Raw genomic sequence first — 56189 nt, forward strand, 5'->3', positions numbered from 1 at the left:
ACCCGCTACGACAAGACCGCCGAGTCCTACCAAGCAGCCGTCACCCTCGCATCGCTGCTGATGTGGGCGTGACATTTGACGACAACTCCTAGGGGTGGGAGGGGGAGGCGGACGTGGCGTACGGGGGTCGGCGGCCGATCGCGTCCAGTGCGGCGAGGTCCTCCCCGGACAGGGCGAGACCCGCGCCGGTGACGTTCTCCCGCAGATGCGCCACCGACGAGGTACCCGGGATGAGCAGGATGTTGGGCGACCGGTGCAGCAGCCAGGCCAGCGCCACCGCCATCGGCCGGACGCCGTGCCGGGCGGCCACGGCGGAGAGGACGTCGGACTGCACCGGGGCGAAGCCGCCGAGCGGGAAGAACGGCACGTAGGCGATGCCCTGGGCGGCGAGCCGGTCGAGGAGGGCGTCGTCCCGGCGGTTCGCGAGGTTGTAGAGGTTCTGCACGCACACGAACGGGGCGATGCCCTCCGCCTCGGTGACCTGTTCGGCGGTGACGTTGCTCAGGCCGAGGTGTCGGATCAGGCCCTGCTGCTGGAGTTCGACGAGCGTCTCGTAGGGCCGGGCGAGCGAACCCGGCTGCGGTCCCTCCGCGGTGCCGAGCCGGAGGTTGACGAGGTCCAGCGACTCGACGCCCAGGTTTTCCAGGTTGCTGTGCACGGCCCGGCGCAGGTCGTCCGGCTCCCGGGCCACCGGCCAGCCGCCCTGCGCGTCCCGCACGGCGCCCACCTTGGTCACGATGTGCAGGGAGTCGGGGTAGGGGTGGAGCGCCTCGCGGATCAGCCGGTTGGTGACGTGCGGCCCGTAGGCGTCGGCGGTGTCGATGTGGGTGATGCCGAGGCGTACGGCCTCCCGCAGGACCGCGAGGGCGCCGGCGTGGTCGGCCGGGGGGCCCATGACGCCCGGGCCGGTCAACTGCATGGCCCCGTAGCCGAAGCGGGTGACGGTCAGGTCCCCCATCGTCCAGGTGCCGCCGGGGAGGGTGGTCGTCGCCTCGCTCACCGAGCTGTCGGGCGGAGTGCCGGGAGGCGTGTCGGCCGCGGTGCCGGGAGGCGTGTCGGCGGAGGTTCCGAAAGGCGTGCTGGCTGAAGTGGTCATGTCCCCACCGTCCGCCCGCCCGGTCCGGTCCGCCCAGATCCCTGCCGATCCTGGGAGTGACAGGACCAGGGACACCACGCCCCCGCCGCCTACGATGGAACGCATGTCTGAGGAGAACCGGCTCGGTGACTACCTCCGGGCGCGCCGGGAGCTGGTGACGCCGGCCGACATGGGACTGCCGGTCCACGGGATCCGCCGGGTGCCGGGGTTGCGCCGCGAGGAGGTCGCCCTGCTCGCCGGCATCAGTTCGGACTACTACCTCCGGCTGGAACAGGGCCGCGACCGCAATCCGTCGGCGCAGGTCCTCGACGCGCTGGCCCGGGTGCTGCTGCTCGACGACACCGCCACGGCCTACCTCCACCAGCTCGCCGCGTCCCGGCCACGGGCCCGCCGCCGGGCCCCCCGGCGGCCCACCGTCCCGGCGGCCACGGAGCAGCTGCTGGCGACGATCGGACTGCCGGCGTTCGTGACGGACCGGACCCTCGACGTGATCGCCGTCAATCCGCTCGCCTCCGCGCTGGTGCCGTCCCTCCGGGTGGGCGAGAACCGGCTGCGCTCCTTCTTCCTCGACCCGGCCGAACACGCCCTGCACGCGGACTGGTCCCACACCGCCGCCCAGTGCGTGGCCGTCTTCCGACGCCGTCTGGGCACCGACGTCGACGATCCGCGCGTCGTGCGGCTCGTCGGTGAACTGTCCCTGGCGAGCCCCGAGTTCCGGAAGGTGTGGGCCCGCCACGACGTGCGCCCGGTGGTGGACAAGCCGATCCGGATGAACCACCCCCAGGTCGGAGAACTGAGCCTCACCCTGTCCAAGCTGGACGTCGACGGCCCCGACGGCCTGGCGCTCGCCGCCTACCACGCGGCGCCGGGCAGCGAGGACGCCGAGCGCCTGGCGCTGCTCGCCTCCCTGACCGCGGACCCCTCCCGACGCGCGACGGACCCCACCGGCGCCCGCCCGGCCCACGGGACACGCTGACCAGCAGCCCGGTACTGCACCCCCCTCCGGCCGAGAACCCGCCGTAGGCCGACCGGGGGAACGCCGTCCGTCCGGAGAAAAAAACCGTTTGGACCCGGCCCCGCTCCACGCCCTAGAATCGCCGCTTCTCCCCGCCTCCCCCTCGTGGAGCGCCGCCGCCCGGACGGAAACCGGCCGGCATTTCCGCAGCCCACCCCCCAGCAGGTCATCCGGAGGCACCCCCGTGTCCGCGTCCACGCCCGTTGACGAGCCCGTAGACGAACCCGTAGACGGTTCCGCCGACTCCCCGACGACCGGCGACGACCCCCTCGCCCGCGAACGCTCCCACCTCGCCGCGTCCCGCTCCGCCCTGCGCGCCATGCGGGAGGACGTCGAGGCGCTCGACATCCGGGACGTCACCGCCAACTGGGTCAACGCCGCCGTCCTGGAACACCAGATCGAGAACCGCGTCAAGGCCCTGGCCGACCTCGCCGACACCCCGCTGTTCTTCGGCCGGCTCGACCACCTGCACACCCCGGGCGCCGACGCGGAGGCGGACGGTGCCGCGGGCGAGCGGTTCTACATCGGGCGCCGTCACGTGCACGACGCCGACGGCGACCCCATGGTCATCGACTGGCGCGCGCCGGTGTCGCAGCCGTTCTACCGGGCCTCCCGCAAGGACCCGATGGACATCGCGCTGCGCCGCCGCTTCGGCTACACCGGCGGCGACCTCACCGCGTACGAGGACGAGCACCTGAGCGACCCGGCCGAGGCGGCCGGACCCAGCAGGCTGCTCCAGCAGGAGATCGAACGCCCGCGTGTCGGGCCGATGCGGGACATCGTCGCCACCATCCAGCCCGAGCAGGACGAGATCGTGCGCTCCGGGCTCTCCGGCAGCGTGTGCGTGCAGGGCGGCCCCGGCACCGGGAAGACCGCCGTCGGCCTGCACCGCGTCGCCTACCTGCTGTACGCGCACCGGGAGCGGCTGGCCCGCACCGGCACGCTCGTCGTCGGCCCCAACCGGTCCTTCCTGCACTACATCGAGCAGGTGCTGCCGGCGCTGGGCGAGCTGACCGTGCAGCAGGCGACGGTGGACGACCTGGTCGCGCACGTCGAGGTGCGCGGGACGGACGACGCCGCCGCGGCGACCGTCAAGGGCGACGCCCGGATGGCCGAGGTGCTGCGCCGGGCGCTCTACGCCCACGTGACGATGCCGACGGAGCCGGTCGTGGTGGTGCGCGGCTCCCGCCGCTGGCGCGTCCCGGCGTACGAACTGGAGGACATGGTCCGGGAGTTGCTGGAGCGCGACATGCGCTACGGAGCCGCCCGTGACGCACTGCCGCAGCGCATCGCGCACGCCGTGCTGGTGCAGATGGAGCGGTCCGGCGAGGCACCGGACGACCGGGTGCAGGACACGGTGGCCCGCAACAGCGCGGTGAAGGCGGCGGTCAAGGCGGTCTGGCCGGCCGTCGACCCGGCGAAGCTGGTGCTGCGGCTGCTGGGCGACCCGGACTTCCTGGCGGAGCACGCCGAGGGCCTGCTCGACGCGGAGGAGCAGAAGACGATCCTGTGGGCGAAGCCCGCCCGGTCGGTGCGGTCGGCGAAGTGGTCGGCGGCCGACGCCGTCCTGATCGACGAGGCGGGCGATCTGATCCGGCGCACGCACTCCCTCGGACACGTGGTGGTCGACGAGGCGCAGGACCTGTCCCCCATGCAGTACCGCGCGGTGGGCCGCCGCTGCAGCACCGGATCGGCGACCGTCCTCGGTGACCTGGCCCAGGGCACCACGCCGTGGGCGACCCGCAGTTGGGGCAAAGCGCTGGCCCACCTGGGCAAGCCGGAGGCGGTCGTGGAGGAGCTGACGGCCGGTTTCCGCGTGCCGACCGACGTCATCGCCTACGCCTCCCGGCTGCTCCCGCACATCGCGCCGGGGCTGACCCCGGTGGCGTCGATCCGCGAGAACCCGGGCTTCTTCGACATCCGCCGGGCCACCGCGACGGCCGACGTGCTCGCCGCCTGCCGGGAGCTGCTGCGCCGCGAGGGCTCGGTCGGCCTGATCGCCGCCGACGCCCGCGTGGCGGAGCTGGCCGAGGGGCTCACCGCAGCCGGCCTCGGCTTCGTCGCCCCGGGCGAGGAGACCACGCACACCACCCGCCTCACGCTCGTCCCGGCGTCGCTGGCCAAGGGCCTGGAGTACGACTACGTGGTCCTGGACGAGCCGGCCGCCGTGGTCGCGGCCGAGCCCGACGAGCGCACCGGGCTGCGCCGGCTGTACGTGGCGCTGACCCGCGCGGTGTCGGGACTGATCGTCACGCACCGCGCCCCGCTGCCGGAGCAACTGGCGGCCTGACACCCTCCCGGCTGCCGAAGCAACCGGCGACCCGGCACACTCTCGGCCCGCTGCCCAAGCAACCGGCGACCCGGCGCACTCCCGGCCAGCGGGCGACGAGGTGCTGCGCACCGAGGCGTACGGAGGGTGCCCGGAACCGGGTTCAGCCGCCGTCGACGGCCCGCCGCCACTCGGCGACCGCCGCGGCCGACACCGGCCCGTCCCACCCGTCGGGGCGGGCCGCCCCGCCGATGTGGAAGGCGTCGAGGCCGGCCGCGAGCAGCGCGGGCAGGTGGTCCAGGCGCAGCCCGCCGCCGACCAGCACCTGCTGCCCGTATCCCGGCTCGCCGTGCCGTCCGGCCTCGGCGCAGAGCACGGGCAGCCCCTCGTCGACCCCGGCCGGCGAGCCCGCGGTGAGGTAGGTGTCCAGGCCCGGGAGCCCGTCGAGCTGCCGGCGCAGGGCGTCCCGGTCGGCGGCGCGGTCGATGGCCCGGTGGAACGTCCACCGGCACCCGCCCAGCGCGCCGACCACCCGCTCCACCGCCGCCAGGTCCACCTGGCCGCCCGCGTCCAGGAACCCCAGGACGAACTCGTCGGCCCCGGCCCCCCGCAGCTCCCCCGCGACCCCGACGAGCCGGTCCACGTCCCCGGCGGCGAAGCCGTCCGCAAGCCGCAGCATCACCCGCAGCGAGAGGTCGACCGCCTCGCGGATCCCGGCCACCGTCGCGGGGGACGGGGTGAGGCCGTCGGCCGCCATGTCGGTGACCAGCTCCAGACGGTCCGCACCGCCTTCCTGAGCGGCGACCGCGTCCTCGACGCCGAGGGCGATCACCTCCAGCACCGCACGCTTGCTCATGGGACCCCATTCATCGGTTCATCGGTGCGCCGGTATCGGTATCGGTATCGGTATCGGTATCGGTATCGGCACCAGACTACGACGACAGGTCTAGTCCAATCTACCCGCATCGCGAACGATCCTCGGTCCCTCCGATCCGCGGTCCCTCCGATCCGCGGTCCCTCCGATCCGCGGTCCCACCGGCCTTCGGTCCCTCCGCGCCGCGGTCCCACCGACCTACGGTCCCTCCGACCCCCGCTCTCCGCCCCGAGACGACGCACCCGGCGACGACCCGATCGTCCCGTGCGCCCCGCTGGGGCCGCCCGCCCCCGTACCGGCCGACGGAGCAACCGCCCGCGGCCCACCGCCCCCGTACCGGCCGACGGAGCGACCGCCCGCGGGCCGTTGGCGTGACGGGACCCCGGATCCGGATGTCGCTCCCGCCCTGCGGACGCCCACGGCCAAACCTGCGGGCATGCATGTCATCAGACAACGCGCCTCCGCCCTCCGTTCCCGGCTCGGCCGGACCGGAGTGGCCTGCGCCCTCATGGCCGGTCTCGCCCCCGTCCTGGTCGTCGGAGCCGGTGCCGGCCCGGCGCAGGCCGCTCCGCTGCCGGGCGGGCTCGGCCCGTGCGTCCCGGGCGACTGCCCGGACCCGTTCCCCGGCATCAACAACGGCCCGTTCGCCGGCCGCGACCGGGGCATCAGCATCTTCGTCGGCGACGACTTCCTGGTCCGCGGCAGGGCCGCCGAGGCCGAGGGCAGGGTCGTCGTCCTGGACACCTTCGACATGGACAAGAGCGCCGGCGGCAGTTCCGTGTACAACGTGGGCATCGTCGGTGTCGGCTCGCGGGTTCCTCCGCCGGCCGGCGCCGACTTCCTCACCACCGGCGGGGACGTCACCGTCGCCCCCGGCCAGCGGGTGATCGCCGAGGGCGGCGTCGTCCGCCACGCCGGCACGGTCACCGGCACGGTGGACGCCACCCTCGTCCACGACCCGGACGCCGCGGTGCCGTACCGGCCGCTGCGCGACCGGCTGACGGCGGCCAGCCAGTGCTACGCCCGCGTCGACGGAGCATCCCGCCCGGCCACGGGCACCGCGGTCAACCAGGGCTACCGGACCCTGTTCACGGGCGACGGCACCTCACCGATCCAGGTGTTCAACGTCGACTTCGACCTGACCGGCCCCGGCGGGGGCCAGCAGGGGATCGCCTTCGCCGGCATCCCGGACGGCGCCACGATCCTGGTGAACCTCGTCGGCACCGAGCGGGTCGTCAACACCTACAGCGGCGGCATCGACGACGCGACCGACCCGCTCAACGCCCACCGCGAGCGGCTGCTGTGGAACTTCCCCGACGCGACCACCGTGGACCTGACCGGCTCGGGCCAGTTCCAGGGGAGCGTCCTGGTCGGGCAGCAGGCGTCCATGACGACGGTGACCCTGCCGGGCATGAACGGCCGGTTCTTCACCACCGGCTCGCTCACCCACACCAGCGCACAGACCGGCGTCGAGTTCCACTCGTACCCCTTCGACGGCGACCTGCCGGACTGCGACGGCGACGAGCCGGTCACCGGCGAGGTCCGGATCGACAAGACCGACGCGACGACGGGCGACCCCCTGCCGGGCGCACTCTTCGAGCTGTGGCGGGAGACCAACGGCACGGCCGGTCTCCAGACCTCCGGCGCCGACCCCGACACGCGCCTCGGTGACACCTGCACCACCGGCCCGGACGGCGCCTGCGCCCGCACCGTCGAGCCCGGCACCTACTACTGGCGGGAGACCGCGGCCCCCGACGGGTACGACCTCCCCGACCCGGGCGTCTTCGGCCCCCTGGTCCTGACCGGGGACGACACCGAGGAGGGGGTCCGCGTCACTGCGGAGAACACCCGCAGCGAGCAGCCCGGCCCCGAGGGCTCCCTCCGGGTGGAGAAGACCGACGCGGACGACGGCGCCCCCCTCGCGGGCGCGTCCTTCGCCCTCTGGCGGGAGACCAACGGAACGCCTGGGCTCCAGACCGACGGCGACGACCCCGACACCATGACGGGCCGGAACTGCTCCACGGGCACCGCCGGGACCTGCGCCTTCGACGGCCTGCCGCTCGGCGAGTACTACGTGGTCGAGACGGCCGTGCCCGAGGGGTACGAGCCTCCCGTCGACCCGGTCAGCGGCCCGCACGAGCTGACCGCGGACAACGCCGGGGACGGCGTCACCGTCCGGCTGGTCAACGAGCGCGGCGAACCCGACGAGCCGGATGAGCCGGAGGAGCCCGACGAGAACGGCTACGGGGACTCCGGCGGCTACGGCACCGGCCACGGAAAGGACCACGGCGGCTACGGGAGCCGCTGACCCCCGTCCGCCCGTCCGCCGTCACCGGTCGCGGGGCGTGCGCCCCGCGACCGGTGCGCACGCCCCGGGCGGGCCCTCAGTCCCCGAAGATGTTCAGCTCCTCCGCCCGCGCCCCCGCCAGTTCGTACGACGCGCCGTGGACCGAGCGCCCCGCGTACAGGCGCACCAGGGTGGCGCCGTCCCCGATGTAGCGCGCGGGCGGGCGCTCGCCCGAGATGTCGCCCAGGCGCAGCGGCTCATCGGCGTCGTCCAGGTCGGCGTGCAGGGGGAGGTGGTGGTCGCGGCAGGTCACGTAGGCCAGCAGGGCGAGCGCCCGGGGCAGCCGGTCGCCGCCGTACGCGCCCGGCTCCGCGAAGGTCTCCCGGAGGTCCCCGGCGTGCACCCACTCCCCGAGGGCGAGCCCGTCCAGCGCACCGCCCGCCCGGGCGATCACCGGGCCGACCTCGGTCAGCCCGCGCTCGAACTCGTCGACGATCCGCCCGTTGCTCCAGTCGGCCCGCTCGGCGATGTCGCGGTCGTTGGACTCGGGCGAGAACACCCCCTCCTCCAGCCGGTTCTCCAGCACCCGGGTGAACGCGGACGAGCAGTGCGCCAGCACGTCCCGCACCGTCCACCCCGGACAGGCCGCGACCGGCAGCGCGAAGTCCCCGTCCGGGCGCGCCCGCAGCAGCGGCACCAGCGCGTCCCGCTCGTCGGCGAGCAGCCGCCCGGGCAGCTCGGGGTCACGTACGTCGTGCACATCGGCAGGAGTCGTCATGCGCCCCACGCTAACGGCGGCACCGCCCCGGACGGCGGCACTTTCCGGGGTGGCCGCGCGGTCAGTCCGCGGAGGGGGCGGTGAGGGAGGCGAGCTCGCCCAGGACGCGGGCGGCCGGCGCCGGGTCGACCAGCCACTTGAGGTGACTGCCCGGCAGCGTGCGGACGTCGTAGGGGTTGTCCGGCGTCAGCGCGTCGCCCTCGCGGATCAGCCGGTCCTGCAGCGCGAGCGGCATGCTCGCGTCGTCGGCCAGGCGGACGTACGTCTTCGGCACCCGCCCCCAGGTCGCCGCCTGGGCCCGGTCGGCGGAGGTGCCGGCGTCCAGGTTCTCGTCGGGCTGGAAGGTGTTGAGGAAGGTCAGGAACTCCTCGTCGGTGCCGTCGGCGAGGAAGGCCGCCTTCAACGCGGCGAGGGCGGCCGGGTCGGCGGTGCGGAAGTTGACGCGGAGCAGGCCGAGTTCGGCGGGGTTCCCGGCCGCCGCCAGGGCCAGGGAGGCGGCGTCGACGTCGGCCATCTCCGGCTCGCCGTAGTAGTCGCCGACGTCGAGCGCGACCGGGCACCAGGCCGCCACATAGACGATGCGGTCGATGAGGTCCGGCCGGGCGTTGGCCGCCGCCGTGGCGGTGACGCCGCCCCGGCTGTGGGCGACGAGGACCACCGGGCCGTTCCGCTTCGCCCGCTCCAGGATCCCGATCAGGTGCGCGGCGTTGTCGGCCAGCGTGACGCCCTTGATCGCCCCGGGCGCGACGGCGAGGGCTTCCAGGTCCTGCGGCGCCTGGTAGGCGCGGGTGTAGGTGGCCGCGAAGCCGTGCCCGGGCAGGTCGACGGCGACCGACCGGTGCCCGAGCAGCCCGAGTTCGGCCTGGAGCGGCGCGAACGAGAAGGAGTTGGCGAAGGCCCCGTGGACCAGGACGTAGGTCGGTTGCACTCGGCAGCTCATTTCTTCCGGCGGGGCGGGGCGCGGACGGCTGATCGCGCATCCGCCGGTCACGCTACCGAGCGCAGGACCGCAGCACGATCGACTTTCGGAACGTCAGTGGGGCCGCCCCCCGCGGGAACGACCCCCCGGAACCCGCCGGCGGCCGGCCGACGCCCGATCCCGGTCAGTCAGCGCGACGCGCGTGTGTGACGAAGGCCGACCAGGCGGCAGGGGACACGGTGAAGACGCCCCGGCCGGTGTCCTTGGAGTCACGGACGTGGACCGAGGCGGGGAGGGCGGCGACCTCGACGCACTCGCCGCCCGCGCCCCCGCTGTAGGTGGACGTGAACCAGTGGAGTGCACGGGCCTGGGACTGCTCGGTGTTCATAGGTCTCCTTGCAGCAACTTCTCGACGTGGCGCACGGATTCGGCAGGGGACAGCGCCTGTGCCCGCAGGATTCCATACCGCACGGCGAACCCCCGTACGCTTTCCCGCTTGGTGATCACGCGCCCGTTGGCCTGGCTCTCCACGTACGCCACTTGTTCACCGCCCTCCGGCGTCATCATCGTGAACGGTCCGTCCGCCCCCGCGTGGTCGGTGACCCGGGTCGGCATGACCTGGATCTCGACGTGGGGGTTCTCGGCGATGTGCAGCATGTGTTCCAACTGGCCGCGCAGCACCTCCACTCCGCCGACCGGACGGCTCAGGACGGATTCCTCGATGACGAAGCTCAGCGTCGGAGCCGGCCTGCGCCCGTAGATGCCGTGGCGGGCCATGCGCGCCGCCACCATCTGCTCGATCTCGTCCTCGCGCCGCCGTGGCCGCCACACGGTGAACATGGTGCGCGCGTACTCCTCCGTCTGGAGCAGGCCGGGCACGGCCAGCACGGCGTACGCGTGGAACTCGACGGCCTCCTCCTCGATGCGCGCCGCGTCCCGGAAGAAGGCCGGGTACCGCGTGAGGGCCACGGCCCGCTTCATGGCGAGCAGCAGCCCCCCACCCTCCAGGGCGCTGTCGAGATGGTCGATCGTCTCCGGCCGCGGGATCCGGCGCCCTTGCTCGATGGCGGCGATCTGCGCCTCGCTGTAACCGAGTCGAGGGGCGAGCGCGGCTTGGGTGAGGCCGCAGCGTTCGCGAAGAATCTTGACCTGCCTGCCGAAGGAGCGCAGCAACTCATCGGCCGGGTCCTCGGCCCGCCTCGCCTCCGCGTTCTGCGCCATGAGCGCTCCTCTCTCTCCCTCACCGACAGGCACTCGCTGCACCCCTACAGACACGCTGTGTCAGGGCGTCACGACTCGTCACGGTACGCATGGACCGGCACGCTCACTGCCATGACGACCGAAACCACCCCCAACGAGCGCACCGCTCGGCCGGCCGCCCCCGCCGAACACTTCTCGATGTGCTTCAGCTCCACCCCGCGAGGTGCCCGCCTCGCCCGGCGGCTCGCCGCGCACCGTCTGGACTCCTGGGGCTTCGCCTACGACTCCGAGGTGAACGACACCGTGACGCTGGTGGTGGCCGAACTCGTCGCCAACGCGGTGACCCACGGGCGGGTCCCGGGCCGCGACGTCCGCCTGGGCCTGACGCTGACCGGTGCCCGGGACCTCCTCCGCGTCGAGGTCACCGACTCCCGGGCCGGCGACGTGCCGGCGGCTTCGCCCGCTCCTCCCCGGGACCCGGAGGCGGAGGCGGGCCGCGGGCTGTGGCTGGTGTCCCGGCTGGTGAGCCGGCTGTCCGTCGGGCCGCGCGCGGAGGGCGGGCCGGGCAAGACGGTGCGGGCGGAACTGGACCTCCGCGGCGGCGCCCCGGCGGGTCAGGGTGCCGTCGAGCGGGCCGGGGAGCCGCCGGAGGTCGTGCCGGCCGTCTCCACCCGGCACCATGTCCCCATGGCCGACACCGATGACGCCGACAGCGCCCTGCGTGATCTGCGCGCCCGTTTCGCCCGTGCCCTGGAGGGCGCCCGGGGCCCCGGGGGCGGCCCGGACCCGGCGCCGTACGCCGACGCCCTGCTGGCGCGCTGGGCGGAGCCGCAACGGCGCTACCACACCGTCGCCCACCTGACCGCCGTGCTGGACCACGTCGACGCGCTGGCGGGGCACGCGGACGACCCGGACGTGGTCCGGCTGGCCGCCTGGTTCCACGACGCCGTGTACCTGCCGGACCGCTCCGAGAACGAGGAACGGTCGGCCCGGCTGGCCGAGCGGGCGCTGACCGAGGCCGGGGTGCCCGAGGCGAAGGTGGCGGAGGTGGCCCGGCTGGTCCGGCTCACGGTGACGCACGACCCCGCCGACGACGACCGCGACGGGCAGGTGCTGTGCGACGCCGACCTGGCGGTCCTCGCCTCGCCGCCGTCCGCCTACGCCGCCTACACGGTGGCCGTCCGCGAGGAGTACCACTTCGTCCCGGTGGACGCCTTCCGGGAGGGCCGCGCGTCCGTGCTGCGCCAACTGCTCGGTCTGCCACGCCTGTTCCGCACCCCGTACGGGGCGGAACACTGGGAGGCCACGGCCCGCCACAACCTCCGCGGCGAGCTGGACATGCTGTCGACCCCGGCACCGCCGCCCGCTTAGGGTCGGCCCCATGGATGCCACGGGCGCACGACAGGTCGAGGACGCCGTCGCGGACTGCGTGAGCGCGCTGGGGGCGGCCGTCGGCCGGGACTGGCGGGCCGTACGGGCCGAGGGGCTGGAGTGGGACTGCCGGCGGACGGCGGAGCACATCGCCGACGACCTGATCTCCTACGCGGGCCAGCTCGCCGGGCGGGCAACCGACGCCTACGTCCCCTTCGGGATCGCTCTGGAGGACGGCACCGACAACGCCGGTGCCCTGCACGTGATCCGCACGGCCGGAACCCTGCTGGCCGCCACCGTGCGCAGCACCCCGCGCGCGGTGCGCGCCTTCCACCCGTTCCCGTTCCGGCACGCGAACCGCGAGGGGTTCGCGGCGATGGGGGTGGCCGAGGTGCTGCTGCACACGCACGACATCGCCGCCGGGCTGGGTGTGGCGTACGAACCGCCCGCCGCGCTCGCCGAGTTCGTGCTGACGCGGCTCTTCCCGGAGGTGCGGCCGGGGCCGGCGCCCTGGCCGACGCTGCTGTGGGCGACCGGGCGCGGGGACCTGCCCGGCCGGGAGCGGGTGAGCGCGTGGCGGTGGAGCAACAACCTGGTGGTACCGGCCGGGCGGCTCGTCCTGGAGGGCGTCACGCCGGCGGCCGCCGCCGACCTGTCGGTGGGCGGGGGCGGCGGGTTCCGCTGGGTGGACTCGGGGCCGTACGACGGGACGCGGGACGCGGCCGGGGCACTGCTCAAGGCGTACGGGGCGGGGGTGCTGCGGGCCCGGTGGGGGATGTTCGTCATGGTGCGCCGGGAGGACGACCGCGCGGTCGGCGGCATCGGCTTCCACGGCCCGCCGGACGAGGACGGCCGGGTGGAGATCGGCTACGACCTGTCCCCCGAGGCGCGCGGCCACGGGTACGCGACGGAGGCGCTGCGCGGACTGTCGGCGTGGGCGCTGGAGCAGCCGGAGGTGACGTCGGTGTTCGCGGCCACCGAACCGGACAACCTCGCCTCCCAGGCCGTGATCGGGAGGGCCGGGTTCACCCGGATCGGCGGGGGCGAGGAGGAGTTCGCCTACGAGCTGCGCCGCTGACCCGGGCCGCCCACGGCCGGCCCGGGAAGCGGACGGGAACCGAAGACGCCCCCGGCGCCGGGGAGACCCGGGCCACCGGGCAGACCCGGGCCACCGGAGAGAGCGGAGCCACCGGGCAGACCCGAGCTGCCGGAGAGGCCCGGGGCGCCGGAGAGGCCCGGCACCGCGCTGCGGCCCGTGCCCGTGCTCGCGCCCTTGCGGCGGCGCAGCCCGGCCCCGTGCAACAGGCGCACCACCTCGCGGCTGCTGACCTCCAGCGCGCCCGCCAGCACGACCTCGCCGTACCGGTGCTCGGGGATGTCGTAGTGGTCGCGTTCGAAGGCGCGGCGCGGGACGCCGAGGCGGGCGGCGAACAGGTGCAGTTCGTCGTAGGAGACGTCGCTGACGAGGTGGGACCACAGGCGGCCGTGGCCCGGCCAGGTGGGCGGGTCGATGTAGAGCGTCATGGGGCCGGCGTGCCGCCCGTCGCCCCGGGGCCCAGTGAGCCGACCGCCGCGACCTTCACGCCCGCCTTGTGGCACACCCAGTGCGGGTCCGGGCCCAGCTCCGGCTCCACCTCCAGCGCGTGCGGGTCGCCGGATCCGCACACCGGACAGACGGGCCAGCGGCCGTACCGTTCCAGCAGGGCGTCCTGCACGTCCTGGGCGACCAGCCCGGCGAGGAACGCGGCGCCCTCCGGCCACTGCTCGACCCACCACCGCCGGTGCGCGACCGACTCCTCGACCAGCGACACCACGTCCGCGTCGGCGACCTCGCGCGCGACGAGGTCGGCGAGGACGAGGGCCCTGGCCGCGTGCAGCGCCTGCTCCAGCGAACTGACGGGGGTGTTGTCGGGGTGCATGCCCCTATTGTGCGCACTCTTGACCCCGACGCCGAGACGAAAATATCTTTCAGGAGTGACCCAGGACGTGAAGGAAATTTTCGCCCAGGACCGCGGACCGGGCGGCTCCGCCTCCGCCCCGCCCGCACCCGCCGCCCTCGCGGCCAAGGTGCGCACGCTGGCGCCGTCGATGACGCGCTCCATGCAGCGCGTCGCCGAGGCCGTCGCGGGCGACCCGGCCGGCTGCGCCGCCCTCACGGTCACCGGGCTCGCCGAGCTGACCGGCACCAGCGAGGCCACCGTCGTGCGCACCGCCCGCCTCCTCGGCTACCCGGGCTACCGCGACCTGCGCCTGGCCCTGGCCGGGCTCGCCGCCCAGCAGCAGTCCGGCCGGGCTCCGGCCATCACGACCGACATCGCGGTGGACGACCCCATCGCCGACGTCGTCGCCAAACTCGCCTACGACGAGCAGCAGACCCTCGCCGACACCGCCGCCGGACTGGACACCGTGCAGCTCGGTGCCGCCGTCACCGCGCTCGCGGGCGCCCGGCGCACCGACGTGTACGGCCTCGGCGCCTCCGGACTGGTCGCGCAGGACCTCACCCAGAAGCTGCTGCGCATAGGTCTGATAGCCCATGCCCCCAGCGATCCGCACCTCGCGGTGACCAACGCCGTGCAGCTCCGTCCGGGCGACGTGGCGATCGCCATCACCCACTCCGGGTCGACGGGGGACGTCATCGAACCGCTCCGGGTGGCCTTCGAGCACGGGGCGACGACCGTGGCAGTCACCGGCCGCCCCGACGGCCCGGTCACCCAGTACGCCGACCACGTACTGACCACGTCCACCGCCCGCGAGAGCGAGCTGCGGCCGGCCGCGATGTCCTCCCGGACCAGTCAACTGCTCGTCGTCGACTGCCTGTTCGTCGGCGTCGCGCAGCGGACCTACGAACAGGCCGCACCGGCCCTGTCGGCGTCCTACGAGGCCCTGGCCCACCGCCACCGCAGCGGCCCGCGGTAGGCGCGGCGGGGTTGGGGCGGGGCGGGAAGAGGCGGCGCAGCGTCCCGCGGCACGGAACAGCTCGCCCCGCCGCGCGGAACGGTCCGCCCGGCCACGCGGCACGGACGGCCGGACGGACGGATGGACGGATGGACGGACCGGCGGACCGGCCGACGGGCCGGTCGGCGGACCGGACGGCGGACCGGACGGCGGCAGGACGGGGCGGGTGCCGGAACGGCCGCCGGACGACCGGCCGCGCTCCGCCTGGACGACCGCCCCTCCTCCTCGGCTCTCCGTTCCGTTCCCCCGATCCCCCGATTCCCGATCCCCCGATTCCCGACCCCTTGTCCTCCCCACACCACGCACCACCACCGGGCTCCCCCCAGCAGTGCCACGGCCACCGGACGACCGCGGCCCGCCCCGGACCCACGGACCAGACCGACCGGAGAGACCGGAGACCGGAGAGACCCGCACCATGACCGACCGTCCCGCCGCCGACCACCCCGCGCCCGACGGGCGCCTGCCCGATCCGTCCCCGTCCCACGCTCTGCGCGCCCAGCTGGAGACCCTGGCCACCGAGGCGTTCCGCCCGGAGCTCGCGGAGATCGACCGGCTGCCCACCCTCGAGATCGCACGGCTGATGAACGGCGAGGACGCCACCGTCGCCACCGCGGTCGCCCGGCGGCTGCCGGAGATCGCCGCCGCCGTCGACGCCGTCGCCGACCGGATGTCCCGGGGCGGCCGACTCGTCTACGCCGGGGCGGGCACCGCCGGCCGGCTCGGCGTGCTGGACGCCTCCGAGTGCCCACCGACCTTCAACACCGACCCCGGACAGGTCGTCGGCCTCATCGCGGGCGGCCCCGCCGCCATGGTCACCTCCGTCGAAGGGGCCGAGGACTCCGCCGCCCTCGCCCGCGCCGACCTGGACGCGCTCGGACTGACCGCCGACGACACGGTGGTCGGCGTCTCCGCCTCCGGCCGCACCCCCTACGCCGTCGGCGCCGTCACCCATGCCCGTGCCCTCGGTGCCCTGACCGTCGGGCTGGCCTGCAACCCGGACAGCGCGCTGGCCGCCGCCGCGGACCACGGCATCGAGGTCGTCGTCGGCCCGGAACTGCTCACCGGTTCCACCCGGCTCAAGGCGGGCACCGCCCAGAAACTCGTCCTGAACATGCTGTCGACGATCACCATGATCCGGCTGGGCAAGACGTACGGGAACCTGATGGTCGACGTGCGCGCCTCCAACGACAAGCTGCGCGCCCGGTCCCACCGGATCGTCGCCCTGGCCACCGGCGCGGACGACGACGCCGTCGAGCGGGCCCTGACCGCGACCGACGGCGAGGTGAAGCACGCCGTCCTGGTGCTGCTCACCGACGCGGACGCTGCCACCGCCGCCCGCCTCCTCGACGAGGCCGACGGCCACCTCCGGGTCGCGCTCGCCAAGGCCGGGGGCGCCCCGGGGGCGGACGGCTGACGCCACGGCCGACCGGGGCCACCTGAGCCGGGAGGGCCGCAGTCACGGTTCACGATCACGGTCACGGGTCACGGCTGTGACAGGCTCCAGGGCCGCTGGGATACTCGTAGCGACTCCGACCCCGACCCCTACCCCGACCCCGGCACTGGGACCGACGTCGGAACCGGACCGACCCCGGGGCAGCGGAGCCCGCGAACCCCACCCCACGGAGACGGACGCCATGAACCACGCGCAGCTCACCGCACTGGGGCGTGCCCTGCGCCTGCTCGGCGAACACGGCGAGGCGCTCGGCGGCGACACACCGGACGCCAAGCTGCACGAGGTGAAGGCGGACCTGCGGCGGGCCCTGGACCTGCTGGAGGAGGGCGTCGGCTCGGCCGCGCCGAGCACCCGCTGCCCCGAGCACCCCACCGGCCCGGTCGACGAGAGCGCGCCCGACCTGTGCCTGCTGTGCGAGACGCGCCGACGGGCCGCCCGCCGCGCCGAGTTTAACGGCCCGGCGCCGCAGTACCCGCCCGCCGAGCCGGTCCCGTCCCGCTACGGGGTGAGCGGCGACCGGCCGCAGCCGCAGCAGCGCTGGCTGCCGGAGCTGTGGAACGGTCAGGTGTGGCAGCTGTGCGGCACCCCGCGCCGGGACCGCCGCGAGGCCGAGCTGTACCTCGCCGCCCTGCGGCGCGGCCCCCGGCCCGCGATGGCGTACCGGATCGTCCACGAGTTCACCGACTACGAGGTGCTGCGGGTGTGGGGCACCCCGGTGCGCGTCGACATCGAGCCGATGGGCGGCCTCTGACCGACCCCCGCGACCGCCGCCCCCGCGACCGCCGGCACCCGGGTGCCGGGTGCCGGGTGCCCTGACACGCCCGAGGGCGGCACCCCCTGTCGTCCAGGGAGTGCCGCCCTCGTTCGTGCGTCGGACGGATCCGATCCTCGGGAGGATCAGAAGTCCATGTCACCGCCCGGCATGCCGCCGCCGGCCGGGGCCGCGTTCTTCTCCGGCTTGTCGGCGATGACGGCCTCGGTGGTGAGGAACAGCGCGGCGATGGAGGCGGCGTTCTGCAGCGCGGAACGGGTCACCTTCGCCGGGTCGATGATGCCTTCGGCGATCATGTCGACGTACTCGCCGGTCGCGGCGTTCAGGCCGTGGCCGACGGTGAGGTTGCGGACCTTCTCCACCACGACGCCGCCCTCGAGACCACCGTTGACGGCGATCTGCTTCAGCGGGGCCTCCAGGGCGAGCTTCACGGCGTTGGCGCCGGTCGCCTCGTCACCCTCGAGCTCCAGCTTCTCGAAGACCTGGGAGGCCTGCAGCAGGGCCACGCCACCACCGGCGACGATGCCCTCCTCGACGGCCGCCTTGGCGTTGCGCACGGCGTCCTCGATGCGGTGCTTGCGCTCCTTGAGCTCCACCTCGGTCGCGGCACCGGCCTTGATGACGGCCACGCCGCCGGCCAGCTTCGCCAGGCGCTCCTGGAGCTTCTCGCGGTCGTAGTCCGAGTCGCTGTTCTCGATCTCGGCCCGGATCTGGTTCACGCGGCCCTGGACCTGGTCGGCCGAGCCCGAACCGTCGACGATGGTCGTCTCGTCCTTGGTGATGACGACCTTGCGCGCCTTGCCCAGCAGGTCGAGGGTGGCGTTCTCCAGCTTGAGACCGACCTCCTCGGAGATGACCTCGCCGCCCGTGAGGATGGCGATGTCGCCGAGCATGGCCTTGCGACGGTCACCGAAGCCCGGGGCCTTGACCGCGACGGACTTGAAGGTGCCGCGGATCTTGTTGACGACCAGGGTCGACAGGGCCTCGCCCTCGACGTCCTCGGCGATGATCAGCAGCGGCTTGCCCGACTGCATGACCTTCTCCAGGAGCGGGAGCAGGTCCTTGACGTTGGAGATCTTGGAGTTGGCGATCAGGATGTACGGGTCGTCGAGGACGGCCTCCATACGCTCCATGTCGGTGGCGAAGTACGCCGAGATGTAGCCCTTGTCGAAGCGCATACCCTCGGTGAGCTCCAGCTCCAGACCGAAGGTCTGGGACTCCTCGACGGTGATGACGCCTTCCTTGCCGACCTTGTCCATGGCCTCGGCGATGAGCTCGCCGATCTGGGTGTCGGCGGCGGAGATGGAGGCCGTGGAAGCGATCTGCTCCTTGGTCTCGACGTCCTTCGCCTGCTCCAGCAGGGCGGCGGAGACCGACTCGACGGCCTTCTCGATGCCGCGCTTGAGGGCCATCGGGTTGGCGCCGGCGGCTACGTTGCGCAGGCCCTCCTTGACCAGGGCCTGGGCGAGGACGGTCGCGGTGGTCGTACCGTCACCGGCGACGTCGTCCGTCTTCTTGGCGACTTCCTTGACCAGCTCGGCGCCGATCTTCTCGTACGGGTCCTCGAGCTCGATCTCCTTGGCGATGGAGACACCATCGTTGGTGATCGTGGGGGCGCCCCACTTCTTCTCGAGGACGACGTTGCGGCCCTTGGGGCCGAGCGTCACCTTGACGGCGTCCGCGAGCTGGTTCATGCCGCGCTCGAGGCCGCGCCGCGCCTCCTCGTCGAACGCGATGATCTTGGCCATGTGAAGTGGTCCCTCCAGGACTGGGGGTGATTCCTTCGGACCGCGCCCGCGCCCGCGACGGACGGCTCGCCGGCCTCGTGGTTCCTTGCCCCACACGGCCTGCGGGCCTCACCGACCCGGTCCTTCGTTGTCACTCTCACCTTCAGAGTGCTAACGCCAATGATTAGCACTCGACCCCTCCGAGTGCAAGGCGCTCCCGCGAAGCGGGCCCGTCGGAGGGTCGGGGCGCGCGGGCGTGCCCGCAGGCGCGGTCCGGGACGGGGGGAGGTGTCTCCCGGGCACCACGGCACGAGGGCCGACGGGGCCCGTGTGCTGGGAGGACGGCGGAGGACGGCGGTGCGGAGGCACCCCGGGCGGGGGGTGGCACGGGGGTGGTACGGGGGGCGCGGCGACACCCCGTACGGCCCCTCGCGCGCGTGGGCGCGAAGGAGAGGAAGGCGCGCTCTCAGCGGTCGGCGAACACGGGTGTACGGCGCCGCCGGGACGGGGAGCGCGGGCGGCCCGGGCGCACGGCCGGCCGCCCCCTTGCGGAGGCGCCGGCGCACGGCGAAGGGCCCGCACCCCGGGAGGTGCGGGCCCCTCGTCAGCAGAAGCTGCTTGCGGCTGGTAGCGCGTTCAGGCGGTGACGCGAACCATGTCGGCCTGCGGGCCCTTCTGGCCCTGCGAGATCTCGAATTCGACCCGCTGGCCCTCTTCAAGGGTGCGGTACCCGTCCATCTGGATGGCGCTGTAGTGGACGAAAACATCCGCACCACCGTCGACCGCGATGAAGCCGTACCCCTTCTCCGCGTTGAACCACTTGACGGTGCCCTGAGCCATGCCTAACTCCCCTATTACTGGCCCTTGCACAGATCCACACTTCGCGGACCCGGGTCAGACCTCACCCCCCATTGGAGTGGGGGCGTGCGCCGGAACGCGTCGACCGCGGCTGAATGTATCTGTCCAACTGCCGTCTGCAACAGGTCAATCGGACGAGAAATCTGGACGCCGCCGGTCCGGAATGTTGTGCAACTTCGCCCGAATTCAGGGCAAACCGGGTCACGCAAACGCCACAAAAGCCGCGAAAGGCGCACAGACTTTGGCTACTTATCGTCGGGCGAGCGGCAGGAATTCACGGTTCCCGATCGAGGGACCGGGGCCGCGTTCCCCAACCCTATCGCGTTCAATCCCATGGAATTGCCCCCTCCGCTTCTCTCACGGAGGGGGCAACGAGTTCCACGCTGGGTAACCGAAGTTACCCACGGTAATGATCAGGCCGGATCAGCCGCCGGCGACCGCCGGAATGATCGAGACGCCGGCGCCGTCCGGCGTCGCCGTCTCCAGGCCCTGCTCGAAGCGCACGTCGTCGTCGTTGACGTAGACGTTGACGAAGCGGCGCAGCTTGCCCTGGTCGTCCAGGACGCGGGCGGCGATGCCCGTGTGGTTCTTCTCCAGGTCCTCGATGACCTCGGCGAGGGTCGTCCCCTCGGCGTTCACCTGGGCCTGCCCACCGGTGTAGGTGCGCAGGATGGTCGGGATGCGGACGGTCACGCTCATGCGAGGCCAGCCTCTCGGAAGGAGTCCAGGGTGGGGCGGATGGTGGCGGTCACGCCGGTCCCGGCGACCGCGTCGAGGGTCTTCAGGCCGTCGCCGGTGTTGAGGACGACGGTGGTCAGCGAGGGATCCAGCAGGCCGCTCTCGACCAGCTTGCGGGTGACGCCGACGGTCACCCCGCCCGCCGTCTCCGCGAAGATGCCCTCGGTGCGCGCGAGCAGCTTGATCGCGTCCACGACCTGCTCGTCGGTGACGTCCTCCACGGCGCCGCCGGTGCGGCGGGCGATGTCCAGGACGTAGGGGCCGTCGGCGGGGTTGCCGATGGCGAGCGACTTGGCGATGGTGTCCGGCTTCTGCGGGCGGACCACGTCGTGCCCGGCCTTGAAGGCGGCTGAGACCGGGGAGCAGCCCTCCGCCTGCGCGCCGAAGATCTTGTAGGGGCGGTCCTCCACCAGCCCCAGGTCGATCAGCTCCCGCAGCCCCTTGTCGATCTTCGTGAGCTGGGAGCCCGAGGCGATCGGGACGACGATCTGGTCCGGCAGCCGCCAGCCGAGCTGCTCGCAGATCTCGTAGGCGAGCGTCTTGGAGCCCTCGGCGTAGTAGGGGCGCAGGTTGACGTTGACGAAGCCCCAGCCCTCGCCGGCCGGGTCGCCGATCAGTTCGGAGCAGAAGCGGTTGACGTCGTCGTAGTTGCCCTCGATGCCGACCAGTTCGCCGCCGTAGACGGCGGCCATGACGACCTTGCCCTGCTCCAGGTCGTGCGGGATGAACACGCAGGAGCGGAAGCCGGCCCGGGCGGCGGCGGCGCCGACGGCACCGGCCAGGTTGCCGGTGGAGGAGCAGGACAGGGTGGTGAAGCCGAAGGCGCGGGCGGCCTCCAGGGCCTGGGCGACGACCCGGTCCTTGAAGGAGTGCGTCGGGTTGCCCGAGTCGTCCTTGACGTACAGACCGCCGGTGACGCCGAGTTCACGGGCCAGGTTGTCCGCCTTGACCAGCGGGGTCCAGCCCGGGTTGAGGTTCGGCTTGCCGGCCACGTCCGCGGGGACGGGCAGCAGCGGCGCGTAGCGCCAGATGTTCGCGGGTCCCGCCTCGATGCGCCGGCGCAGTTCCCCGGCCTCGTAGGACGAGAAGTCGTAGGCGATCTCCAGCGGGCCGAAACACTCCTGGCAGGCGAAGACGGGTCCGAGCGGGACGCGGTGGCCGCACTCGCGGCAGGACAGCGCGGCGGCGGGACCCAGGTCGACGGCGGGGGAGGAACCGGCGGAACCGGCAGAGTCGGCGTTGCTTGCAACGGTCTGCACAGCCATGTGAGGCGAGGCCCTTTCTCCTCATCTTCCTCACGACGCATCTCGCCGTGAGACGGATTTGGCACCTTCCCTAGCCGGGAGCCTCGCCACGTCCGTGTGACAAGAACCGACTGGAGGGTTGCCGGGGCTTCAACGGGCCGTATCCCTCTGCCCCTCTGGATGAGCGGTGTTCAGTTGTCGCGCGGGACCCCGGCATGCGGGGACCGTGCGCGTTGTTCAAGACTGTAACCGACGCCCCGGGCGATTGAGACAGTCGTCCGAAGCGCGAGATGGATCACAGGACCGGACCGGAGTGAGGAGCCGCAGACCGTGCTGGAAGAAGTCGAGCGCTGGCTGATCGACCGGTCCTGGTCCGTGGCCGACCGCCCCCCGCACGCGCTCCTGGCCGCGAAGCGCGCCTCGGGACAGACGGTGAGCGTGGTGCTGCCGGCGCTCGACGAGGAGGCCACCGTCGGCGACATCGTGGCGGTGATCCGGCACGACCTGATGCTCCAGGTGCCGCTGGTCGACGAGGTCGTCGTGATCGACTCCGGCTCGACGGACGGCACCGCAGCGGCCGCCGCGGCGGCGGGCGCCACCGTGGTCCACCGGGACGCGATCCTGCCCCGCATCCCCGCCGTGCCCGGCAAGGGCGAGGTGCTCTGGCGCTCCCTGCTGGTCACCCGGGGCGACATCGTCTGCTTCGTCGACGCGGACCTGCGCGACTTCTCCTCCGACTTCGTCACCGGCATCGTCGGTCCGCTGCTCACCGAGCCGGACGTGCAGCTGGTCAAGGCCATGTACGACCGCCCCCTGGGCGCCGCCGCCGGGCAGGGCGGCCGGGTCACCGAGCTGATGGCGCGCCCGCTGCTCAACATGCACTGGCCGCAGCTCGCCGGTTTCGTCCAGCCGCTCGGCGGTGAGTACGCGGCCCGCCGCTCGCTGCTGGAGCAGCTGCCCTTCCCGGTCGGCTACGGGGTCGAGCTCGGCATGCTGGTCGACGCCCTGCACCTGGCCGGGCTGGACGCCCTCGCCCAGGTCGACGTCGGCGTGCGCAAGCACCGCCACCAGGACGGGCGGGCCCTCGGCCGGATGGCCGCCGCCATCTACCGCACCGCCCAGCTCCGCCTGGCCCGCGGCCACCTGATCCGGCCCGCCCTCACCCAGTTCGAGCGCTCCGACGAGGGCTTCGAGCCGCGCACCTACTCCGTCGACACCGAGGAACGCCCGCCCATGCGGGAGATCGCCGAGTACCAGGCCCGGCGGGTGGCCTGAGCGCGTCCCGGCGACGTTTGAGGTTCCGGGGGCCGGGCTAGGTTGGTGCGTATGGCTTCCACGCATGCTGCTCAGGCTGGTCAGGGTGCCCAGGTGCTGGTCGCGTCGAACCGCGGGCCCGTGTCGTACACGGTGGACGAGGACGGTTCGCTGCGCGCCAAACGGGGCGGCGGCGGACTGGTGTCCGGGCTGTCCGCGATCGGCTCGGACGCGGACGCCCTGTGGGTCTGCTCGGCCCTGTCCGACGGCGACCGCGAGGCCGTGCGGCGCGGCGTCGGCGAGGACGGCGTGCGGATGCTGGACATCCCGGCCGACGTGCACGCCGACGCCTACAACGGCATCGCGAACTCGGTGCTGTGGTTCGTGCACCACATGCTCTACCAGACCCCGCTGGAACCCGTCTTCGACGCGGAGTTCCGCCGCCAGTGGGCGTCCTACGAGACCTACAACCGGGCCTTCGCCGAAGCGCTCGCCGAGGAGGCCGCCGAGGGCGCGGCCGTCGTGGTGCAGGACTACCACCTGACGCTCGTCCCCGGCATGCTCCGCGAGCTCCGCCCCGACCTGCGCATCGGCCACTTCTCGCACACCCCGTGGGCCCCGCCGGAGTACTTCCGGATGCTGCCCGACGACATCGCCGCCCAGGTGCTCGGCGGCATGCTGGGCGCGGACCGGCTCGGGTTCCTCACCCGGCGCTGGGCGGACGCCTTCACCGCCTGCTGCGAGCAGTTCGCGGGCGGCCTCGGCGACACCCGCGTGGGCGTGCACGGCCTCGGCGCCGACGCGGACTTCCTGCGCGCCCGCTCCCACGAGCCGGACGTCGAGGAGCGGATGGCCGCGCTGCGCGAGGAGATCGGCACCGCGCCCGACGGCACCCCGCGCCGCACCATCGTCCGGGTGGACCGCACCGAGCTGTCGAAGAACATCGTGCGCGGCCTGCTCGCCTACCGGCAGCTCCTCGACGACCACCCCGACTGGCGCGAGCGGGTCGTGCACGTCGCCTTCGCCTACCCCTCCCGCCAGGACCTCGCCGTGTACCGCGACTACACCGCCGAGGTGCAGCGGGTCGCCGAGGAGATCAACGACCGGTACGGCACGCCCGGCTGGCGTCCGGTCGTGCTGCACGTCAAGGACGACTTCGCCCGCTCGCTGGCCGCCTACCGGCTGGCGGACGTGGCCCTGGTCAACCCCGTGCGGGACGGCATGAACCTGGTCGCCAAGGAGGTGCCGGTGGTCTCCGACCGCGGCTGCGCGCTGGTGCTGAGCCGGGAGGCGGGGGCGCACGAGGAGCTGGGCGAGGACGCCATCACCGTCAACCCCTACGACGTGACCGGGACCGCCCGCGCCCTGCACGAGGCCCTGACGATGGGCCCGGCCCAGCGCACCGAGCACAGCAAGCGCCTGGCCGCGGCGGCGACCGCGCTGCCGCCCGCCCAGTGGTTCGTCGACCAGCTGGACGCCCTGCGGGGGCAGGACCCCGCCTGATCCTGGTACCGATCCGCCGCCGCGGGCGCGGGGGTGCCGGACGCCGGGTGCCCGGAGTCGGGTGCCGGACGTCGGGTGCCCGCCGGGCACGGCCGGTGCGGCCTGGTAGGGCCTGGTAGGGCCTGGTAGGGCCTGGTGCGGCCGGGGCTCCCCCGGGGACGGTCCGGCCGGTCTGCGGGCCGCCGCGCTGTGGCCGCTCCGGTCCGCGGGCGGTGTCCGGCCGGACCCGCGCGCCGACGACCGGCCAGGCGTGCGTGCCCGCGTGGCACCGGGTGGCCGGGCACGCGTGGCACCGGGCGTCCGGGCATGCGTGGCACCGGGCGGACGTGGATAGGTTGGCCGTATGGGCAGCCACACCGCATCCACGGATCCGCATGCCGTCCCCGACCTTCCGACGCCCGTCACCCGGGCCGGGCGCGAAGGGCTCGACGCCCTGCTCGCCCGGCCGGGCGAGGCGCTGATCGGCCTCGACTTCGACGGCACCCTCGCGCCGATCGTGCCCGACCCGGACCGGGCGCGGGCCCACCCCGACGCCGTCCCGGCGCTGACCGCGCTCGCCCCGAAGGTGGCCTCCGTCGCGGTGATCACCGGCCGGCCGCCCGCCGTCGCGGTCCGCAACGGCGGGTTCGCGGGAGTCGCCGGGCTGGAACACTTGGTCGTCCTCGGCCACTACGGCGCCGAGCGCTGGGACGCCGCCACCGACACCGTCACGGCGCCCGAACCGCACCCCGGGGTGGCCGCCGTGCGCGCGGAGCTGCCCGGGCTGCTGGAAGGGCTGGACGCGGCACAGGGCGCCCGGGTCGAGGAGAAGGGCCGGGCGGTCGCCGTCCACACCCGGCGGGCCGTCGCACCGCAGGCCGCCTTCGAGGCCCTGCGCGAGCCGCTGACGGACCTGGCGACCCGGCACGGACTGATCGTGGAGCCGGGCCGGATGGTGCTGGAGCTGCGCCCGCCGGGCATGGACAAGGGCGTCGCCCTCCGGGAGCACGCGCGGGAGACCGGCGTTGGGTGCGTCCTCTACGCGGGCGACGACCTCGGCGACCTCCCGGCCTTCGCGGCGGTGGACGAGCTCCGCTCCGACGGGGTCCCCGGGCTGCTGGTGTGCAGCGGCAGCGACGAGGTGCCCGAGCTGCGCGACCGCGCGGACCTGGTGGTGGACGGCCCGGCGGGCCTGGTGGACCTGCTGACCGCGCTGGCCGGGCACATGAAGTGACGGCGTACGCGAAGTGAGCGGTCGCGCGGTGCACATGGAGTGAACGGTTCCGTGAGGTGCCGTTCGCTGAATGAGGGTCGGGCGGGGTGCCGGCCGGTCCGGCGGGACGACGGCCCCGCAGGGTGCCGCCCCGCAGGCTGACGGCCGCGTGGGCGGGCCCTCGCCCAGCCGTTGCGCCCCCGGCCCCGCTGCCCCCGGCCCCCGGCCCCGCTGCCCCCGGCCCCCGGCCCCCGGCTCAGCGTTCCGCGCGCCGGAAGTCCCGTATGCGGCGCAGGCGGTTGACCGTGACCGGGTCGTGGGCCAGGGCGCGGGGGTCGTCGAGGAGGGCGTTGAGCAGCTGGTAGTAGCGCACCGGTGCCAGGCCCAGGCGTTCGCGTATCGCGCGCTCCTTCGCGCCGGGGCCGGGAAAGCCACGGCGCTCCAGCGCGAGGATGTCCTGCTCGCGTCGGCCCAGTCCGGCCGCCGGCCGGGCCGTCCGTGATTCCTCGTCCATGTCCCGCACCGTAACCCCCGCCACCGACAACGGGCGGGGCCCGGCGACCCCGGAGGCTCCCGTGAGGGCCGCCGGGACGGCCGTCACCGGCCGCCGCCCTCCGTGCGGGTGGCGGTGGCCTGGAGGCCGGAGAGGACGACGGCGGGGCTGCCGCCGGGGGCGACGGCCTTGCCGATCTGCTTCTTGATCTGCGCGTTGACGGCCGCCCAGGAGGTCTCGCCGACCGGGTACAGCTCGGACGTCCCGAGCTGGTCGAGGAAGGGCTTGAGGGCCTTGTCGTCGGCGGACTCCGCCATCACGCGGGACGCGGACTGGGTGACCGGCAGCAGGTCGTAGGTGCGGGAGAACTTCAGCACGTTCTTCTCGCTGTAGACGGCGTCGAGGAAGTCGCCGATCGCCTCGCGGTGGCCGTTCTCCTTGAAGGCCATCATCCAGTCGGAGACGCCGAGGGTGGCCCTGCTCTCCCCGTCCACGCCGGGCGTGGGCACCATGCCGTACTCGACGCCCTTCTGCCCGGCGAGCCTCATCAGCGAGGGGTGCCCGTTGAGCATGCCGACGTCCCCCGCGGCGAAGGCGGCGAAGGCGTCCGCCCGGTTCAGCTTCCCGGGCGCCACGGGGCCGGTGAGGCCGGCGCCGACCAGTTCGTCCTTCAGCCAGGTGAGGGTGTCGACGTTCTCGACGGAGTCGATGGTGTAGGCGCCCCGGTCGTCGGTGTAGCCGCCGTCGCCGCTGAGCAGCCACTGCATCGTCTCGGCCTGCGCCTCCTCGGGCCCGAGCGGCAGCGCGTAGGGGTACTTCACGCCCTCGGCCTTCAGCTTCGTGGCGTTGTCGACGAGGTCGTCCCACGTCTCCGGCGGGGTGATCCCGGCCTCGTCGAAGAGGTCCTTGTTGTAGAAGAGCACGCGGGTGGAGGAGGCGAAGGGCAGCCCGTACTGCACCGAGGCGACCTTGCCGGCGTCCGTCAGCTGGGAGAGGAGGTCGGCCTGGACGGGGATGGAGAGCACCTCGCGGGCCTTGTACAGCAGGCCCTGCTGCGCGTAGTCGGCGTACGCGCCGATCTGCGCCAGGTCCGGCGGGTCGCCCGCGTCGACCATCTCCTTGACCTTGCGGTCGACGTCGTTCCAGGAGTAGACGCTGACGTCGACCTTCACGCCCGGGTGCCCGGCCTCGAAGTCCTCGACGAGTTCCGCCCAGTACTTCCGGGTGCTGTTGTCGGCGCTGTCTCCGTAGTCGGCGGCGACCAGCTTCAACGTCACGTCGGAGGAGTCACCGCCACCGCATCCGCCGAGGACTCCGACGAGTCCCAGTGCGGAGACCACCGCGATCGCCCGTGTCCTGACCTGCCGCTGCACTGCTCACTGCCCCAACCCCGGCGACCGGTGCGCCGTTCGAAATTTTTCGATAACCGGAATAAGGTCTACACCACGTAAGTGGACTAGACCTCTCCCGGGTGACGGGGTCACACTGTCCTCGTGGAACATGTCATCGCCCTCGACGTGGGCGGCACCGGGATGAAGGCCGCCCTGGTCGGGGCGGGAGGCGAACTGCTGCACCAGGCGCGCCGCGCCACCGGCCGCGAACGCGGACCCGACGCCGTCGTCGCCGAGATCCTCGACTTCGCCGCCGACCTGCACGCCCACGGCTCCGACCGCTACGGCCGCCCCGCGTCCGCGGCGGGCCTCGCCGTCCCCGGCATCGTCGACGAGCACACCGGCACCGCCGTCTACGCGGCCAACCTCGGCTGGCGCGACGTCCCGCTGCGCGCACTCCTCACCGAACGGCTCGGCGGCATTCCCGTCGCCGTCGGCCACGACGTGCGCACCGGCGGGCTCGCCGAGGGCCGGATCGGCGCGGGCCGGGGCACCGACCGGTTCCTGTTCGTGCCGCTGGGCACCGGCATCGCGGGCGCCATCGGCATCGACGGACGGGTGGAGGCCGGAGCGCACGGCTTCGCCGGCGAGATCGGCCACGTCGTCGTCCGGCCCGGCGGCGTCCCCTGCCCGTGCGGCCAGCGCGGCTGCCTGGAGCGGTACGCGTCCGCCTCGGCCGTCAGCGAGGCGTGGGCGGCGGCCTCCGGCGATCCCGCCGCCACCGCGGCCGACTGCGCCGCGGCCGTCGAGGCCGGGGACGAACGGGCCCGCACGGTCTGGCACGGCGCGGTCGACGCGCTCGCCGACGGACTGGTCACCGCGCTCACCCTGCTGGACCCCCGCACGCTGATCGTCGGTGGCGGGCTCGCCGAGGCGGGGGAAACCTTGTTCACACCACTGCGGGAGGCCGTCCGGCGGCGGGTCACCTTCCAGAAACTGCCGTCCCTGGTCCCCGCGGCCCTCGGGGACACCGCCGGATGCCTGGGCGCGGGACTCCTCGCCCGGGACCTGCTCGCCCCCGCCGACTCCCCGGACCCCTCGGAGGTAACCGCCTGATGGCCCCCACCACTGTTCTCACCGGTGCCCGGGTGGTCCTGCCCGCCGGGACCGTGGACGACGGCCGCGTGATCGTCGAGGGCACGCGGATCGTCGCCGGGGGTCCCCCCGCGTCCGGCCCCGCCCCGGCGGGCGACGTCAGCACGATCGACCTGACCGGCCACTGGGTGGTGCCCGGCTTCGTCGACCTGCACAACCACGGCGGCGGCGGCGCGTCCTTCACCTCCGGCACCGTCGACGACGTCCTGCACGGCATCCGCACCCACCGGCAGCACGGCACCACCACCCTGGTCGCCTCCACCGTCACCGGCGAGATGGACTTCCTCGTCCAGCGCGCCGGGCTCCTCGCCGAACTGGCGCAGCAGGGCGACCTGGCCGGCATCCACTTCGAGGGTCCCTTCATCTCCCCCTGCCGCAAGGGCGCGCACTCCGAGAAGCTGCTGCGCGACCCCGACCCGGCGGAGGTCCGCAAGCTGATCGACGCCGCCCACGGCCACGCCCGGATGGTCACCCTCGCCACCGAACTGCCCGGCGGCCTGGACTCCGTGCGCCTGCTCGCCGAGCACGGCGTGATCGCCGCCGTCGGCCACACCGACGCCACCTACGAGCAGACGGTCGCCGCCATCGACGCGGGCGCCACCGTCGCCACCCACCTGTTCAACGCCATGCCCGCCCTCGGCCACCGCTCCCCCGGCCCCATCACCGCCCTGCTGGAGGACGAGCGGGTCACCGTCGAGCTGATCAACGACGGTGTCCACCTGCACCCCGCCGCGCTCCAGCTGGCGTTCCACCACGCGGGCCCCGGCCGGGTCGCCTTCATCACCGACGCCATGGACGCGGCGGGCTTCGGCGACGGCCGCTACCTGCTCGGCCCGCTGGAGGTGGAGGTCGCCGACGGCGTGGCCCGGCTGGTGGAGGGCGGCTCCATCGCCGGCTCGACGCTCACCCTGGACCGCGCCTTCCAGCGGGCGGTGACCGTCGACGGGCTGCCCGTGGAGCACGTGGTCGCCGCCCTGTCCGCCAACCCCGCCCGGCTGCTCGGCCTGGACGACCGCATCGGCTCCCTCGAACCGGGCAAGGACGCCGACCTCGTGGTCCTGGACGCGGACTTCGCCCTCACGGGCGTGATGCGCCGGGGCGAATGGGTGGTCCGGCCCCGGCAGGCGTGATCCGTCCCCCACAGGCCTGATCCATCCCCGACAGGCGTGATCGGTCCCCAACAGGCGTGATCCGTCCTGCCGTCAGGAGACGGCGACCGGTTCGGGGGTGGGCCGGCCGCCGTCTCTTTGGCATGATCGTGTACCTGACGGACAGGCCCGCGCGACCGACGCGGACGGCATGACGGGGAGGTCGGCACGGTGATCCTCACGGTGACGCTGAACACCGCTCTCGACATCACCCACCGTGTGCCGTCCCTGCGGCCCCACGCCTCCCACCGCGTCTCCGAGGTGGCCGAACGTCCCGGCGGCAAGGGCATCAACGTGGCCCGGGTGCTCGCCGCCCTCGGGCACGAGGTCACGGTCACCGGCTTCGCCGGCGGCACCACCGGGCGCATCCTGCGCGAGCGACTCGCCGCCGTACCCGGCCTGGTGGACGCCCTCCTGCCTGTCGAGGGCACGACCCGGCGCACCATAGCCGTCGTCGACGAGACCTCCGGCGGCACCACCCAGCTCAACGAACCCGGCCCCACGGTCTCCCCCGCCGAGTGGTCCGCCTTCCAGGAGGCCTACGCGGCCCTCCTCCCGTCCGCCTCCGCGGTGGCCCTGTGCGGCAGCCTCCCCCCGGGCGTCCCCGTCGGCGCCTACGCCGGCCTCCTGCGCACCGCCCGCGCGGCCGGGGTGCCCACCCTCCTCGACACCAGCGGGGCGGCGCTGCGCCGCGGCATCGCCGGACGCCCGGACGTCCTCAAGCCCAACGCCGACGAACTGGCCGAACTGACCGGCTCCCACGAGCCGTCGACCGCCACCCGGGACGCCCGCCGCCGGGGCGCGGGCGCGGTGGTCGCCTCCCTCGGCCCGGACGGCCTGCTCGCCCTCACCCCCGACGGCCGCTGGCGCGCCACACCCCCGGCCCGCCTGCACGGCAACCCGACCGGCGCCGGCGACTCGGCCGTCGCGGGCCTGCTCTCGGGCCTGGTCGAGAACCTCCCCTGGCCGGACCGCCTGACCCGCGCGGTCGCTCTGTCCGCGGCCACGGTTCTGTCACCGGTGGCGGGCGAGTTCGACCGCCCGGCGTACGAGGAGCTGCTGTCCGGTATCACAGTGACGACAGAGACGAACGCCGCCTGACTCCCATTCATCCGCCCGCAAATGACCGGGGGGCCACACATCGAAGGCGCGCGCCGTCAGCAGCCTTGCATTCTCTTTTCGGCCATATCGCCCACCCCTGCTTCCCCTGCGCAGAAGTGGCGAACCAACGTCATCCACCAGCAGCCGGACGTCAGAGGATTGAGGACGAACAAAGCAAATGAGCGACTTTCCCGCTCATCGCAGCAATATTCCTCAAGTTGCTCAACTCGTGTACCGACTGGGCCTGACAACGACCTGCGCCGAAGAATCACTCAACGCCGTTGTTCCCAGGGGACAACGGCGTTGACGTCGGCTACTTCTTGACCTGGCCTTCCTTGATGTAGAGCTGGTCCAGCAGGACGTTGCACTTGTCGCCGTCGTTGCAGGAGACCGAGATCGTGTTGGTGCCCTTGTTCAGGGTCGGCCACGCGAAGGTCTTGGTCCAGCCCTTGGCGAAGTCGCCGTCCTCGGCGCCGGTGAAGTTGTCCATGTTCAGCTTGTTGCCGAACTCCTTGCCGTTGACGGTGAGCGTCATCGACTGGGGTTCACCGGCGGTGCTGTAGCTCACGAAGACGGTGTACGCGCCGTCCTTCGGGATGCCGTCGACGGTCCAGGTGACCTTGGAACCGGGCTGGTTCAGGTTGGTCACGTAGATGCCGCCGTCGGACTGGGCGCCCTCGACGTCCGACGCCAGCGAGGCACCGCCGTCCAGGCGGAGCGCCTTCGCGTCGATCGTCGGGGACGCGAACGCCTCTTCGTCGCCCTTGTCGTCGCTCGCCGACGGGCTCGGCTCGCTGCTCTGGGTCTGCGTCGGTGTCGGGGTGGCACCCGCCTCGTCGCCCTTGTCGTCGTCGTCACCGCTGAGCATCGCGACGCCGATGCCGATGACGACCGCGGCGACCACGGCGATCGCGCCGATCAGCAGGCCCTTGGTGTTCGGCCCGCGGCCCCGGCCGCCGCCCCCGTGTCCCGGCTGCGGGGAGTGGACGGTCGTGGCGCCGCCGGGCAGCGTCTCGGGGGCCGCGTAGTGGGCGCTGGGCTGGCCGTACACGCCCTGCTGCGGAGGTGCCTGCGGGGCGGGTGCCTGCTGGCCGCCGTACTGCCGGGCGCCGACCGCCCGTACCCGGTTGACCGAGTTCGGGTAGCCGTAGCCCCCGGACGGCGGCTGGGCCCCATTGGCCTGACCGTCGGCGTAGAGGTAGCCGAACGGGTCGTCGTCCTCGGGCGTGCTCGCGCCGTTGTTGCCGGGCGTCATCCCTTGGTGCTCCTAGGTACTGATCGGGTGCAGAAGCGTGGTCAGAATGGCGAGCCTACCCCCATCGGATGACCCGATCGGGTGACGCGGACCGCATCAGCTTCCTGACCTGGGATTCACCCGGCTCGACGGTGCTGTTTGGGACGGGATCGTTTCTCGACGTACATGCGTTCGTCGGCGGACTTGAGCACTTCGTCGGCCGTCATGCCGCAGTGCGCCCACCCGATGCCGAAGCTGGCGCCGACCCGTACGGCCCGCCCCTCGGCCCGGATGGGCTGGATGATCTCGTTGCGCAGCCGCACCGCGAGGTCCTGGGCGTCGGCGCGGCCGAGCCCGTCGGCGAGGATGACGAATTCGTCACCCCCCAGCCGGGCGACGGTGTCGCCGTCGCGGACGCCGTTGCCGAGCCGGCGGGCCACCTCGATGAGGACGGCGTCGCCCGCGTTGTGCCCGAAGCGGTCGTTGATCGACTTGAAGCCGTCGAGGTCGCAGAAGAGGACCGCGAGCCCCTTGCTGCCGTCGTCGTGGTCGTCGGGCGGCGCGACCATGTGCACGTGGTGGTCGTAGCCGTCGTACTCGTCGGCGCCGGGCGGGAAGTCGAAGTCGTGGCCCCGGTCGAAGACGGGTGGCCCGCCGTGGGCGGCGTCGTGGGTGTCGAACGACTCGAAGGCCTCGAAGGACTCCAGGGAGCCGGGTGCGGGCAGCGCGGCGGGCGGGCGCTGGCGACACAGCCGGGCGGAGAGCCGGGCGCGCAGTTCGGCGGAGTTCGGCAGGCCGGTGAGGGAGTCGTGGGAGGCGCGGTGGGCGAGGTGGAGTTCGCGCCGCTTGCGCTCCTCTATGTCCTCGACGTGGGTGAGCAGGAACCGGGGCCCGTCGGCGGCGTCGGCGACCACGCTGTTGCGCAGGGACACCCAGACGTAGGTGCCATCGCGGCGGGCCAGCCGGAGCTCGGCCCGGCCGCCCTCGGCGGAGGTGCGCAGCAGGGTGCCGATGTCCTCGGGGTGGACGAGGTCGGAGAAGGAGTAGCGGCGCATCGTGGAGGCGCGGCGGCCGAGCAGCCGGCACAGGGCGTCGTTGGTGCGCAGGATCCGGCCGTGCTGGTCGCCGCCCATCTCGGCGATGGCCATGCCGGAGGGGGCGTACTCGAAGGCCTGCCGGAAGCTCTCCTCGCTGGCGCGCAGGGCCTGCTGCTCCCGCTCCAGGCGGACCAGGGCGCGCTGCATGTTCGCACGTAGACGCGCGTTGCTGATGGCGATGGCGGCCTGGAAGGCGTACATCTGGAGTGCTTCGCGGCCCCAGGCGCCGGGCCGCCGGCCGTTGCGCGGGCGGTCGACGGAGAGCACGCCGATCAGCTCGCCGGAGGTGCCGCCGCCCTGCGGGCCGGGCGCGTACATCGGCGCGAAGAGACGGTCGGAGGGGTGCCACTCGTCCTCGAAGCGCGGCGCGGGGCCGTCGGTGTACCACTGCGGGACGTCGTCGTCGTCGAGGACCCAGCCCTCGGTGTGGGGTATGAAGATCAGGTCGCCCCAGCGCTCACCCATGACGAGGCGCCGCTCCCAGGACTCGCGGGAGCCGACCCGGCCGGTGATCAGGGCCTCGGCGGCGGGGTTGCCGGAGAAGGCCGCGACGACCAGGTCGCCGTCGTGGCGCACGAGGTTGACGCAGGCCAGCTCGTACCCGAGGGCGTCGACGACCCCGTCGGCGACGGTCTGCAGGGTGTCCGCCAGGCTTCGGGCCGTGTTCATGTCGGCCATCACCTGGTGCAGTTGTCGCAGCGACGCCAAGCGCACATAGGGTTCCGACTCGGTCTCCATGCTCGCCCTCCCCCCGAGTCCTCGCAGCGAATCAAGGGTGCTCATCGGCGTATCGTCCTGGCAGCTTCCCAGCCACTGAATCACAGCGCGCTGCCCACTCGGTACACAGGGTCAACAATTCCCGCTCCCTGTGACTCAAGTCACAGGTAAACGTGAACAATTGGCTGATCTTTCCATGGTTTCTCCCTGAATTTCGACGCAATCGCGGAGAGGGACTCTTCGGGATCCCTTTGCGGCCCTCCTCGGCCCTTCTCGGCCTTCCTCGGCCTCCCTCGCCCCTTCTCGGCCCTCCTCGCCCTTGCTCGGCCCTTGCTCGGCCCTCGCCGGCCGGCCTCGGCCGTCGTCCGCTGGTCCTAGGACCGGATTGGGCCCGGGGTCCGATGCGGCCCGGGTGAGGCGGAGACTAGCGTTCCGGTGTGTCCCACACTCCTGTCGCCCCGTCCTCGATCACTTCGGTGCCCGCCGCCCGGCATGCTGAGGGGGTGAGCAATGACGCGTTCCGTGCCGCCCTGTCCCGCCTGGCCGCCGGCGTGGTCCTGGTGACCGCGAAGGAACCGCCGTTGGACCCCGACGACCCGCGGGCCCCGGCCGGTGAGGACGTCGGCATGACGGCCACCGCGTTCATGTCGGTGTCCCTGGACCCGCCCCTGGTGCTGGTGAGCCTGCGCGAGGGGTCCCGCATGGACGAACTGCTGGAGGAGCAGCCCCTGTGGGCGGTGTCGGTGCTCGCCGAGAGCCAGCGGCACATCGCGGGCCGCTTCGCGATGCGGGGCCGCATCAGCGACCGGCTGCTGTTCGAGGACATCCCCTACGTACGGGGCGAGTACAGCGACTCGCCGCTGGTGGGCGGGGCGCTGGCGACCCTGGAGTGCCGCACCGAGCAGCGGGTCGCGGCCGGGGACCACACCCTGGTCATCGGCCGGGTGCTCACGGCCGCGCTCCCCAGCGCGGACGGCGGCCCGCTGACCTACTTCCGGGGGCGCTACCGGCACTTGGGCTGAGCGCGGGCGGGGGCGGGCGGCGACCCGTGCTGCGCCGTGCACGGAGGTTGCGCGACCTGTGACATGCACGGAGGGTGCGCGGCCTGCGTCCGTAACCGCGGGCATCGCGTGCCCCGCGTCCCCAGTGCCTCGCGGGCGCTCGCCCGCTCCGCCCGCAGCGCCGTACGAGGTTGCGCGTCCTGCGCCCTTGCGGCCGGACTTCCCCGGCGCCGTGCACCCGTCGGTCGCACGGCGGGTCCCGGCCGTTCGGTGCCGCACCGGGTCAGGCAGGTCAGCCCCAGTCCCGGCCGCTGCGACCTCGCTTGGTCTCGGCGCGCTGCTTCTTCTCGCGGAGCCGGCGTTCGTTGATGCCGCGCGGGACACGGGTCGGTCTGCGCGGCTTGGGGGGCGGTGCGGTGGCCTCGGCGAGCAGAGCCGTGAGACGCGTGGCCGCCGCCTCGCGGTTGCGCCACTGGGAACGGTGCTCCGAGGCGCGCACGCTCACCACGCCGTCGGCCAGCCGCCCGGCGAGCCGCTCCAGCGCCCGCTCCCGCCACACCTCGGGCAGTGCCGTGGTGCGGGCGAGGTCGAACCGGAGCTCCACCTGCGAGTCGCTGGTGTTGACGTGCTGGCCGCCCGGACCCGAGGAACGCGAAAAACGCCACATCAGCTCGGACTCCGGCAGGAAGACGGAGCCACGGACGCGGAGCGCTCCGGGAGGCAGGCCCCCGGGCCTGCGGGAGGGACCGGACATGCCGTCCATGGTCGCGTGCCGGACGGGGCGGCGTCACCCCAATATCGTCGGTAAAGAAAGTAAAGGGAACTGGAACCTGGCGTTGGCCTCTCGCGTTCAAGGGGGTAGCGGTAGCTTCTAGCCGTACGTCAACGAGGGAAGGGACTCCCAACAATGGCTGTAAGCCTGTCCAAGGGTGGCAACGTCTCGCTCACCAAGGAGGCTCCGGGCCTGACCGCCGTCACCGTGGGCCTCGGCTGGGACGTCCGCACCACCACCGGCACGGACTTCGACCTCGACGCCTCCGCCATCGCGGTCAACACGCAGGGCAAGGTCTACTCGGACGCCCACTTCGTCTTCTTCAACAACAAGCAGACGCCGGACAACACCATCGTCCACACCGGTGACAACCGCACCGGTGAGGGCGAGGGCGACGACGAGGCGATCAACGTCAACCTGGCCGCCCTGCCGGCCGACATCGACAAGATCGTCTTCCCGGTGTCCATCTACGACGCCGAGAACCGCAGCCAGAACTTCGGCCAGGTCCGCAACGCCTACATCCGCATCGTCAACCAGGCGGGCGGCGCCGAGATCGCGCGCTACGACCTCTCGGAGGACGCGGCCACCGAGACCGCCATGGTCTTCGGCGAGCTGTACCGCAACGGCGCCGAGTGGAAGTTCCGCGCCGTCGGCCAGGGCTACGCCTCGGGCCTGGTGGGCATCGCCCAGGACTTCGGCGTCAACGTCTGACGCACGTCGCGGTCGTCCGCGAGCCCCCGTTCCCGCCTGCCCGGCGGGGGCGGGGGCTCCGGCGTTCCTGCCTGCCCGGTGGGGCGGGGGCTCCTCGGTTCCCAGCAGCCGGAGCGGTGCCCGCCCCCGCCGCAGCACCGGCGCACCGCGCTTCTCGGGGCCGGGTGGGCGGCGGCGCGCCGCGCCCCTCGCGGCCGGGCGGCGGCGGGGCAACACGGCCCGCAGGGCCAGGCAGGCACCGACACACCACGACCCTCAGGGTTGGGCCGGCCTGCCCGTCCCGTGGAGCCACTCCGACCAGACGGGGTCGAAGTCCTCGTCCGGGGCCTGCTTCTCGACGTAGGCGGTGAAGTCCGCGGTGGAGACGGTGCCGTGACGGTTCTCCCGGGCCCAGCCGCGCAGCAGTGCGTCGAAGGCGTCGTCGCCGACGGTCTGCCGGATCTTGTGCAGGACCATCGCCCCGCGCTGGTAGACGGGCGCACCGGAGATCTGCGCCGGGCCGGGCGGCCGTGCCGGCGGGAACGCCCACACGGCCTCGTTCGACGCCTCGTCGGCGAAGTACGTCCCCGCGTACAGCGCGTCGAAGGTCTGCTGGGCGCTGTCCCCGCCGTGCTCCTCCCGCCACAGCCACTCGGCGTACGTCGCGAAGCCCTCGTTCAGCCACATGTCGCGCCAGCTCTCCGGCCCGACCGAGTTGCCGTACCACTGGTGGGCGATCTCGTGCACCAGGAGGCCGGTGTCCGGGGCCCCGGGGAAGACGGGCCGGTTCTGGGTCTCCAGCGCGTACCCGGCGTCCCCGGGACGCTCGACGATGACCCCCGCGGAGGAGAACGGGTACGGGCCGAACCGCCGCTCCGCCCACTCCAGCACCTCGGGCAGCCGGTCCAGCGCAGGACGGCTCGCGTCCTTCTGGTCCGGGTCCACGGCCGAGTACACCGGCAGCCCGCGGGCCGTCCGGGAACGGTGGACGTCGTACCGGCCGATGGCGGCCACCGCGAGGTAGCTCGCCATCGGCTCGCTCACCCGCCAGCGCTGGATCCGGCGGTCGCCCCGCGTCTCCTCGCCTTCCGGCTCCCCGTTGGACACTGCCCGCAGGGCCTTCGGCACGGTCAGCGTCAGACGGTAGGTGGCCTTGTCGGAGGGGTGGTGGTTGCCCGGGAACCACGCCATGGACCCGGTCGGCTGCCCGAGCGCGACCGCGCCGTCCGCCGTGCGCAGCCAGCCCTCCTCGGAGCCGTCCGGGTCGGTGACGGTCACCGGGGCCCCGGAGTAGCGCACGGTCACCCGGAAGGTGTCGTCCCGCCGGATCGCGGTGCGCGGACGGACCGTCAGTTCCTGTCCGTCGCGCCGGAACCGGGCAGGCTTCCCGTCGACGGCGACCCGCTCCACGTCCAGGCCCTCCAGGTCGAGGTTCAGGGCGGGCAGGTCCTCGGTCGCGCGGGCGGTGACGGTCGCCGTGCCGGCCAGGTGGTGCGGGCCGGGATCGTAGGCGAGGTCGAGGTCGTAGTGCGCGACGTCGTACCCGCCGTTGCCCGACTGCGGGAAGTACGGGTCCCCCACCCCCGAGCGCGACGGCCCCGGGTCGGCGGACGCCCCGACGCCGCCGTCCGCGCCCCCGCCCCCGCCCCCGCCCCCGCCCCCACAGGCGGTCGCCACCGCGGCGAGCAGGGCCAGCACCCCGGCAGACAGCCGCGGCCGGCGCACGGGGCCGCGCGCGGGACGACGCACGCCAGGGCCTGCCGGGTGCAGGGGGGCACGGCCGGTGACGTCCCGCCGGGCGGGGTCCCCGACGCGGCTTCCGAGGGCGGGGAGCCGGGGGCCCGAACCGAGGAGGCGGCCGGAACCGGGAAGGCGCAGGCCGGGAAGACCGGAGTCGGGAAGGCGGAGGCCGGGAAGGCGGAAGCGGGCCGTGAGGCTCGGCGGGACCGAGGGGGCGGGGTCGTCGGGGCGGGCCGGGCTGCCGGCAGTGCGGACGGGGCTGCCGGCCATGTGGGCGGGGCTGTCGGCGGAGCGAGCGGGGCCGCCCGCGGAGTCCGCAGCCCCGGCGGCGCCGGCGGGCGTATCCGCACAGGCGGGCGTATCGGCACCGGCGGGCGTATCGGCACCGGCGGGCGTATCAGAACCGGCCGGACGAACGGGCTCGCACTCGAACGGGGTCGCGGGCCCTGTGGGCGCATCGCGCCGTGCCTCCGCACGGCGGGCAGCGGCGGGGCGACGACGTGGGGCCGAGCCCGAGGGAGCCGGGGGGCGGCGGTGGGGGCGCACCCCGCGATCCTAGGAGGTGGCGGCCCCCGACAGCGGTGCCGCGCGGCCGTGACACCATCAACCCCGTGCTCGACATCGGCTACGCCCTCTCCAACCGCTTCCCCGACCCCCCGCAGACCGACTACCGCCGCGCGGACGTCCACGCGCTGCGCCACGACCTGTTCTGCGGCGACGTCTACCTGGCGGACACCGAGGAGGACCGCGAGCTGTCCACAGCCTGGGGATGGGTGCCGGTGCTCGACTTCGCCTGGGCCCTGTGCGACATCGTGGAACGCGTCGACCGCGACCCGGCCGGCTCACGCGCCTCGCGGCCCCAGCACGCGGAGCTGGACTTCACCGAGTCGACCGACCGCCTGCTGTTCGAGCGCCGTTTCGGCTGGGTCGACATCGAGGCCGAATGGCTTCCGGCGAGCGAACCCCCGCTGACCTTCTCGCACGCCGAACTCCGCCGCGAGGCCCGCGACTTCCTGCACGACCTGCTGGCCGACCTGATCGACCTGCACGAGGACCTGGGCGAGAACCCGGCCGTCTGGGCCCTCCAGGCCCGTTTCCCCCGCGTCGGCTGACCCTCCACGGCCGAGCCGGGCGCGAGCCGGGACCGGCTCACCCAAAACCGGGCCACCCGAGACCAGGCCGTCCTCACGTCCGGGGCACCGGACGAGCAGGTCACCGCACGCGCGGCCACCGCACCGCCGGGCCTCCGGCCACCCCGCCCTCTCGTTACCCGGGAACCCCGGTCACCCCTGCCCACAAGCTCTCGCGTCACCACGTCACCACGTCACCCCGCCACCCCGTGCCCGGCCGTCAACTCCCCTCGCCCGGGCTCACCCCTCCACCCGGATCCCCGCCTCGGCCGCCAGCACCGGGGCCAGGTCCAGCAGTTGACCCGTACTGATCACCGCGCCCGCCAGCCGGTCCACCCCTCGGGCGATCTCCAGGGGGACGGCACCGCGCAGGTCGACGTCCGTGAGCGTCGCACCGGTGAAGTCGGCCTCCTTCAGCGCGCAGTCCACGAAGGCCACCCGCTCCAGCCGGGCCCCGCCGAAGTCGGGCTCGACCAGGACGCAGCCCTCGAAGACGACGTCCCTCAGCCGGGCCCCGCGCAGGTTGAGGAAGTCGATCTTGCCGCCCCGCACGTGCACCCGTTCCAGCTGTGCCCCGTGCAGCTGCGTCCCGCCGAGACGCGCGTCGGTCAGCTCCACGTCGCGCAGGGCGGCCTCGGCGAGATCGGTGCCCACGCCGCGCACCCCGGCCAGGACCGAGTCCAGCACCCGGGCCCGGGGCAGCCGCGTCCCGTCCAGCGCGCACCCCCGTAGCGCGCAGTCCAGGAAGCGCGACCCCGCTCCGTCCTGCCCGGACAGGTCCACCTCCGCGAACTCCAGCCCGTCGTAGTCCCCGTCCGGCTCCAGTCCACCCCCCTCGTAACGCTCCAGCGCCACGAGCCGCACCTCCGGCCGCCGTGGCTCCCGCACGCCCGCACCACCCGCCGCTCTCCTCGCCATGTCCCCATGCTGCACCCCACCACTGACAACGCCCCGGCCGTCCGGTGACCCGCGCCGTGCCCTGCTCAGTGACCAGCTCTGTCACGTCATCTGCTGCCTCCCCAGCCTCCTCATGCGTGACCTGCTGCCTGACCATGCGTGACCTGCTGCCTGACCATGCCGTGACCTGTGCGAACGCTCCCTATGTCACATTCCGGGGCCCCCGATCCGTCACAGCGGTGAAGGCACCGGGCGCCTCCCAGGCGTGCCCGGGCCACGGGAGACAGGAGAGAGCACAGGCATGCACCACACCGACCGCATCACCGTCATCGGCGGCGGCTTCGCCGGACTCACCGCCGCCATCACCGCCGCGGAGGCGGGGGCCCGGGTCACCGTCCACGAGGCGCACCACACCCTCGGCGGCCGGGCCCGTACCGCCGAGGGCCCGTACCGGACGAACGAGGGCCCGCACGCCCTCTACAGCGGCGGCCCGCACTGGAGCTGGCTGCGCGCCCGCGACCTCGTCGGGCCGCTGGCCACGCTCCCGCCGCTGGAGGCCGCCCGGTTCCGGCTCCGCCACCGCGGGGCGCTGCGCCGCACCCCGCCCCTCGCGATGCTGAAACTGCTGCGCCGGCGCGCGGACCGGGCCCCCGTCGGCACCGACTTCCTCAGCTGGGCCACCGGTGTCGCGGGCGAGGAGGCCGCTCGGGCCGCCGCCCACTACGCGGCGGTCGCGCTGTTCCACCACGACCCGGGCTCGCTGTCCGCCGCCTTCGTGCAGGAACGGCTGCGCCGCGCCACCCGGCTGCCCCCGGAGGCGCACTACCCGCGCGGCGGCTGGGGCGGGCTCATCGACCGGATGGCCGCCCGCGCCCGGAACCTGGGGGTGCGGGTGGAGACCCTGTCCCGCGTCGACACCCTGCCCACGGACACCCCCGTCGTCGTCGCCACGTCCCTGGAGGCCGCCCGCCGGCTCCTCGGCGATCCGGGGCTCACCTGGCCCAGCGGCCGTACCGTCCTCGTGGACCTCGCCGTGCGCACCCGACGCGGCGACGCGTTCGTCGTGTCGGACCTGGACGCCCCGGGCTGGCTGGAGCGGTTCACGGCCCAGGATCCCTCCCTCGCCCCGGCCGGTGAGCAGCTGATCCAGGGACAGATCCCCGTCGCCCCGCAGGAGTCGAAGGCCGACGGGGTGCGGCGGGCCGAGGAACTGCTCGACCTCGGCTTCCCGGGCTGGCGCGAGCGCCTCACCTGGCGCCGGGAGGCGATCGCGGACGGCCGTACCGGTGCGGTCGACCCGCCCGGCACCGACTGGCGCGACCGGCCCGCCGTGGACCGCGGCAACGGTGTCTACCTCGCCGGGGACCGGACCGCCGCGCCCGGTGTGCTCTCGGAGGTGTCCTTCAACAGCGCCCTCACCGCCGTCTCCCTCGCGCTCGGCCGCCGCGGGCTTGACCTCGAGCAAGCTGGAGGTTGAACAGTGGGGAGGGCCCGCCGCGGCACGCCCGCCGCGCCGCCGTCCACCCCTGGGGGTCCCCATGCACGCCGTCCGCCTGCACGCCTTCGGCCCGGCCGAGAACCTCGTCCACGAGGAGGTCCCGGACCCCCGGCCGGGCCCCGGGCAGGTGCGGATCGCCGTCCGCGCGGCCGGGGTGCACCTGCTCGACACCGCCCTGCGCGCGGGCCGGGCCGGCCCCGCCGGAGCCCCGGCCGAGCTGCCCACCGTCCCCGGCCGGGAGGTCGCCGGGGTCGTCGACGCCGTCGGCGAGGGGGTCGACGACGCCTGGCTCGGCCGGGACGTCGTCGCCCACCTCGGCTTCGTCCCCGGCGGGTACGCCGAGCTGGCCGTCACCGGCGTCGACCGGCTGCACGTGATCCCGCCGCGCCTCGACCACGCCGGGGCCGTCGCCATGATCGGCACGGGGCGGACCGCGATGGGCATCGTGCAGTTCGCCGAGCCCGGCCCCGGTGACGTCGTCCTGGTCCCGGCCGCGGCCGGCGGCATCGGCACCCTGCTCGTGCAGTACGCGCGCAACGCCGGGGCGACCGTCGTCGGCCTGGCCGGCGGCCCCGCCAAGACGGCCCGCGTGACGGCGAACGGCGCCGATCTCGCCGTCGACTACACCGCTCCCGGCTGGGCCGGCCGGCTCGCCGCGTACGCGGGCAGGGTGACCGTCGTGTTCGACGGGGTGGGCGGGGACGTCGCCCGCACCGCCGTCGGCCTGCTCGCCCCCGGCGGACGGCACGTCGTCTTCGGCTGGTCGTCGCAGGGCCTCGACAGCGACGCCCCGCACCTCGTCGACGGTGTCTCCGTGAACGTCCTCGGCCCGGCCATGCTGCGGCGGGCCGGTGGCCCCGACCCCCTGCGCACGCTCGAGGAACGCGCCCTCACCGAGGCCGCCGAGGGCCGGCTCGTCCCCGCCGTCCACCGTTTCCCCCTCGCCGAGGCCGCCGCCGCCCACCGGGCGCTGGAGAACCGCGGCACCACCGGGAAGGTCGTCCTGGAACCGCAGCGGCCCCCGGCGCCCCGCTGACCGGAGCACCCCGCTGACCGGAGCGCCCCGCTCCCGGCACACGGCACACGGCGCCCGCCGGCAGACGACTCGCCGGCACACGGCCCGTCGGCAGACGACCCACCGGCGCGCCGCCCGTCGGCACACGCCCCACCGGCACACGCCCCACCGGCGCGCGGCCCGCCGGGGACGGAGCACCCCGCCCCGCCCCTCGCCTCACCCCCCGCCCCGGCCACGCCACCCGGCTACCGTGCGGTGTGTGATCGTCGTCCCGCCGCAACTCGCGGCCACCCAGATCAAGTTCAACAAGGAGGCGGGCCGCGCCTTCGTCGCCGCCCTGCCGGAGCTGACCGCGTCCTTCGTGGACCGCTGGGAGCTGCGGATCACCGGGACTCCCCTGCACGGCGTCAGCGCCCTGGTCGTCCCGGTGGACCGCGCGGACGGCACACCGGCGATGCTGAAGCTGCAGCTCCGCGACCACGAGAGCGAGGGCGAACCGGTCGCCCTGCGCCGGTGGGACGGCGACGGCGCGGTCCGGCTGCTGGACCACGACGAGCCCACCGGCACCATGCTCCTGGAGCGCCTGGACAGCTCCCGCATGCTGTCCCGCGTGGCCGACCCTCAGGAGGGCGTCCTGGTGATCGCCCGCCTGCTGGCCCGCCTCCACGTGGCCCCGGCCCCCGCGGGCATGCGCCGCCTCGACGACATCGCGCGGCGCATGCTCCAACGCACGCCCGCCGCCCTGGAGCGCATCCCCGACCCGGAGTCCCGGCGCCTGGTGGCCGACTGCGCCGCGGCCGTCCGGGAAGTCGTCGACGAGCCCGGCGACCGCCTCCTGCACTGGGACCTGCACGACGAGAACGTGCTCGCCGCCGACCGCGCCCCCTGGCTCGCCATCGACCCCAAACCCCTCGTCGGCGACCCCGGCTTCGACCTGTGGCCCGCGCTGGCCAACCCCTTCCGTGCCGACGACGTCCTCCGGCGCTTCGACGCCATGACCGAGGTGCTCGGGCTGGACCGCGCGCGGGCCCGCGCCTGGACGTACGGGAGGGTGCTGCAGAACTGCCTGTGGGAGACCGAGGAGGGCCGGCCCCTGGACGACACGGACCTGGAGATCGCCCGCCGCCTGCGCCGTGCCTGAGACGTCCCGGGCCTGAGACGTCCCGGGCCGGAGAAACGGGCCGGCCCGGGACGGACGGGAGGGGCCCGCACGAGGCCCCCTGCGAAAGCCCCCTGTCGGATTCGAACCGACGACCTGCTGTTTACAAGACAGCCGCTCTGGACCGGACTGAGCTAAGGAGGCGCCGCGCGCTCCGCGCGCGAAGGCTGGTCCACTGTACACAGAGCCGGATTCACCCGGCCACGGACTTCCCCGTCGGGCCCGCGCGCCCGCCCCGCCCCGGCGAGCCGTCGAAGGTTCACGAAGAAATCACAGCCCGGAAACTACTGACAAGCAGGTGAACGCCGGGTACCGTCCTGTGCCAGTTCACACACGTGGACTACACCACAACGGAATACGTGGACGACACCACTGCGGAACACCCGTCGTGGCACCACCTTCCTACTCGGATCGTCCGGCACGTTCCTGCCGGTAGAAGGGGGCCCATTCCCATGGCCACAGTCACGTTCGACAAGGCGACCCGGATCTACCCGGGTTCCACCAAGCCCGCCGTCGACGCGCTCGACATCGCGATCGAGGACGGGGAGTTCCTCGTCCTGGTCGGCCCGTCCGGTTGCGGCAAGTCCACCTCGCTCCGCATGCTCGCGGGGCTCGAGGACGTGAACGGCGGCGCCATCCGCATCGGCGACCGCGACGTCACGCACCTGCCGCCCAAGGACCGGGACATCGCCATGGTGTTCCAGAACTACGCCCTCTACCCGCACATGACGGTCGCCGACAACATGGGCTTCGCGCTCAAGATCGCCGGCGTGAACAAGGCGGAGATCCGGCAGAAGGTCGAGGAGGCCGCGAAGATCCTCGACCTGACCGAGTACCTGGACCGCAAGCCGAAGGCGCTCTCCGGCGGTCAGCGCCAGCGTGTCGCGATGGGCCGCGCGATCGTGCGTGAGCCGCAGGTGTTCCTCATGGACGAGCCGCTGTCCAACCTGGACGCCAAGCTGCGCGTCTCCACCCGTACGCAGATCGCCTCCCTGCAGCGCCGCCTGGGCATCACCACCGTCTACGTCACCCACGACCAGGTCGAGGCGCTCACCATGGGCGACCGGGTCGCGGTGCTCAAGGACGGGCTGCTCCAGCAGGTCGACACCCCGCGCAACATGTACGACAAGCCCGCCAACCTCTTCGTGGCCGGCTTCATCGGCTCCCCGGCGATGAACCTCATCGAGGTGCCGGTCACCGACGGCGGCGTGAAGTTCGGCAACTCGGTGGTGCCGGTGGAGCGCGACGCGCTCTCCTCCACCACCGACAAGACCGTGACCGTGGGCGTGCGCCCCGAGCACTTCGACGTGGCCGGCGAGGAGTCCGACCAGGGCGTCGCCGTCACCGTCAACGTCGTGGAGGAGCTGGGCTCCGACGCGTTCGTCTACGGCTCCACCACCGTGGGCGGGGAGACCAAGGACATCGTGGTCCGCGTCGGCGGCCGCAACGTGCCGGCCAAGGGCAGCGAGCTGCACGTCGTGCCGCGCGCCGGCGAGACCCACGTGTTCTCCACGTCGACCGGCGCCCGCCTGTCCGACTGAGCACCGGCCCGCCCCCGCCGGACGGCCGTCCGGCACCGCTTCGCACCTGCCGCCCGGAGAGATCACCCGGACGGGCGACGGAAGCCCCGCAGTCCGCTGCGGGGCTTCTCGCGTTGTCGACAAATACCCCGGCAAGTCACGCATTTCGCGCGTGCGCGTCAACGCGTTACCCGAAAAACTCGTCGACCATGTCCCCCGAACCGGTGACGGAATGTCTTCACGCCATTACCGGACGCTACCCTCACTCGCGTGAAGCACTCCACTAACCCTCAGACGCGACGCGGCCGGGGCCACGCCCGCCGGATCGGCCGCAGCCTCGCCCTCGTCCTGCCCGTCGTCCTGGTGTTCTCCGGAACTCTCGCGGTCGCCCGGGTCGACTGGTCGGGGAGCCCCACGAGCCCGGTGCTCACCGCCGCCGACACCGCCGTGGCCGGTGCCTCGCGCAGCGCGGCGCGCGCCCCCCACGAGATCCTCCGCGACCGGCTCCTGGTCGAACAGCAGAAGAAGGACCCGGGCGTCGCGCTCACCCACCTCCAGGAGGCGGTGAACGACCGGCCGTCGCTGGCCCGGCACTGCGCCTCCATCGCCCGCGCGCTGGGCAAGGCCGCGGTGCGCGTCTACGGCCCGACGAAGGCGCAGTCCTACTCCCGCCCGGTCTGCGACACCTCCTTCGCCTCGGGGGTCCTCGCCGCCCACCACTGACCCCCGGGCCGGCCGCGGCACGTGAGGTCCGGCCCCCGCGCGGCCGACGGCCCGTGCGGGGGCCTCGGCCGTGTGGGAACGGTCGGGCATGCGGGCGCGGTCGGGCGTACGGGAACGGTCAGGCGTGCGTGAGCGGTCGGCCGTACGGGGGCCCGGAGGGCCCTCCGGGGCGCCCGGGAGTGCCACGTACAGTTCGGTCATGACCCATCCGAGTGCCGCGTCCCGCCCCGTCCAAGCCGTCGTCCTGGCCGGCGGTCAAGGTTCCCGGCTGCGGCCGTACACCGACGACCGGCCCAAGCCGATGGTCGAGATCCCCGGCACCGGGACGCCGATCATCGGCCATCAGCTGTCCTGGCTCGCCGCCGAGGGCGTGACGGACGTGGTGATCTCCTGCGGGCACCTCGCCGACGTCCTCCAGAAGTGGCTGGACTCCGCCGACCTGCCCGTGTCCGTCACCACCGTCGTCGAGACGGAACCCCTCGGCCGCGGCGGCGGCCTCAAGTACGCCGCCGCGCACCTCCCGCACCCGGACCGGCCCTGGTACGCCACGAACGGCGACATCTGGACGCGCTTCTCGCTGCGCGACATGGCGGACTTCCACACCGAGCGCGACGCCCTCGCCACCCTCGCCCTCGCCCGCCCCCGCATTCCCTGGGGCGCCGTGCAGACGGACGGTTTCGGGCACATCACCGACTTCATCGAGGCCCCGCCGTCGACGTTCGAGATCAACGCGGGCATCTACGTCTTCTCCCCCGGCTTCGCCGACCTGCTGCCGGAGCGCGGCGACCACGAGCGGACCACGTTCCCGCGCCTCGCACGGGAGCGCCGCCTGGCCGGCTTCCCCATCCCGCAGGGGTCGTACTGGCGCGCCATCGACACCGCGAAGGACCTGACGGAGGCCGCGAAGGAACTGGCCGCCCACGGCCGCTGACACACGCACGGCCGGTCCGCAGCCGCCCCACGCCCGCCGCCGGCGCTGACGGCCGCTGCTCACGGCCGCTGCTCACGGCCACGGTCCACGGCGCTCACCGCGCTGCCGCACGGACGCCTGACGCCTGACGCCCGGTCACGCGCGGTCCGCTCGCCGGTCTGCGGCTCCGTGCCCTCCGCCCGCCCGTCGGCCGGGTTCGCCCGCCGCCACCGGCCCGGTCCCGTCCACCCGTCGCCTCGCCCGTCCGCCGGCCGGGCCCACCCCACGGCACGCGTCCCCGGAGGCAGCCCGGAGCGGACGACCCGACGGAGGCGTCCCGAAGCAGGCGCCTTGGCGAGCACCCCGGAAGAGGCGCCCCGCAGAAGTGGGCCGCACGACGAACGGGGTCCCGCACGTCGTCCGTGCGGGACCCCGCCGTCGTCGGAAGGCCGGAGCAGACCGTCCTCCCGGGCTACCGGCCTACCGGCCTACCCGAGGAGGCCGCCCACCAGGCCCGGCTGGCCGGTGGACGAGCCGCCGCCGCCCCCGGAACCGCCGCTCGGCGTGCCCTCGCCGCCGGTGCTGCCGCCGCCGGAGGTCGGGCCGGTGGTGGTGCTCGGCGCCTGCTCGACCGGGGAGGACTGCTGCGGCGGGGCCTGCCCGGCGCTGCCCTGGGTCTGGCTGGGCGTGCCGCCGGTGACCGTGCCGGTGTCCTGCGTCGCGCCCGGGGTGGTGGTCCCGGCGGACGGGCTGCCCGTACCGGCGGTGGTGCCCCGGGTGGGCGACGTGGACGCGGAGGGCGTGCGCTTCTTCGGCGAGGCGTCGGGCTCCTGCGGGAGCGGGGAGCCGGGGAGTTCGTTGCGCGGGGACTCGCCCGGGCCGGGGACGACGACGCGGTCGGCGTCACGCACCGCGCCGCCCAGCAGCGACCCGGTGAGCAGGGTGATCCCGCAGACCACGACCGTGACCAGGGCGCCCCGGCGCAGGACGTAGCGGCGCAGGTCCCAGATGTCGGCGCGGGGGCCGAGGCGCCGCCAGGCGCGGCCGGCCAGGCGGCCGTCGACGGAGTAGACGGGGGCGCCGGCGATGATCAGCGGCGACCAGGCGGCGAGGTAGATGATGTCCGGCGTGTCGTAGACCGGGACGCTCTTCCAGCTGACGGTGACCAGCAGCGCGGCGGAGAGCAGCGCGCCGACCACGGCGGCCACCCGCTGCCAGCAGCCGAGGACGGTGAGAACGCCGACGATGACCTGGAGGAAGGCGATGACGAGGCCGGAGCCCACCGGGTGTTCGAGGGCGAACTGCCGCAGCGGCTCGGCGACTTCCCAGGGGTGCAGGGTGTTCAGCCAGGTCACCATGGAGCCGCGCTTGCCGCCGTCGAAGTAGACGGGGTCGCACAGCTTGCCCATGCCGGCGTAGATGGAGATGAAGCCGAGGAAGACGCGCAGCGGCAGCAGCACGACGCCCAGGTTCATCCGGCGGCCGGGGTAGTAGGCGTGCCGGGCCGGGTCGTCGCCGTGGCGCCGGGTGCGCGGTGCGTCCTCGTCGGCGGCGGGCCGGGCGCCGGTGTCCTCGAACGCGTCGTCCTCGTAGCCGCCCGCGTCGTGACCGCCCGTGTCGTAGGCCGGTTCGTCGTAGGCGCTGCCGACGGTGCGCATGGGCGGCAGCAGCGGGCCGCCGCCGTGGGTGCGCTGGGCGCCGACGACCGGCGTCTCCAGGGTGGCCGGGTCGTCGCCGTAGCCGTAGCCGGTGCCGACGCGCGGGATGACCTGGGTGGCGCCGGCGTCGGCGAGGGGCTCCTCGGCGTGGCGGACGCCGTCGTGCCGCACGGCCTGGAGCAGGCGGTGGGCTCCGGTGTCGTCCGGCGCGGACCGGCCGCTCCAGACGACGGGGCGGCGCCGCGGGGCGCCCGGACCGGCGGCGCCCATGGTGGTGACCACGGGGATGCGGGCGGTGTCCTGGGCGGCGCTCAGGTGCCGGGCGATCCGGGGTGACTGGACGCGTCGCGCCGAGACGCCCAGCTGCACGCGGAAGCTGGCGTGATTGACGATGACCTGCGCCGGATCGCTCGGCACCTTCACCATGCTCAGCGCGGGAGTGTCGTCGAGTCCCAACGAGCGGTCCCCCGTGGGCGTGCGGGGTGTTCTGGTGTCCACACTCATCTAACCGAGTGACGCGGGGTTAGGACACTGCCTTGACCGGCCGGATGTGTCCGGACCCCGTCAAGCCGGTACGGGCCGCCCGGAACACTCCGTGTGGGTGATGCCGCCGAACACCCGTTCAGGCGCGGCGGCGCGCCACCTCGTACAGCACGATGCCCGCCGCGACACCCGCGTTGAGCGACTCCGCACCGCCCGGCATCGGGATCCGCACCCGGACGTCACAGGTCTCGCCGACCAGCCGGGACAACCCCTTGCCCTCACTGCCGACGACGATGACGACCGGACCGTCCAGCGCGGCCAGCTCGCCCAGCTCGGCCTCGCCGTCCGCGGCCAGCCCGACGACCGTGATCCCGGCCTTCTTGTACGCCTCCAGGGCGCGCGTCAGGTTGGTGGCGCGGGCGACGGGCGTGCGCGCGGCCGTGCCGGCGGACGTCTTCCAGGCGCCGGCGGTCATCCCGGCGGCCCGCCGCTCGGGCACGACGACACCGTGGCCGCCGAAGGCGGAGACGGAACGGACCACGGCACCCAGGTTGCGCGGGTCGGTCACCCCGTCGAGGGCGACGATCAGCGGGTCCTGGCCCTCGTCGTGGGCGCCCGCGACCAGGTCCTCGGGGTGCGCGTACTCGTAGGGCGGGACCTGGAGGACCAGGCCCTGGTGGTTCAGCCCGTTGGTCATCCGGTCGAGCTCGGGACGGGGGGCCTCCATGAGGTTGATCCCGCCGCGGTCGGCCGCGAGCTGGAGCGCCTCGCGCACCCGCTCGTCGTTGTCGATGAACTGCTGCACGTACAGCGTCGAGGCGGGCACGCCCTCGCGCAGCGCCTCGACGACCGGGTTGCGGCCCACGACGAGTTCGGAGGCCGACCGGCCGCCGCGCCGCTGCGGGGCGCGGCCGGTCGCGCGGCGCGCCTTGGCCTGGGCGGCCCGCTGCTTGGCGTGGCCCTTGCGCATCTCGGCGGGGGGCGTGGGGCCCTTGCCTTCCAGGCCCCGGCGCCGCTGGCCGCCGCTGCCGACCTGCGCGCCCTTCTTGCCGGACATGCGGCGGTTGTTCGCGGCCATGAGGTACTCGTCTCCGTGAGGTCGTGCGGTGGACGCGGCGTGCGCGTCCCGCGGTGGCGTCCGTGGTGCCGCGCCGCGCGTGGTCCGTGCGGTGCGGTGCTGCTGTGCGGTTGTGTCCGTGCGGTGGGCGTGCCCGTACGGGACACGCGGTCGTGTACGTGCAGTGTGCCGCCCGGGGGTCCGGACGGCATACCCGTCGCCGGGGGTCCTCGCGCTTCCCGGGTCCCGTCCGCCGTGGCGTCCGGAATCCTGGGCGCGGGGCGACCCGTGGCACGGGCCCGGCGGGGCCTCAGCGCGGGCCGAGGCTCCAGCGCGGTCCCTGCGGGCTGTCCTCGATGACCAGGCCGGACTGGTTGAGCTGGTCGCGGATGGCGTCCGCGGTCGTCCAGTCCTTGCGGGCCCGGGCGGCCTCCCGCTGGTCGAGGACCATGCGCACCAGGGTGTCGACCACCCCGTGCAGGTCCTCGCCGCGGTCGCCCTCGCCGGCCCAGTGCGGGTCGAGCGGGTCCAGGCCGAGCACGCCGAGCATGGCGCGGACCTCGGCGAGACGGGCGACCGCCGCCTCCTTGTCGTCGGCGGCCAGCGCGCTGTTGCCCTGCCGGACGGTGGTGTGCACCACGGCCAGCGCCTGCGGGACCCCGAGGTCGTCGTCCATGGCCTCGGCGAAGGCGGGCGGCACCTCGGCCGACGGCTCGACGGCGCCGGCCTTCTCCACCACGCGCTGGACGAAGCCCTCGATCCGCGCGAACGCCGACTCGGCCTCGCGCAGCGCCTCCTCGCTGTACTCGATCATCGAGCGGTAGTGCGGGGTGCCCAGGTAGTAGCGCAGCACGATGGGCCGCCACCGCTTGACCATCTCGCTGACCAGCACCGAGTTGCCGAGCGACTTCGACATCTTCTCGCCGCTCATGGTGACCCAGGCGTTGTGCACCCAGTACCGGGCGAACTCGTCGCCGAAGGCCTTGGCCTGCGCGATCTCGTTCTCGTGGTGCGGGAAGATCAGGTCGAGGCCGCCGCCGTGGATGTCGAAGGCGGTGCCCAGGTACTTGTGCGCCATCGCCGAGCACTCCAGGTGCCAGCCCGGTCGCCCGCGCCCCCACGGCGTCTCCCAGCTCGGCTCGCCCGGCTTGGCCGCCTTCCACATGGCGAAGTCCCGCGGGTCCCGCTTGCCGGTCTCGCCCTCACCGGACGGCTGGAGCAGGTTCTCCAGCTCCTGGTTGGACAGCTTCAGGTACGCGGGGAAGGAGGTGACGGCGAAGTAGACGTTGCCGTCGGCCTCGTAGGCGTGGCCGCGCTCGATCAGGCCGCGCATCATCTCGACCATCTCGGTGATGTGGCCGGTGGCACGCGGTTCGTAGGTCGGGGGCAGGCAGCCGAGGGTCCGGTAGCCGTCGCTGAAGGCCCGCTCGTTCTCGTAGCCGATGGCCCACCAGGGCCGTCCCTGCTCCGCCGACTTCGCGATGATCTTGTCGTCGATGTCGGTGACGTTGCGGATGAACGTGACGTCCAGGCCGCGGTACTCGAACCAGCGGCGCATGATGTCGAAGTTCAGCCCCGAGCGGATGTGCCCGATGTGGGGCGCCGCCTGCACGGTGGCACCACACAGGTAGATCGAGACGCAACCCGGCTGGAGCGGGGTGAAGTCACGGATCTGCCGGGCGCTGGTGTCGTACAGGCGAATAGTCACCCCTCCAGGGTAGTGGGCCCCGGAGGGTGCGTGTGCCTCCACCACCGCGCCGTCCCGGGCGGGGACGCCCGCGCGTACGGGAACACGCGCGGGCCTGCGGGGACACGAGCGGGGCTGCGGGGCGGGGTGCCCGCGCGGACACGAGCGGGGGTGCGGGGCAGGGTGCCCCCGCGGGTGCCGGTACACCGCCCGCGGGCGTGCTCCGCGCGCGGACCACGGTGTCAGTCCGTCCGCGCGCGGATCACGGATGTCAGTCCGTCCGCGCGCGGACCACCAGGGCGGTCGCCACCGCCATCAGCCCCTCGCCGCGCCCGGGGAAGCCGAGCCCGTCCGTGGTCGCCCCGGAGACCGACACCGGTGCTCCGGCCGCCTCGGAGAGGATCCGCTGCGCCTCGTCGCGCCGCTTGCCGATCTTGGGCCGGGGCCCGACGACCTGCACGGCGACGTTGCCGATGCGGAACCCGGCCGCCCGTACGATCCGGGCGGCCTCGGTCAGCAGGGTCACCCCCGAGGCGCCCGACCACTCGGGCCGCCCGGTGCCGAAGTGCTGCCCCAGGTCGCCCAGGCCGGCCGCCGAGAACAGGGCGTTGCAGGCGGCGTGCGCGACGACGTCCGCGTCGGAGTGCCCGGCCAGACCGGGTCCCTCCCCGTCCCACTTCAGGCCGGCGCACCACAGCTCACGGCCGTCCTCGAAGGCGTGGATGTCGGTGCCGATGCCGACCTGAGGAAGCGGCGGCAGGGGCGGTTCGGCACTGCCGTGCGGCTCGGCAGGGCCCTGCGGCTCGGGAGCGTCCCCGTGTCGCCCGGGAGCAGCCTGTGTCTCAGAAGCCATCGTTGAGCCTCCTCCGGGCCAGGACCGCCTCCGCGAGGACCAGGTCCAGGGGACGGGTGACCTTGAACGCCTCCTCGTGGCCGGGCACGGTGACGACGGTCAGGCCGAGCTGCTCGACCATGCTCGCGTCGTCGGTGACCTGCTCCGTGACGGTCGCGTGGGCGCGCACCAGCGCGGCCCGGTCGAAGCCCTGGGGGGTCTGCACCGCGCGCAGCACCGACCGGTCCGGCGTCGCGACGACCACCTCCGGGTCGCCGGGCGCCGTGGCCGGCTCGACCTCCTTGACCGTGTCGGCGAGCGGCAGCGCGGGGACGACGGCGGGCGCGCCGCCGCGCACCGCCTCGATCACCGCGTCGACGGTGTCGACGGGCACGAGGGGCCGGGCCGCGTCGTGCACGAGCACGATGTCGTACTCCTCCGGCAGCGCGTCCAGCCCCAGCCGGACGGACTCCTGGCGGCTCTCCCCGCCGGGTACCACCAGGAAGTCGGTGCGTTCGGGCAGGACGTGGGCGTCGAGCAGCGTCCTGACCTCGGCGGCTCCGTCGGGCGGGGCGACGAGGACGACCAGGGAGACGGAGCGCGAGTCGGCCATCGCGCGGACCGCGTGGATCAGCATGGGCGTGCCGCCCAGCGCGCGGAGCGCCTTCGGGGCGCCCGGGCCGAGTCGTACGCCCCGGCCGGCGGCCGGGATGACGGCCGCCGTACGGCGTGTCGTACGGTCGGGCGCGTCCGGCGCGGGGCTCTGCGACGGCGGGATGAGGGGATCGTCAGTCATCGGTTCCTGTCAGGTTTGTGTGCTCGGCCTACCTGGGTATGGCCTGGGCGTACCCACCGCTCCGAGGAGCGGAGGGATGACCGGGCGTGACGACTCGACCAGCCCCTTCCGTGACTCTGGTCGAGGCGGGACGCCCGGACCGGTGTGCCGGGTGCGGGCGTGAGTGATGGCACAGCCCGCGCGGTCACGGCACCCGTACGGTGTACGGACGGACGGCACTTCGCGTCGCCGGCCGGGCCGCACACCGGTGGCCGCACGCGGCCGCGCGGTCGTATCAGTACCAGGTGGCCGAAGCGGGTGGGGGTCACGGGCAGCCGTCCGGACGCCCCACCGGCGTCGGCCACGTGGCGCACCGTCCGGTCTCCGGGTCCGGTGCGGAACCAGGTGGCGTCGGCGCGCCGGGTGGCGTCGTGACGTGGCGCTTCCGGAGGTCGGAGCCCAGCCGTCCGCGTCCCGGGGCAGCACCTCCCGGGATCGCGTCTCCTCGGGAGCCGGAGCCGGGCGGACATGCCCGGGAGCGGACATGCCGCAGCGCCCGGCGACATCTCGTTCGTCATCGGGCACCGCGGCATTTCACTGTGCTGTGCTTGCTGTGCGCTGGGAGCGCCGAGCGAGCGGCGCTCCGCCTCCGCTCAGGAGGCGAGTACCTCGTCGAGCAGGGCCTCGGCCTTGTCCTCGTTGGTGTTCTCCGCGAGCGCGAGCTCGCTGACCAGAATCTGGCGTGCCTTGGCGAGCATGCGCTTCTCGCCGGCGGAGAGTCCGCGCTCACGCTCACGACGCCACAGGTCACGCACGACTTCCGCGACCTTGATGACATCGCCCGAGGCGAGCTTCTCCAGGTTTGCCTTGTAGCGACGGGACCAGTTAGTGGGCTCTTCGGCGTAAGGTGCGCGGAGCACCTCGAAGACTCGGTCCAGCCCGTCCTGACCGACCACATCGCGCACGCCGACGAACTCCGCATTGTCCGCTGGCACACGTACCGTCAGATCACCCTGGGCGACCTTCAGCACCAAGTAGGTCTTGTCCACGCCTTTGATCTGGCGAGTTTCGATAGCCTCGATCAGCGCGGCCCCGTGATGGGGATAGACCACGGTGTCGCCAACCTTGAACGTCATGTGACAGGTACCCCTTCCGTGGCTATCCAGGGTAACACGGATACGGCGGGTTCTGAATGACGTTTTCGCAGGTCAGGGCCATTCTCGGGGCTTGACAACCGCAACATGAACGTGCATCGGCCGCCGAACGGAAGCAGGTATTCGCAGGTCGGAGCGGCTCTCCGGGGCGGAAGAAAGACACACGTCACACCCGCCCGAAGGCCGTCGCGAGTGACCGAAGGTACCCAAATGTCCGGTTCCACATGCTCGACTTCCGCTACTCCGTTCGGTGCTCCGCCGGGGTTCCGGCCGAATCTCGAATTGATCTTCACAGAGGCCGTGGAACGGCCGGTGATCAATTCCCGGGGGGCGTCGGCACATTCCTGCGGGGAAATGCCGACCGGCCGACGGGGCTATGACACGCGCACCCGGGTGACACTCCTGGAGTAATGCGAATGCCCATCGGGTCGCACCGTGTTCTTGCCTCCCGACCGGGACGCGTGACCGCGCCGTTGACCAGCGGGGCGCGCGGCGGACCGCTCTCGCCCTCACGGCCCCTTCCTCTCCCCGCCCTGTCCGGCTTCCCCGCCTCCCCTCCTCGTCCGACCCGCGCGGGAACTCACGGGTCGACGCGCGCAGGGGCCCTCGGGCGGACCGGCGTGCCCGTCGGTCAGGGACCCGCGGACCGTGGCCACGGGCGGCTTCTCGGGGGAACGGGGCCGTTCCGGGGAGGGTCGGGTGCGGTCGTGCGGGGACGGCTCGGTAACCTGAGGCCGCTGACAGACCCTTAGGGCGGCTTCACAGGTCGCCACGCTCGAGTCCAAGGAGTTGCCGCCGCCGTGAGCAGCAGCCTTCGACGCGGTGCCCTCGCCGCCGCCGCCATCGCGTTCTCGGTCGTCTCGCTCTCCGCGTGCGCGTCCGGCAACAACGCCGAGACCCTCCAGGTCAAGCCGGACAACGCGGCCACGACCGTCGGTGACATCAAGGCCCAGAACGTCGTCGTCATCACCCAGCCCGACCTCGAGTCCACGGGCCCGGCCGTCGTCTCGGCCACGTTCTTCAACGAGGGTTCCACCGACCAGACCCTGGAGTCCGTCACCATCCCGGGCACCGGCAAGACCGCAGAGCTGTCCCCCGCCGAGGGCGGCAGCCTGACCGTGCCGGCCGGTGGTTCGCTGATCCTGGGCGGCAAGGGCAACGCCTCCGCCGTCCTGCCCAGCAGCCGTGAGGCCGTCCAGGACGGCAACGCGCAGAAGGTCACGTTCACCTTCAGCAAGACCGGCGACGTCTCCCTCCAGGCCTTCGTCCAGCCGGCCGAGGACTTCTACGCCGAGTGGGGCCCGAGCAAGGCCCCCGCCACGCCGCAGGCGCAGCAGAGCGAGGAGCCGTCCACGGACGCCCCGGCGTCCACCGAGTCCGGCGCCCCCGCCGAGGGCCCGTCGGGCAGCCCCTCCAGCGACGCCTCCGCCAGCCAGCCAGCCGGCGACTGACCCCCCGCGGAGCGCCGCACAGGCGCACGCGGACATGCGGAAGGGCGGGACCCGGGTGCAGTACCCGGGTCCCGCCCTTCCGTCGCGTCACGTCCGCCGGACCCGCCGGCCCATGGGATCCACAGGACCCGCCGGCGCGCCCCCTACGGCTTCGGCTTCGGCTACGGCTACGGCTACGGCTACGGCTACGGCTCGAACTTGTAGCCGAGGCCGCGGACCGTCACCAGGTACCGCGGGGCTCCGGGGTCGGGCTCGA

49 protein-coding genes, 1 tRNA gene, 2 pseudogenes and 1 riboswitch (1 of these 53 running past the window's edge) are annotated in these 56189 nt (G+C 73.6%); of the genes and pseudogenes, 25 read left to right on the forward strand and 27 right to left on the reverse strand.

All coding sequences use genetic code 11. From position 1 onward, the window contains the following. Positions 1 to 88: 88 nt before the first annotated feature. Positions 89 to 1000 (reverse strand): aldo/keto reductase family oxidoreductase, encoded by a 912-nt coding sequence (locus AB0F01_RS28410; RefSeq protein WP_362101579.1) that lies wholly within the window; start codon positions 998 to 1000, stop codon positions 89 to 91. Positions 1001 to 1190: 190 nt separating this feature from the next. Here AB0F01_RS28410 and AB0F01_RS28415 point away from each other — a divergent pair, with 190 nt between their 5' ends. Together AB0F01_RS28415 and AB0F01_RS28420 are read left to right on the forward strand one after the other, a co-directional pair. Continuing rightward, complete coding sequence (locus tag AB0F01_RS28415) at positions 1191 to 2072, forward strand: helix-turn-helix transcriptional regulator (protein ID WP_362101419.1); 882 nt, start codon at positions 1191 to 1193, stop codon at positions 2070 to 2072. 223 nt (positions 2073 to 2295) lie between these two features. Next, complete coding sequence (locus AB0F01_RS28420; RefSeq protein ID WP_362101422.1) at positions 2296 to 4401, forward strand: ATP-binding domain-containing protein; 2106 nt, start codon at positions 2296 to 2298, stop codon at positions 4399 to 4401. A gap of 142 nt (positions 4402 to 4543) precedes the next feature. Here the strand turns inward: AB0F01_RS28420 and AB0F01_RS28425 are convergent, their stop codons facing one another. Beyond that, on the reverse strand, positions 4544 to 5236 hold the full coding sequence (locus tag AB0F01_RS28425; protein WP_362101425.1) for a copper homeostasis protein CutC: 693 nt from the start codon (positions 5234 to 5236) through the stop codon (positions 4544 to 4546). Positions 5237 to 5690: 454 nt separating this feature from the next. Here AB0F01_RS28425 and AB0F01_RS28430 point away from each other — a divergent pair, with 454 nt between their 5' ends. Further along, positions 5691 to 7562 (forward strand): choice-of-anchor A family protein, encoded by a 1872-nt coding sequence (locus AB0F01_RS28430; protein ID WP_362101428.1) that lies wholly within the window; start codon positions 5691 to 5693, stop codon positions 7560 to 7562. 76 nt (positions 7563 to 7638) lie between these two features. Here the strand turns inward: AB0F01_RS28430 and AB0F01_RS28435 are convergent, their stop codons facing one another. From AB0F01_RS28435 to AB0F01_RS28450, 4 genes are all read right to left on the reverse strand, one after another. After that, positions 7639 to 8319, reverse strand: coding sequence for a maleylpyruvate isomerase family mycothiol-dependent enzyme (locus tag AB0F01_RS28435; protein ID WP_362101431.1), 681 nt, complete (start codon positions 8317 to 8319; stop codon positions 7639 to 7641). A 61-nt stretch (positions 8320 to 8380) separates the two neighbouring features. Then, on the reverse strand, positions 8381 to 9259 hold the full coding sequence (locus tag AB0F01_RS28440) for an alpha/beta hydrolase (protein WP_362101434.1): 879 nt from the start codon (positions 9257 to 9259) through the stop codon (positions 8381 to 8383). A 163-nt stretch (positions 9260 to 9422) separates the two neighbouring features. Then, positions 9423 to 9626: a DUF397 domain-containing protein gene (locus AB0F01_RS28445; protein ID WP_362101437.1), complete on the reverse strand. Its 204-nt coding sequence runs from the start codon at positions 9624 to 9626 to the stop codon at positions 9423 to 9425. Further along, entirely contained in the window at positions 9623 to 10459 is an 837-nt protein-coding gene (locus AB0F01_RS28450) for a helix-turn-helix transcriptional regulator (protein ID WP_362101440.1), read from the reverse strand. Before AB0F01_RS28450 ends, AB0F01_RS28445 begins: the two co-directional genes overlap by 4 nt. Before the next feature lie 177 nt (positions 10460 to 10636). Between AB0F01_RS28450 and AB0F01_RS28455 the strand changes: the two are divergent. The 3 genes and pseudogenes from AB0F01_RS28455 to AB0F01_RS28465 form a co-directional block, all read left to right on the forward strand. Further along, a pseudogene (locus AB0F01_RS28455) lies at positions 10637 to 11005 on the forward strand (ATP-binding protein); the annotation flags it as partial. Between the two features lie 120 nt (positions 11006 to 11125). Further along, complete coding sequence (locus AB0F01_RS28460) at positions 11126 to 11809, forward strand: hypothetical protein (protein ID WP_362101582.1); 684 nt, start codon at positions 11126 to 11128, stop codon at positions 11807 to 11809. A 10-nt stretch (positions 11810 to 11819) separates the two neighbouring features. Next, positions 11820 to 12887, forward strand: a complete 1068-nt coding sequence (locus AB0F01_RS28465) for a GNAT family N-acetyltransferase (RefSeq protein ID WP_362101443.1) — start codon at positions 11820 to 11822, stop codon at positions 12885 to 12887. A gap of 185 nt (positions 12888 to 13072) precedes the next feature. Here the strand turns inward: AB0F01_RS28465 and AB0F01_RS28470 are convergent. Beyond that, positions 13073 to 13333 (reverse strand): annotated as a pseudogene (locus AB0F01_RS28470) (DUF4031 domain-containing protein); the annotation flags it as partial. Continuing rightward, positions 13330 to 13728 (reverse strand): hypothetical protein, encoded by a 399-nt coding sequence (locus tag AB0F01_RS28475; protein ID WP_362101446.1) that lies wholly within the window; start codon positions 13726 to 13728, stop codon positions 13330 to 13332. The pseudogene AB0F01_RS28470 and the gene AB0F01_RS28475, both read right to left, overlap by 4 nt. 55 nt (positions 13729 to 13783) lie before the next feature. Between AB0F01_RS28475 and AB0F01_RS28480 the strand changes: the two genes are divergently transcribed. The 3 genes from AB0F01_RS28480 (at position 13784) to AB0F01_RS28490 (ending at position 16968) form a co-directional block, all read left to right on the forward strand. Continuing rightward, a complete protein-coding gene (locus AB0F01_RS28480; RefSeq protein WP_362101449.1) occupies positions 13784 to 14725 on the forward strand; it encodes a MurR/RpiR family transcriptional regulator in 942 nt (313 codons plus the stop codon). A 454-nt stretch (positions 14726 to 15179) separates the two neighbouring features. Beyond that, positions 15180 to 16178 (forward strand): N-acetylmuramic acid 6-phosphate etherase, encoded by a 999-nt coding sequence (murQ, locus tag AB0F01_RS28485; protein ID WP_362101451.1) that lies wholly within the window; start codon positions 15180 to 15182, stop codon positions 16176 to 16178. 220 nt (positions 16179 to 16398) lie between these two features. Further along, positions 16399 to 16968, forward strand: a complete 570-nt coding sequence (locus AB0F01_RS28490; protein WP_362101454.1) for a hypothetical protein — start codon at positions 16399 to 16401, stop codon at positions 16966 to 16968. A gap of 146 nt (positions 16969 to 17114) precedes the next feature. Here AB0F01_RS28490 and groL read toward each other — a convergent pair whose 3' ends face one another. The 4 genes from groL to thrC all read right to left on the reverse strand — a co-directional run bounded on the left by groL (position 17115) and on the right by thrC (position 21577). Continuing rightward, a complete protein-coding gene (gene groL, locus AB0F01_RS28495) occupies positions 17115 to 18737 on the reverse strand; it encodes a chaperonin GroEL (protein ID WP_362101457.1) in 1623 nt (540 codons plus the stop codon). A gap of 615 nt (positions 18738 to 19352) precedes the next feature. Then, a complete protein-coding gene (locus AB0F01_RS28500; protein ID WP_004986573.1) occupies positions 19353 to 19556 on the reverse strand; it encodes a cold-shock protein in 204 nt (67 codons plus the stop codon). A 441-nt stretch (positions 19557 to 19997) separates the two neighbouring features. Then, positions 19998 to 20273 carry a MoaD/ThiS family protein gene (locus tag AB0F01_RS28505; RefSeq protein ID WP_362101459.1) on the reverse strand — a complete coding sequence of 92 codons (276 nt, stop codon included), beginning with the start codon at positions 20271 to 20273 and terminating at the stop codon, positions 19998 to 20000. Further along, entirely contained in the window at positions 20270 to 21577 is a 1308-nt protein-coding gene (gene thrC / locus AB0F01_RS28510; RefSeq protein WP_362101462.1) for a threonine synthase, read from the reverse strand. The genes AB0F01_RS28505 and thrC overlap by 4 nt, the downstream gene beginning before the upstream one ends. Before the next feature lie 18 nt (positions 21578 to 21595). Beyond that, a riboswitch (SAM riboswitch) is annotated at positions 21596 to 21743 on the reverse strand. 143 nt (positions 21744 to 21886) lie between these two features. On the opposite strand from thrC, the gene AB0F01_RS28515 reads away from it, so the two are divergent. From AB0F01_RS28515 to otsB, 3 genes are all read left to right on the forward strand, one after another. Further along, the gene (locus tag AB0F01_RS28515; RefSeq protein ID WP_362101464.1) at positions 21887 to 22831 is read left to right on the forward strand and encodes a glucosyl-3-phosphoglycerate synthase; all 945 of its coding nucleotides are present in this window, start codon (positions 21887 to 21889) and stop codon (positions 22829 to 22831) included. Positions 22832 to 22882: 51 nt separating this feature from the next. Further along, positions 22883 to 24313, forward strand: coding sequence for a trehalose-6-phosphate synthase (locus AB0F01_RS28520; protein WP_362101466.1), 1431 nt, complete (start codon positions 22883 to 22885; stop codon positions 24311 to 24313). 343 nt (positions 24314 to 24656) lie between these two features. Beyond that, the gene (gene otsB / locus AB0F01_RS28525) at positions 24657 to 25526 is read left to right on the forward strand and encodes a trehalose-phosphatase (protein ID WP_362101469.1); all 870 of its coding nucleotides are present in this window, start codon (positions 24657 to 24659) and stop codon (positions 25524 to 25526) included. Positions 25527 to 25761: 235 nt separating this feature from the next. Here the strand turns inward: otsB and AB0F01_RS28530 are convergent, their stop codons facing one another. Both AB0F01_RS28530 and AB0F01_RS28535 read right to left on the reverse strand, forming a co-directional pair. Next, the gene (locus AB0F01_RS28530) at positions 25762 to 26019 is read right to left on the reverse strand and encodes a DUF3263 domain-containing protein (protein WP_362101472.1); all 258 of its coding nucleotides are present in this window, start codon (positions 26017 to 26019) and stop codon (positions 25762 to 25764) included. An 83-nt stretch (positions 26020 to 26102) separates the two neighbouring features. Next, positions 26103 to 27371 carry an extracellular solute-binding protein gene (locus AB0F01_RS28535; protein ID WP_362101475.1) on the reverse strand — a complete coding sequence of 423 codons (1269 nt, stop codon included), beginning with the start codon at positions 27369 to 27371 and terminating at the stop codon, positions 26103 to 26105. Positions 27372 to 27491: 120 nt separating this feature from the next. On the opposite strand from AB0F01_RS28535, the gene AB0F01_RS28540 reads away from it, so the two are divergent. The 3 genes from AB0F01_RS28540 to AB0F01_RS28550 all read left to right on the forward strand — a co-directional run bounded on the left by AB0F01_RS28540 (position 27492) and on the right by AB0F01_RS28550 (position 30733). Next, positions 27492 to 28445, forward strand: a complete 954-nt coding sequence (locus tag AB0F01_RS28540) for an ROK family protein (protein ID WP_362101478.1) — start codon at positions 27492 to 27494, stop codon at positions 28443 to 28445. Then, positions 28445 to 29614 carry an N-acetylglucosamine-6-phosphate deacetylase gene (nagA, locus tag AB0F01_RS28545; RefSeq protein WP_362101481.1) on the forward strand — a complete coding sequence of 390 codons (1170 nt, stop codon included), beginning with the start codon at positions 28445 to 28447 and terminating at the stop codon, positions 29612 to 29614. The genes AB0F01_RS28540 and nagA overlap by 1 nt, the downstream gene beginning before the upstream one ends. A gap of 189 nt (positions 29615 to 29803) precedes the next feature. Next, positions 29804 to 30733, forward strand: coding sequence for a 1-phosphofructokinase family hexose kinase (locus tag AB0F01_RS28550; RefSeq protein ID WP_362101484.1), 930 nt, complete (start codon positions 29804 to 29806; stop codon positions 30731 to 30733). 313 nt (positions 30734 to 31046) lie between these two features. On the opposite strand, the gene AB0F01_RS28555 is transcribed toward AB0F01_RS28550, so the two are convergent. Together AB0F01_RS28555 and cdgB are read right to left on the reverse strand one after the other, a co-directional pair. Then, the gene (locus AB0F01_RS28555; protein WP_362101486.1) at positions 31047 to 31988 is read right to left on the reverse strand and encodes a carbohydrate-binding protein; all 942 of its coding nucleotides are present in this window, start codon (positions 31986 to 31988) and stop codon (positions 31047 to 31049) included. A 116-nt stretch (positions 31989 to 32104) separates the two neighbouring features. After that, positions 32105 to 33802 (reverse strand): diguanylate cyclase CdgB, encoded by a 1698-nt coding sequence (cdgB, locus tag AB0F01_RS28560; protein WP_362101488.1) that lies wholly within the window; start codon positions 33800 to 33802, stop codon positions 32105 to 32107. Between the two features lie 416 nt (positions 33803 to 34218). Between cdgB and AB0F01_RS28565 the strand changes: the two genes are divergently transcribed. Then, positions 34219 to 34803 carry a flavin reductase family protein gene (locus tag AB0F01_RS28565; protein WP_362101491.1) on the forward strand — a complete coding sequence of 195 codons (585 nt, stop codon included), beginning with the start codon at positions 34219 to 34221 and terminating at the stop codon, positions 34801 to 34803. Positions 34804 to 35074: 271 nt separating this feature from the next. On the opposite strand, the gene arfB is transcribed toward AB0F01_RS28565, so the two are convergent. Next, a complete protein-coding gene (gene arfB / locus AB0F01_RS28570) occupies positions 35075 to 35536 on the reverse strand; it encodes an alternative ribosome rescue aminoacyl-tRNA hydrolase ArfB (protein ID WP_362101493.1) in 462 nt (153 codons plus the stop codon). Between the two features lie 153 nt (positions 35537 to 35689). On the opposite strand from arfB, the gene AB0F01_RS28575 reads away from it, so the two are divergent. Continuing rightward, complete coding sequence (locus AB0F01_RS28575; RefSeq protein ID WP_048459028.1) at positions 35690 to 36265, forward strand: TerD family protein; 576 nt, start codon at positions 35690 to 35692, stop codon at positions 36263 to 36265. Between the two features lie 255 nt (positions 36266 to 36520). On the opposite strand, the gene AB0F01_RS28580 is transcribed toward AB0F01_RS28575, so the two are convergent. Next, positions 36521 to 37942: a M1 family metallopeptidase gene (locus AB0F01_RS28580; protein ID WP_362101496.1), complete on the reverse strand. Its 1422-nt coding sequence runs from the start codon at positions 37940 to 37942 to the stop codon at positions 36521 to 36523. 653 nt (positions 37943 to 38595) lie between these two features. Here AB0F01_RS28580 and AB0F01_RS28585 point away from each other — a divergent pair. Then, positions 38596 to 39096, forward strand: a complete 501-nt coding sequence (locus tag AB0F01_RS28585) for a hypothetical protein (RefSeq protein WP_362101499.1) — start codon at positions 38596 to 38598, stop codon at positions 39094 to 39096. A gap of 258 nt (positions 39097 to 39354) precedes the next feature. Here AB0F01_RS28585 and AB0F01_RS28590 read toward each other — a convergent pair whose 3' ends face one another. Continuing rightward, complete coding sequence (locus AB0F01_RS28590; protein ID WP_362101502.1) at positions 39355 to 40032, reverse strand: pentapeptide repeat-containing protein; 678 nt, start codon at positions 40030 to 40032, stop codon at positions 39355 to 39357. A 280-nt stretch (positions 40033 to 40312) separates the two neighbouring features. Between AB0F01_RS28590 and AB0F01_RS28595 the strand changes: the two genes are divergently transcribed. From AB0F01_RS28595 to AB0F01_RS28605, 3 genes are all read left to right on the forward strand, one after another. After that, the gene (locus tag AB0F01_RS28595; protein WP_362101505.1) at positions 40313 to 41488 is read left to right on the forward strand and encodes an FAD-dependent oxidoreductase; all 1176 of its coding nucleotides are present in this window, start codon (positions 40313 to 40315) and stop codon (positions 41486 to 41488) included. A gap of 61 nt (positions 41489 to 41549) precedes the next feature. Continuing rightward, positions 41550 to 42545, forward strand: coding sequence for a zinc-binding dehydrogenase (locus AB0F01_RS28600; RefSeq protein ID WP_362101508.1), 996 nt, complete (start codon positions 41550 to 41552; stop codon positions 42543 to 42545). Positions 42546 to 42783: 238 nt separating this feature from the next. Further along, positions 42784 to 43665 (forward strand): aminoglycoside phosphotransferase family protein, encoded by an 882-nt coding sequence (locus tag AB0F01_RS28605; RefSeq protein ID WP_362101511.1) that lies wholly within the window; start codon positions 42784 to 42786, stop codon positions 43663 to 43665. A gap of 86 nt (positions 43666 to 43751) precedes the next feature. Here the strand turns inward: AB0F01_RS28605 and AB0F01_RS28610 are convergent. Beyond that, positions 43752 to 43827: transfer RNA gene (locus tag AB0F01_RS28610), tRNA-Thr, on the reverse strand. A 308-nt stretch (positions 43828 to 44135) separates the two neighbouring features. Here AB0F01_RS28610 and ugpC point away from each other — a divergent pair. The 3 genes from ugpC (at position 44136) to AB0F01_RS28625 (ending at position 46857) form a co-directional block, all read left to right on the forward strand. After that, on the forward strand, positions 44136 to 45224 hold the full coding sequence (ugpC, locus tag AB0F01_RS28615; RefSeq protein ID WP_362101514.1) for a sn-glycerol-3-phosphate ABC transporter ATP-binding protein UgpC: 1089 nt from the start codon (positions 44136 to 44138) through the stop codon (positions 45222 to 45224). Between the two features lie 249 nt (positions 45225 to 45473). After that, positions 45474 to 45926 (forward strand): hypothetical protein, encoded by a 453-nt coding sequence (locus AB0F01_RS28620; protein ID WP_362101517.1) that lies wholly within the window; start codon positions 45474 to 45476, stop codon positions 45924 to 45926. Between the two features lie 199 nt (positions 45927 to 46125). Then, positions 46126 to 46857, forward strand: coding sequence for a nucleotidyltransferase family protein (locus AB0F01_RS28625; RefSeq protein ID WP_362101520.1), 732 nt, complete (start codon positions 46126 to 46128; stop codon positions 46855 to 46857). A 467-nt stretch (positions 46858 to 47324) separates the two neighbouring features. Here AB0F01_RS28625 and AB0F01_RS28630 read toward each other — a convergent pair whose 3' ends face one another. The 6 genes from AB0F01_RS28630 to AB0F01_RS28655 all read right to left on the reverse strand — a co-directional run bounded on the left by AB0F01_RS28630 (position 47325) and on the right by AB0F01_RS28655 (position 54464). Beyond that, positions 47325 to 48998, reverse strand: coding sequence for a DoxX family membrane protein (locus AB0F01_RS28630; RefSeq protein WP_362101523.1), 1674 nt, complete (start codon positions 48996 to 48998; stop codon positions 47325 to 47327). Between the two features lie 118 nt (positions 48999 to 49116). Beyond that, positions 49117 to 50055, reverse strand: a complete 939-nt coding sequence (rlmB, locus tag AB0F01_RS28635; RefSeq protein ID WP_164347457.1) for a 23S rRNA (guanosine(2251)-2'-O)-methyltransferase RlmB — start codon at positions 50053 to 50055, stop codon at positions 49117 to 49119. A 289-nt stretch (positions 50056 to 50344) separates the two neighbouring features. Next, on the reverse strand, positions 50345 to 51742 hold the full coding sequence (cysS, locus tag AB0F01_RS28640; RefSeq protein ID WP_362101526.1) for a cysteine--tRNA ligase: 1398 nt from the start codon (positions 51740 to 51742) through the stop codon (positions 50345 to 50347). A 250-nt stretch (positions 51743 to 51992) separates the two neighbouring features. Further along, a complete protein-coding gene (gene ispF, locus AB0F01_RS28645) occupies positions 51993 to 52574 on the reverse strand; it encodes a 2-C-methyl-D-erythritol 2,4-cyclodiphosphate synthase (protein ID WP_362101529.1) in 582 nt (193 codons plus the stop codon). Next, positions 52564 to 53349 carry a 2-C-methyl-D-erythritol 4-phosphate cytidylyltransferase gene (gene ispD, locus AB0F01_RS28650; protein WP_362101532.1) on the reverse strand — a complete coding sequence of 262 codons (786 nt, stop codon included), beginning with the start codon at positions 53347 to 53349 and terminating at the stop codon, positions 52564 to 52566. The genes ispF and ispD overlap by 11 nt, the downstream gene beginning before the upstream one ends. A gap of 632 nt (positions 53350 to 53981) precedes the next feature. Continuing rightward, the gene (locus tag AB0F01_RS28655) at positions 53982 to 54464 is read right to left on the reverse strand and encodes a CarD family transcriptional regulator (protein ID WP_003953493.1); all 483 of its coding nucleotides are present in this window, start codon (positions 54462 to 54464) and stop codon (positions 53982 to 53984) included. Between the two features lie 818 nt (positions 54465 to 55282). On the opposite strand from AB0F01_RS28655, the gene AB0F01_RS28660 reads away from it, so the two are divergent. Continuing rightward, on the forward strand, positions 55283 to 55933 hold the full coding sequence (locus AB0F01_RS28660) for a DUF461 domain-containing protein (protein WP_362101535.1): 651 nt from the start codon (positions 55283 to 55285) through the stop codon (positions 55931 to 55933). A 185-nt stretch (positions 55934 to 56118) separates the two neighbouring features. Here AB0F01_RS28660 and AB0F01_RS28665 read toward each other — a convergent pair whose 3' ends face one another. Then, positions 56119 to 56189 carry the 3' end of a response regulator transcription factor gene (locus tag AB0F01_RS28665; RefSeq protein ID WP_362101537.1) on the reverse strand. It continues 610 nt past the right edge of the window, so the window shows 71 of its 681 coding nt (coding positions 611-681); the start codon falls outside the window, past its right edge; it ends in the stop codon at positions 56119 to 56121.

This window comes from Streptomyces sp. NPDC029526 (assembly GCF_040637405.1).
Lineage (GTDB): Bacteria > Actinomycetota > Actinomycetes > Streptomycetales > Streptomycetaceae > Streptomyces.

Bases quoted from the DNA above. Each gene is read 5' to 3' on its own strand.
- AB0F01_RS28530 (WP_362101472.1), bottom strand. From the start codon at position 26,019: ATGGACGAGGAATCACGGACGGCCCGGCCGGCGGCCGGACTGGGCCGA.
- AB0F01_RS28625 (WP_362101520.1), top strand. From the start codon at position 46,126: ATGACCCATCCGAGTGCCGCGTCCCGCCCCGTCCAAGCCGTCGTCCTG.
- AB0F01_RS28490 (WP_362101454.1), top strand. From the start codon at position 16,399: ATGAACCACGCGCAGCTCACCGCACTGGGGCGTGCCCTGCGCCTGCTC.
- AB0F01_RS28520 (WP_362101466.1), top strand. From the start codon at position 22,883: ATGGCTTCCACGCATGCTGCTCAGGCTGGTCAGGGTGCCCAGGTGCTG.
- AB0F01_RS28440 (WP_362101434.1), bottom strand. From the start codon at position 9,259: ATGAGCTGCCGAGTGCAACCGACCTACGTCCTGGTCCACGGGGCCTTC.
- ispF (WP_362101529.1), bottom strand. From the start codon at position 52,574: ATGGCTTCTGAGACACAGGCTGCTCCCGGGCGACACGGGGACGCTCCC.
- thrC (WP_362101462.1), bottom strand. From the start codon at position 21,577: ATGGCTGTGCAGACCGTTGCAAGCAACGCCGACTCTGCCGGTTCCGCC.
- murQ (WP_362101451.1), top strand. From the start codon at position 15,180: ATGACCGACCGTCCCGCCGCCGACCACCCCGCGCCCGACGGGCGCCTG.
- cdgB (WP_362101488.1), bottom strand. From the start codon at position 33,802: ATGGAGACCGAGTCGGAACCCTATGTGCGCTTGGCGTCGCTGCGACAA.
- ugpC (WP_362101514.1), top strand. From the start codon at position 44,136: ATGGCCACAGTCACGTTCGACAAGGCGACCCGGATCTACCCGGGTTCC.
- AB0F01_RS28630 (WP_362101523.1), bottom strand. From the start codon at position 48,998: ATGAGTGTGGACACCAGAACACCCCGCACGCCCACGGGGGACCGCTCG.
- arfB (WP_362101493.1), bottom strand. From the start codon at position 35,536: ATGTCCGGTCCCTCCCGCAGGCCCGGGGGCCTGCCTCCCGGAGCGCTC.
- ispD (WP_362101532.1), bottom strand. From the start codon at position 53,349: ATGACTGACGATCCCCTCATCCCGCCGTCGCAGAGCCCCGCGCCGGAC.
- AB0F01_RS28430 (WP_362101428.1), top strand. From the start codon at position 5,691: ATGCATGTCATCAGACAACGCGCCTCCGCCCTCCGTTCCCGGCTCGGC.
- AB0F01_RS28655 (WP_003953493.1), bottom strand. From the start codon at position 54,464: ATGACGTTCAAGGTTGGCGACACCGTGGTCTATCCCCATCACGGGGCC.
- AB0F01_RS28450 (WP_362101440.1), bottom strand. From the start codon at position 10,459: ATGGCGCAGAACGCGGAGGCGAGGCGGGCCGAGGACCCGGCCGATGAG.
- AB0F01_RS28600 (WP_362101508.1), top strand. From the start codon at position 41,550: ATGCACGCCGTCCGCCTGCACGCCTTCGGCCCGGCCGAGAACCTCGTC.
- AB0F01_RS28475 (WP_362101446.1), bottom strand. From the start codon at position 13,728: ATGCACCCCGACAACACCCCCGTCAGTTCGCTGGAGCAGGCGCTGCAC.
- AB0F01_RS28555 (WP_362101486.1), bottom strand. From the start codon at position 31,988: ATGACGCCCGGCAACAACGGCGCGAGCACGCCCGAGGACGACGACCCG.
- AB0F01_RS28425 (WP_362101425.1), bottom strand. From the start codon at position 5,236: ATGAGCAAGCGTGCGGTGCTGGAGGTGATCGCCCTCGGCGTCGAGGAC.
- AB0F01_RS28415 (WP_362101419.1), top strand. From the start codon at position 1,191: ATGGAACGCATGTCTGAGGAGAACCGGCTCGGTGACTACCTCCGGGCG.
- nagA (WP_362101481.1), top strand. From the start codon at position 28,445: ATGGCCCCCACCACTGTTCTCACCGGTGCCCGGGTGGTCCTGCCCGCC.
- groL (WP_362101457.1), bottom strand. From the start codon at position 18,737: ATGGCCAAGATCATCGCGTTCGACGAGGAGGCGCGGCGCGGCCTCGAG.
- AB0F01_RS28435 (WP_362101431.1), bottom strand. From the start codon at position 8,319: ATGACGACTCCTGCCGATGTGCACGACGTACGTGACCCCGAGCTGCCC.
- AB0F01_RS28460 (WP_362101582.1), top strand. From the start codon at position 11,126: ATGGCCGACACCGATGACGCCGACAGCGCCCTGCGTGATCTGCGCGCC.
- AB0F01_RS28500 (WP_004986573.1), bottom strand. From the start codon at position 19,556: ATGGCTCAGGGCACCGTCAAGTGGTTCAACGCGGAGAAGGGGTACGGC.
- AB0F01_RS28575 (WP_048459028.1), top strand. From the start codon at position 35,690: ATGGCTGTAAGCCTGTCCAAGGGTGGCAACGTCTCGCTCACCAAGGAG.
- AB0F01_RS28505 (WP_362101459.1), bottom strand. From the start codon at position 20,273: ATGAGCGTGACCGTCCGCATCCCGACCATCCTGCGCACCTACACCGGT.
- AB0F01_RS28590 (WP_362101502.1), bottom strand. From the start codon at position 40,032: ATGGCGAGGAGAGCGGCGGGTGGTGCGGGCGTGCGGGAGCCACGGCGG.
- rlmB (WP_164347457.1), bottom strand. From the start codon at position 50,055: ATGGCCGCGAACAACCGCCGCATGTCCGGCAAGAAGGGCGCGCAGGTC.
- AB0F01_RS28465 (WP_362101443.1), top strand. From the start codon at position 11,820: ATGGATGCCACGGGCGCACGACAGGTCGAGGACGCCGTCGCGGACTGC.
- otsB (WP_362101469.1), top strand. From the start codon at position 24,657: ATGGGCAGCCACACCGCATCCACGGATCCGCATGCCGTCCCCGACCTT.
- AB0F01_RS28595 (WP_362101505.1), top strand. From the start codon at position 40,313: ATGCACCACACCGACCGCATCACCGTCATCGGCGGCGGCTTCGCCGGA.
- AB0F01_RS28445 (WP_362101437.1), bottom strand. From the start codon at position 9,626: ATGAACACCGAGCAGTCCCAGGCCCGTGCACTCCACTGGTTCACGTCC.